This window comes from Avibacterium sp. 20-126 (assembly GCF_044358625.1).
Lineage (GTDB): Bacteria > Pseudomonadota > Gammaproteobacteria > Enterobacterales > Pasteurellaceae > Avibacterium.
Genome location: NZ_CP091457.1, coordinates 1549400 through 1607070 on the forward strand (window position 1 = coordinate 1549400; position 57671 = coordinate 1607070).

Consider the following 57671-nt stretch of genomic DNA (forward strand, 5'->3'; position numbering starts at 1 on the left):
TTTACCTGTAACTTTATCGCCTTTGTTGTGAGTGTCAGCAAATTGTAACCACGGGTTAGGTTTACATTGTTTTAAACCTAAAGAAATACGACGACGTTCTTCGTCAATTTCTAATACCATTACCTCAACAGTATCACCTAAGCTAACCACTTTAGATGGGTGAATGTTTTTGTTTGTCCAATCCATTTCAGAAACGTGAACTAAGCCTTCAACGCCTTCTAAAATTTCAACGAAACAACCATAGTCTGTTAAGTTAGTTACTTTACCAGTTAATTTGCTACCAACTGGGTGATTTTCTGCGATAGCAACCCAAGGATCTTGACCTAATTGTTTTAAGCCTAAAGATACACGAGTACGATCTTTATCGAATTTTAATACTTTAACTGTGATTTCATCACCCACATTCACGATTTCGCTTGGGTGTTTAACGCGTTTCCAAGCCATATCTGTGATGTGTAATAAACCATCAACGCCACCTAAATCAACGAATGCACCGTAGTCAGTTAAGTTTTTAACTGTACCTTTAACTTCTGCGCCTTCAGCAAGGTTAGCTAAGATTTCTTCACGATCTTGACTGTTTTCTGATTCAATAACAGCACGACGAGAAACCACAACGTTGTTACGTTTTTGATCTAATTTGATTACTTTGAATTCTAATTCTTTACCTTCAAGGTGTAAGGTATCACGCACTGGACGAGTATCTACTAATGAACCCGGTAAGAATGCACGAACACCGTTTAACTCAACTGTGAAACCACCTTTCACTTTACCGTTGATTAAACCGATAACTGTTGCTTGTTCTTCATAGGCTTTTTCTAATTCAATCCAAGATTCGTGACGTACTGCTTTTTCACGAGATAATTTAGTTTCACCGAAACCATCTTCCACAGCGTCTAACGCAACGTTTACCACGTCGCCAACTTTAACGTCTAATTCACCTTGTGCATTTTGGAATTCTTCAGCTGGGATACGTGCTTCAGATTTTAAACCTGCATCGACATATACGAAGCCTTTTTCAATAGCAACAACTGTACCGTTAACGATTGAACCTAAACGAGTTTCAAGGTCTTTTAATGATTCTTCAAAGAGTTGAGCAAAAGATTCTGACATAATTAATCTTCTAAATTTAGTTAATAACGTCCACTTTATATCCATAAAAAGTGGGGCTGATAATAAATGTTTATCCATCCTTGAATAAACTGATGAAAATAATTTAAGCCTTAGAGACTAACCTTCTGACGAATATAATCAAGTGCTTGGGCTATTACCGCCTCAATACTTAATTCCGTGCTATCTAATAGCAATGCATCATCCGCAGGTTTAAGTGGCGCAACAGGACGATTTCTATCGCGAAAATCACGCTCTTTTATCTCGGCTAAAATCTGTGCAAAGTTACCACTAATTCCTTTATTTTGCAACTGTTTATAGCGTCTTTTCGCTCTTTCTTCGACACTTGCATCTAAAAATAACTTGACTTGTGCCTGAGGGAAAACCACCGTCCCCATATCTCGCCCGTCTGCGATAAGCCCTTTATCCGTCGCAAAGCTTTGTTGTAACTGCAATAATGCTTGGCGCACTTGTGGAAACACCGCCACTTTTGAAGCTGCCTCAGCGACTTCTTGAGTGCGAATTTGTCCACTCACATTTTCCCCTTCTAAGATAATTTTCACTTCATTATCTTCAGGTAAAAATGCCACATCTAAATGACGCGCTAAATTTGCCAACGCCATTTCATCATCTAATGACACTTGCTTTTTCAACGCAGCCAATGCCGTAACACGATAAATAGCCCCGCTATCTAACAAAGCAAAACCTAATTGCTGTGCCAACGCATAACATAACGTACCTTTACCTGCACCACTTGGGCCATCGACGGTGATGACGAGATTATTCTGCATAGTCATTCATTCTCTATTGTGTTTTATGAAAGTAGCAATCATAGCACAGCTCTGTGCTTTTCGCATTGTGATTTATAAAGTACGGTGATTTTTTATAAAATTTTTTGCTTTATTACAATTCCAAATAAATCTTTTTTCTTTATTGAAAAGAAATAACAGGCTTTGCTTTTTTCTTAGAATTTTGTGCGAAAAATTTACATTCAAATAGAAAATTACGTACCTTATTCGACATAGCCCTTTTTATAATTCATATCAATTCAAGGTGTTGTATCCACTACATAATTTTATGTAGCTCTTTCCTCTCAATCATATAAGGAGAAATATTATGGCTTTTAATCTTAAAAATAGGCATTTACTCAGTCTAGTGAATCACTCTGAACGTGAAATTAATTATTTACTTGAGCTTTCTCGAGATTTAAAACGAGCAAAATATGCTGGCACAGAACAGCAAAAATTAAAAGGTAAAAATATTGCCTTGATTTTTGAGAAAACCTCAACTCGCACTCGCTGTGCATTTGAAGTTGCTGCTTATGATCAAGGTGCAAGCGTAACTTATATTGATCCAACTTCTTCACAAATCGGTCATAAAGAAAGTATGAAAGACACAGCACGTGTACTCGGGCGAATGTATGATGCGATTGAATATCGTGGTTTCAAACAAACAGTAGTTGAGGAACTAGCAGAATATGCGGGAGTACCTGTCTTTAATGGTTTAACCGACGAATTCCACCCAACCCAAATGCTCGCAGATGTGCTGACAATGATCGAAAATTGCGACAAACCACTCACGCAAATTAAATATGTTTATATTGGAGATGGACGTAATAATGTAGGCAACTCTTTATTATTAATCGGGGCCAAATTAGGTATGGATGTGCGTATTTGTAGCCCTAAATCGCTTTTACCAGAACCTGAATTAGTGGCAATGTGCAAAAAATTTGCACAAGAAAGTGGCGCGCGAATTACTGTAACCGAAGATATCGATCTTGCTGTAAAAGATGTGGACTTTGTACATACCGATGTATGGGTTTCTATGGGGGAACCATTAGAAAGCTGGGGAGAACGTATTAAATTGCTTTTACCTTACCAAGTCACCCCTGAATTAATGAAACGTACAGGCAATCCAAGAGCAAAATTTATGCATTGCTTACCTGCTTTCCATAACAGTGAAACTAAAGTGGGGTGCCAAATTGCCGAAACCTATCCTGAATTAGCCAATGGTATTGAAGTAACTGAAGATGTATTTGAATCATCAATGAATATTGCCTTTGAACAAGCCGAAAACCGTATGCACACCATTAAAGCGGTGCTTTATGCAAGCTTAACCTAGGGAATAAAAGGAGAATATTATGCGAATAGTCATTGCATTAGGGGGGAATGCGCTACTCCGCCGAGGAGAACCCTTAACAGCAGAGAATCAACGACAAAATGTCAGAATTGCTTGTGAACAGATTGCCAAGATTTGGCCTAATAATGAATTAGTTATCGCTCACGGTAATGGTCCTCAAGTAGGCTTATTAGCCTTGCAAGGTGCTGCTTATAAAGATGTCCCAACTTACCCGCTTGATGTACTTGGTGCAGAGTCAGTAGGAATGATTGGCTATATGATTCAGCAAGAATTAGGTAATCTTGTACCATTTGAAGTCCCATTTGCCACATTACTTTCTCAGGTTGAAGTGGATAAAAATGATCCCGCATTCCAAAACCCAACAAAACCAATTGGACCAGTTTATACCAAAGAAGAAGCGGATAAATTAGCTAAAGAAAAAGGATGGTCCATTGCACAAGATGGTGATAAATATCGTCGTGTTGTACCAAGCCCATTACCAAAACGGATTTTTGAAACTCGTCCCGTACAGTGGTTGCTTGAAAAAGGCAGTATTGTTATCTGTGCAGGTGGCGGTGGTATTCCAACCTACTATGATGATCAACATAATCTTTGTGGTGTTGAAGCGGTCATTGATAAAGATCTTTGTTCTGCGCTATTAGCAGAAAATTTAGAGGCTGATCTCTTTATTATTGCCACAGATGTTTCCGCAGTGTATCTAAATTGGGGTCAAGAAAATCAACAAGCTATTGCAACGGCCCCTCCTGTTCTGCTAGAAGAAATGCCGTTCCCTTCTGGTTCAATGGGGCCAAAAGTCCAAGCTGCAGTGAATTTTGTTAAACATACGGGTAAAGATGCGGTGATAGGTTCACTTTCTGATATTGTGGATATTATGAAAGGTAAAGCTGGTACGCGTATTACAACAAATGCCAAAGTGATAACCTACTATTGATAGTTAATTAATACGCTTTATAGGTCTATAAAGCGTATTCTTACCATAACTTACTGTATATAAAGGAGTATATTATGGAAAACGCACATAGAAAAACCTTTAACTTTCCATCAGCATTTTCAATTTTATTTGTTATTTTAATTATAGCCGTAGGACTCACTTGGATTATTCCCGCGGGTTCTTATTCCAAACTGACCTATAATTCGGCAAACAATGTCTTTGTGGTAAAAACCTATCAACAAGAAGATACCATTTTACCTGCAACCAAAGAATCCCTTGATAACTTAAATATTAAAATCGAATTATCAAACTTCACCGAAGGGACAATCAAAAAGCCAATTGCCATTCCTGGTACTTATCAACGTGTTCAACAAAATCCTAAAACACTGCAAGATATTGCAATCAGTATGGTACAAGGTACGATTGATGCTGCAGATATTATGGTATTTATCTTCGTTTTAGGAGGAATGATCGGGGTCATTAACCGAACAGGCTCTTTTAATGCGGGTCTGACTGCTTTGGCTAACCGTACTAAAGGCAATGAATTTTTGATTGTTTTCTGCGTATCCGTATTAATGGTAATTGGAGGAACAACCTGTGGCATTGAAGAAGAGGCCGTCGCATTCTATCCCATTCTTGTTCCCGTTTTCCTTGCTTTGGGATACGATGCCATTGTTTGCGTTGGCGCAATTTTTCTAGCTTCATCAATGGGAACTGCATTCTCTACTATCAATCCATTCTCAGTGGTAATTGCCTCTAATGCAGCTGGTATTCCATTCACTGAAGGGATTACTTGGCGATTTGCTGGCCTAATTCTCGGCTCAATTTGTGTCATCGCTTATCTTTACTGGTACTGTAAAAAAATAAAAGCTGATCCGACCGCATCTTATACCTATGAAGATCGCGAAGAATTTGTCCAAAAGTACATGAAAAACATTGATACCAACCAGCTCATTAACTTCACCGTGCGTAGAAAAATCATCTTAATGTTGTTCTGTATCGCATTTCCAATAATGGTTTGGGGTGTAATGTTCGGTGGTTGGTGGTTCCCACAAATGGCGGCTTCCTTCCTTACCCTCACAATTATCATTATGTTTATTTCTAAACTAAAAGAAAAAGAAATCGTTAATGCCTTTACTGAAGGGGCATCAGAATTAGTTGGTGTTTCCCTTATCATTGGTTTAGCTCGAGGAGTAAATCTTGTACTTGATGAAGGAATGATTTCCGATACGATTCTTGCTTATGCATCAGAACTTGTTTCTGGCGTACCGGGAAGCGTATTTATTTTAGCACAACTTGTGATCTTCATCTTCCTTGGTTTAATTGTACCGTCTTCATCAGGTTTGGCCGTGCTTGCAATGCCAATTATGGCGCCACTTGCAGACACCGTAGGCATTCCAAGACATATCATTGTATCCGCCTATAATTGGGGACAATATGCAATGCTATTCCTTGCACCAACAGGGCTTGTTCTCGTTACTTTGCAAATGCTCAATATTCCATTTAACAAATGGGTTCGTTTTGTTATGCCGATGATCGGATGTTTATTGGTAATAGGCTCAATCTTACTTGTTGTGCAAGTTTCACTTTATACTTGATACTCACACTTGCGTGTAACCAAATTGCACGCAAGTGTTTTCTTATAAAGAATAAGCTAAACAACAACATAGATCACAGTTTTACCTCGATTATCTTGTTATAATCAATTCGGCATAAAGCTACACAAGGATAATGTATGGCTAAGAAAGTATTTGATAATATTGATACGCGAATTTTAAGAGCATTACAACGCAATGGACGCTTGCAAAATAACGAGTTAGCCAAAGAAGTGGGATTATCTAATTCCGCTTGTTTACGCCGAGTTAATATTTTAGAACAAAATGGCGTGATTGATAATTATGTTGCCTTGCTTAATCCGCAAAAACTTAACTGTAATCTGGTAATTTATGTGCTAGGTTCATTTTTTGAAGAAGATCCCAAAGTCCGCGAACGCTTTATGTTTGAAATGAAATCCTTGCCACAAATTGCAGAATGCCATTTAATGGCGGGAGATTATGACTTTATCCTTAAATTATTCGTTTCCAATCTTGAAGAGTTTCATTCAATTAAAATACGTTATCTCACTAAAGAAATCGGTATCAAAAATATCAAATCTGAAATAGCCTTAAAAACTGTCAAAAACACCACCGAGCTCCCACTTTGATTTACCAAGAAAACGTACCCAAAAGTGCGGTCACTTTTGGGCCTATTTTTTAGCTAAATATTATACGTAAATCAGTTTCCAATTTATCCAACATTTCATACCGTTTACGATACATTGAACGTTTTTTGCTTTGAATATCTTCTAAAGGTTTACGTTCTATCTCAAGTGGTAATGTCCAGTAGCCATTCTCGGCTATCCCATTGTTTTCTTTCCAAAAATCATCATAATTGAATAATAGACGGTTATAATCATTCCAACGATATTTCGCTTGATTTTTATGTGGGATTGCAACTAATTCACAAGCAAAAAGTTGGCATAGTAGCTTAAATACATTCACAATCATAAACATTGGTCTAATGCCATATAAAGATTTAGTTGCAGATTTCACCAACTGTTGCGAATTAGCTTCATTAGGGCCTTGAATGGATGCAATCAATAATTTATTAGGTGTTAAAAAGCTAAAAGAGGCATCATAGACATTCTCATCATTTTCATTTTTGATATTGATAGAGAGAAATCCCTCAAAAGGATCAATAGCATTAATATTTAAGTATAGCTTTAAGCCATCAGGTAATTCAGCCAACAAAACACGATCTTCTCTGATCAATGTTTCTAGCCTCTCATTTCCTAGAAATTTTTCTGCTAATTGAAAATTAGCTAATATTGATTGAATCCGTACCTTTTTACTAAAGCGATTATCACAATATTTTCTTAACACCGCATTACAACGATAAGGGACTTTCTCAAAGATAGGTATCCACTTCGGATCTTGATTTAAAAATAGCGTGAATTGATGGCATTCTTTATAACATAATACACGATAGAAATAATAGCGGAGACGTGAACGTAGACGCTTTAGGAAGCGTTTATCATAGGGTTGCAAGGTTTTAAAATCAGGAAAAGAAAACGAACTGGACATAAAAATACCGATAAAAAGCCAAAATAAGATGGAAATTTTAATAAAAAATAACCGCACTTTCAATGTAATAAAGTGCGGTTAAAGTTTTACACGATTTTAATTAATCTTTTTTATTATTTAACTGTGGTAAAAAAGAGTCTTTTGAAATGCTTAACAAACCAGTTTGGGTGTAAATACCTAATTTATCACGGGTATCGACAATATCTAAGTTACGCATTGTTAATTGACCGATGCGATCTAATGGATCGAATGGGGCATTTTCAATTTTTTCCATACTTAAACGTTCTGGGTGATAGGTGCTGTTCGCTGATGACGTGTTTAAGATGGAATAATCATTGCCACGGCGTAGTTCAAGAGTAACTTCACCAGTGATCGCACGCGCAACCCAACGCTGCGCAGTTTCACGTAACATTAATGCTTGCGGATCGAACCAGCGACCTTGATACAATAAACGACCTAGACGTAAACCGTTAATGCGATATTGTTCAATGGTATCTTCATTGTGGATTGCACTAAGCAAACGCTCGTAGGCAATATGTAATAATGCCATTCCCGGCGCTTCATAAATACCGCGAGATTTTGCCTCAATAATGCGGTTTTCAATTTGGTCTGACATTCCTAAACCGTGGCGACCACCAATGCGGTTTGCTTCAAGGAAGAGTTCGACTAAATCGCTAAATGATTTACCATTTAATGCCACTGGCACGCCTTCTTCAAAGCGAACCGTAACTTCTTCAGGTTTAATTTCCACCTCTTCGCGCCAGAATGGTACGCCCATAATTGGATTCACAATACGAATGCCGCGGCTTAATAATTCGAGATCTTTCGCCTCGTGTGTCGCCCCCAGCATATTAGAATCTGTTGAGTAGGCTTTTTCGACCGACATTTTATATTCAAAACCATTGGCGATTAAAAATTCTGACATCTCGTGGCGACCGCCGAGTTCCTCAATAAAGCGATCATCTAACCAAGGTTTATAAATTTTTAAATTTGGGTTAGTTAATAAACCGTAACGATAAAAACGCTCAATATCATTCCCTTTGAAGGTACTTCCATCGCCCCAGATATTGACATCATCTTCTTTCATTGCGGAAACCAGCATTGTTCCTGTTACCGCACGACCTAATGGTGTGGTGTTGAAGTAAGTTGCGCCTCCTGTAGAAATATGAAATGCCCCACATTGGATCGCCGCAATCCCTTCGTGCGCAAGCTGGCTGCGACAATCGATTAAACGTGCATTTTCCGCACCATATTCCATCGCTTTGCGTGGAATGGCATTGTAATCTTCTTCATCAGGCTGACCTAAATTTGCCGTATATGCATAAGGAATTGCCCCATTTTGACGCATCCAAAGCAATGCGGCACTGGTATCTAATCCGCCAGAAAAGGCAATCCCAACTTTTTGTCCTACTGGAAGGTTTTGTAAAATCGTGTTTGACATAGTAATACCTTAGTTGTTGCTTTTGTGTGAGTAATGTTAAATCGGTTTATTATCAATGAAATCGCCTTTAAAGTCCATTAGGCATTAAAGCGATTTTGCTTCTGGAAGCATTAAGTCTGGATCAGGATATTGATAAACAAAATCTAATTCTTGGCAAATTTTATTGCCTTCAATAATTCGCCTTGGATCCGTAGATGAACAAATAAAGTGCGGTGCAATTACACCAAGTTTTTCCGCCATTTTCCCATAATATTGCGCTTTGGTCGGATGACAAGGTGCAGAAAGATGATACAAACGCTGCCCACTTGGGGTTTCAAGCAAAAGCTGAATCGCTCTCGCACAATCATCAATATGCACTAAATTGACTGACGTGTTACCTTGTTTCACGTCTTGCTTATTTGCTAACGCATAAACTGGATGACGATCTGCCCCTACAAGCCCTGCAAAGCGGATAATATCGCAATCAACATTAGGCAATGTGGCTAGCCATTTTTCAATTTCAAGCAAGCCCTGCCCAATTTCACTGTCAGGTTGTGGCAACTGCGCTTCATCAAAATGCCCACTTTGCATCGGAAAAACGGAACTGGAACTAATAAAAATAAAATGCTGAACACCGTGATTTAGCGCCTCATTGACCAAATTTTTAATGCCTTGCACATAATCTTTGACATCAAAAAAATATTGGCTTGGCGGAATATTTATCACCAAGCTATCCACGGCCAAAAGCGCAGATAAATCATCAGGATCGGCATTGATTTCAGGCTCAAGCAACAAGTGATAGGTTTCCAATCGCATTAAGCGCATTTGTTCCACCTCATCGTGTGTACGTTTCGTGCCTTTTACTATCCAGCCTAAATGTTTTAAATGGCGAGCAAGGGGCAACCCTAACCAACCTAATCCAACGATTGCAACAGATCGCATATTACCTCGGTAATCCAATTATTGTGTCGTCAATTCTAGCCGAAAAAGCACCGCACTTGAAAATAATTTGCTTCCCGATTGATTATTTCGTCAATAAATCCAATGCTTCTTGGTATTTATCCACCGTTTTTTGGATCACCTCAGCAGGAACTTTTGGGGCGGGAGGTTCTTTATTCCAACCGCTGTTTTCCAGCCAATCACGGATAAATTGTTTATCAAAAGAAGGCGGATTTATGCCTTCTTGGTAGCTGTCCACCGACCAAAAACGGCTAGAATCCGGTGTTAGCACTTCGTCCATTAAGGTAAGCGTGCCGTTTTCATCTAGTCCAAATTCAAATTTGGTATCACAAATGATAATGCCTTTGGTTAAGGCATATTCTGCCGCTGCTTTGTAAAGTGCTAGGGCTTTTTCTTTCACTTGCGCCGCTAATTCCGCCCCAATGAGCGCTTCACATTCGGCATAGCTAATATTGATGTCGTGATTGCCCAGTTCTTCTTTACTTGACGGGGTAAAAATTGGCTCTGGCAATTTGCTCGCTTCTTGCAAACCTTTCGGTAATTCAAGCCCACAGATCGTTCCTGTTTGTAAGTAATCTTTTAAGCCACTTCCCGTGAGATAGCCACGAACAATAGATTCAATTTTAATCGGCGTTAAACGCTGACATACAACAGCACGATCTTTGACTAAATCAGCTTCCGCTTTTGGCAATACATCATAGACACTGTCGCCGGTAAAATGATTTGGCATTATAGGGGCTAATTTATTAAACCAGAAGTTAGAAATTTGGGTAAGAATTTCGCCTTTACGTGGAATGGGATCATCTAAAATCACATCAAATGCCGATAAACGATCGGTTGCCACCATTAACATTCGTTTGTCGTCAATTTCATAGAGATCACGCACTTTGCCTGAATAAATTTTTTTTAGACTTAATTCGCTCATTTTTACCTCGTTTAGCTCATAAAAAAACTGCCGAATATTGTACCGCACTTTTAATTAATTTACGCAAACGTTTGCTTGTTTTTTTAGAATAATTGAATAAATCCTTATTACAAAGAGAAAAGAAAAAGAAAGTATTGAGAATCACACAAAGATCAGAGAAAATAACCCTCATTTTTTTCAGTATAACGAATAATAACCTATGTCTTTAAACGATTATCCACAACAAGTTAATAAACGTAGAACTTTTGCCATTATTTCTCACCCCGATGCCGGTAAAACCACTATCACAGAAAAAGTATTGCTTTATGGAAATGCGATTCAAAAAGCAGGGTCAGTGAAAGGAAAAGGTTCAGCGCAACACGCCAAATCAGACTGGATGGAAATGGAAAAGCAACGTGGAATTTCCATTACCACTTCTGTCATGCAATTTCCTTACAATAATTGCTTAGTCAATTTATTAGATACCCCAGGACACGAAGACTTCTCAGAAGATACTTACCGCACATTAACCGCTGTAGATAGCTGTTTAATGGTGATAGACAGTGCCAAAGGGGTTGAAGAGCGTACCATTAAACTAATGGAAGTCACTCGCTTGCGTGATACGCCGATTCTCACTTTTATGAATAAATTGGACCGCGATATTCGTGATCCGATGGAATTATTAGATGAAGTAGAAAGCGTACTCAATATTCATTGTGCGCCGATTACTTGGCCGATTGGTTGCGGTAAATTATTTAAGGGTGTCTATCATCTTTATAAAGATGAAACCTATCTTTACCAAACAGGGCAAGGGCATACGATTCAACAAGTTCGCGTGGTGAAAGGTCTTGATAATCCTGAATTAGATCAAGCAGTAGGCACAGATTTAGCACAGCAATTGCGAGATGAATTAGAACTGGTACAAGGCGCATCTAATGAATTTGATCTATCACTTTTCCTTTCTGGCGAATTGACCCCCGTATTCTTTGGTACAGCACTAGGTAATTTCGGGGTCGATCATTTCCTTGATGGTCTAACTGAATGGGCACCAATTCCACAAGCTCGTCAAGCAGATACCCGAATCGTAGAAAGCAGTGAAGAAAAGCTTACTGGCTTTGTCTTTAAAATCCAAGCCAATATGGATCCAAAGCACCGCGACCGAGTTGCCTTTATGCGTGTTGTTTCGGGCAAATATGAAAAAGGGATGAAACTGCGCCACGTTCGTATCGGCAAAGATGTCGTGATTTCAGATGCACTTACCTTTATGGCAGGCGATCGTACTCACGCTGAAGAAGCCTATGCGGGGGATATTATCGGTTTACATAACCATGGCACGATTCAAATTGGCGATACTTTCACGCAAGGGGAAGAATTAAAATTCACTGGCATTCCAAACTTTGCCCCAGAATTATTTCGCCGTATTCGCCTTAAAGATCCACTCAAACAAAAACAATTACTCAAAGGTTTAGTACAACTCTCAGAAGAAGGTGCTGTGCAAGTTTTCCGCCCTCTCACCAATAATGATCTTATCGTCGGTGCGGTAGGGGTGTTGCAATTTGATGTGGTTGTTGCTCGCTTAAAATCTGAATATAACGTCGAAGCCATTTACGAAACCGTAAATGTCGCCACCGCACGCTGGGTGGAAGCTGATGATGTGAAAAAATTTGAAGAATTTAAACGCAAAAATGAACAAAATCTTGCTTTAGATGGAGGGGATAATCTCACCTATATCGCCCCAACAATGGTCAATCTGAACCTGACTCAAGAGCGTTATCCTGACATCACTTTCTTTAAAACAAGAGAACATTAACGTCAGAAAGAAAAATCAGCAAAATCACTACCGCTTCTTACATAAAGATCGAACGATGTTTTTAGTTTTAAATCACAGCCATCTGTGAGATGGCTGCCCCTCTTCATAATCGGCACTATTACGATAATGAGTTTCAATTCACAGCCATCTGTGAGATGGCCGAAGCGCACTACTCTATGCAGGGCTTTACACCTGACGTTTCAATTCACAGCCATCTGTGAGATGGCTGAAATTCATTACTTCATCATCAGCAGTATTTATTGTTTCAATTCACAGCCATCTGTGAGATGGCTGTATTTGAGTAATAAACACGTAAAAGATTGTATAGGTTTCAATTCACAGCCATCTGTGAGATGGCTGAGCATAGGGAAAAAATATAACAAAAATAATGAATTAACCTCAGTATTTCGCTAACAAGTCTTTCCTATGGGGATGAGGATTATAGCATAGTTATTGCCAAATAAAATTCAGCGTTAATTATTTAATTTTTAAAGAACAATAGAGAATCGCTAACCTAACAGAGATTTGATGAGAACAAGAAGTTAGCGATTATAAGATTATGGTATCTTGGAAAATATCAATTGATGGTTTTGCACCATGATGCTCTACTTTTCTGCGCCATTTACTTCCTAAATGATAGAAACGTAAACTATCAGTTTCAGCGTTATAGGTATCTAATAATTTAGATTTTAATACAACCCATTGTTCTGGGGTAATATCACATTCAAATACGGAATATTGCACACGAACACCATAATCAAGACAATGTTTTGCTATGCGACGCAAACGTGTTTGACCTTGTGGGTCATCAAGAGAAATATCATAAGTAATCAACATTAGCATATTATCATCCTAGCGCATTAAAAATGGCGGATATTCGGCTAAATCACTACGTAAATGCCGAGCCAGTAACATAGCTTGTATATGAGGCAATAATCCTATTGCAACTTCTTCCTGCAAAAATGGATGAAGAATTTTTTCTTGCTTTTTAGCTTGCCAAGCTTGGAATAAACTTTTTCTTATTTCAGCTTTCAAATTCACGGCACCACTACTTTCTTTCACAAAATCACTTGGTTTAATTTGCCCACGGTTAATTAGGCTTAATACGGTTCTATCCACCCACCAAGCACGAAATTCTTCCAATATATCTTGTGCTAAACTATCTCTGCCTGGACGATCAGCATGTAAAAAGCCAATTTGTGGATCTAGCCCCACACCTTGCAAAGCACCACTAATTTCCTTACCTAAAATGCTATATAAAAATGATAACAGCGCATTCACTTCATCACGCGGTGGACGGCGTGAACGTCCGTGAAAAGTAAAACCGTTCTTATCCCGCAATAAATGATGAAAAACACTAAAGTAACGAGATGCAGCTTCGCCCTCAATGCCACGAATAGTATCCAACTCGTCAGCTTGCTTAAGCTCCCTTAAACGTGCATTTAAACCATAAATAGCCTGTTGAATTTCTTGATTTTCACCATAGTTTCGTAACTGGCGTTGCAACACGCGCTTAGATGATTGAATTTTAGCTGCGATAATATGACGTGCAATGGTGGTAGGTTTTTCCGCGGAATATCGATATTGCGCTCGACGTAATAATACATTTCCACTTTGTCTGCCTTGCAAACGCCCTAAATAGCGTCCATTTTCAGTGAAAAAGGCAAGATTTACATTATTTTCGCCACAAAATCCCATTAAAAATGGAGACACTAGCACATTACCAAAACAGAATATGTGTCCGATAGAATGAATAGGAAGCTGTGCCACTTTTTTACGCTCTTGTTCAATCACAAGGGTTTCTCTTTCTTTATGCAAATAACTGCCTTGTGTCGTAATATAAATGGTATTTTGTAGTTTTTTCATCGTAAAAATTCACCTACTTAAGATTAAAAAACTCATCATTTTTATACCGCACTTTGCTTTTATTCTTTCTCATCAAACAACCTTTTGATATAAGATTGCGATTTATCTTTTTCCAATAATGCAGGCTGGCAAAGCTCAATTAAGGAACAAGCCTTACAGTGTTTCCCATATTGTGGTGCAGGCGTTATGCCGCTTTCTAACAATGCTTGTACATTAGCAATGTTATCTAATGTTCTGTTTCTTAATTCAGCTGAAAACAGAACAGGTAAACGATGTCGCGTTTGTAAATACCATATCGCCCCTTCCGTAATAGACTGCCCAGTCATTTCTTCTAAACATAATGCTTGAGCGCAAAGTTGAATTTCATCAATAGGTTCAAGTTTGGGTTTGCCACATTTGTACTCTACGGGCTTTAATTGACCTGAGCTAAGATCTTGCTCTACGAGATCCAAAATTCCCGTTAATCCAAGCTGTTGCGCACAAACATGGACAGTTCGCTCAAAACGAATTCCCTTACGGCTTTCAGGTTCGCCTGAATCGACACGCTCGTGCAAGGTTCTACCTTGTGCCGTAAGCAAGTTTTCTTCCCACGCCTGCTCGTTATGGATTAACGCACATTGGCGTGGGCAGAAAGCATAATGCTGTAATGCCGAAAGGGAAACGATATACATTGGTTAAATTAATTCTTCAACCGTTACGCCTGTTAACCCATCGGTATTCACTGAGATACGGTAATCATCAAATGACTGTGCAGGCATTGCCATATCACCATTCACACGCTCAACGGTGACTCGCTCAAATAATTTATGCGCTGGCTGATTACCTAAGGCGTCTTGATGTTTAAATACCACCAACTTGCGCGCCACCATTTCACCACGCGCGGCAGAATGATCGTGTTCAAACATTAGCTGTAAAGCCTGCCATAACTTCTGTAAATCGTCATCACTAAAGCCCGTTTTCTCTGCTAATTTTGCTGAAATAAAGCCGTGTACACGATAAAGTCCGTAAGGAACAATGGATTTACGCCCCATAGTACGTTCTTTTTCAAGATCTTTCTCATTGGTTACAGCCATACGCGTAATAGAAAGTTCCACTGGAACAATCGGATCGATTGATTGTGCAAAGGCAAATTGCACAGGACCACGAACTTGACCGCTATTAACTTCTGTCGTCATTACTGCGCCAAAACTACGAACATCAAAGAAATTTTTGCACATCCACGCGGTAATTTCTCGTGCTTTGGCTTCATCTTTCGGCAGTTTTTTCGCTTCAGGCTTGATGGATAAAGCTTCATAGGCACGTTTATTTTGTAAATTCAGTACGCTTTTCTCTTTCACATAAATCTCGTAGCCTGGCTCATTTTCATAGCATAATTCAATAAAATTACGTATCTTACGTTTTAAACAAACATCTGTAACCAAGCCTTTGCTGGTTTCAGGATCCATACGCGGTAAATTTCCTGCATCAGGATCACCATTTGGATTCCCATTAGTAACATCAAAAAAATATACAAATTCATAACGATTCTGGATAGTCATTTTTTACTCCTTGATTGATTCGGTTTCATCAGCATTAACTTTTTTGCTGAAATAACGTTCTTTTTCTTGATAATAGCCTAATGCAAAGCGTCCTTGTTCCTCAATATTCAGATGACGCGGAAAAACAGTTGGTAATTTTGCTAAAATTGCAGCAAGCTCCTTACTTAAATTAATCGCCATCCCCACGTTGTCTTTCTTTAAACGGGAAAAATGATGCTGACTCCCTTTAAGAAGACGCGGGAAAACTGAATAAGGCACAGTAGATGCAGAGGCATAATAACGATCGACAATATTTGCATTGAGATCACCCAACGCTTGGTATTGAACGCGTTCTAACAACGCAAACAATCGTCCAAGAAGATAAGCTGTATGATCACTATTTTCATCTAATTCCATAGGAACTCCTTGTTTTATCAAACCTTTTCTAAATCGCCGCTGAAGTACGGCTTTAACCATTGCAATTCTCAATCCTGTTATTTGTCCATCCGCTCTAAGTCGCATCAGTAATTGAGATAATAAATTCATCGGATAAAGACTATCAGTAAAAATAGCTCGAGCCAACTCTCCTGCGAGCACAGAGGAAATATTCTCAGATTTACCTTTGCCTGTGCGATCTAATGGCGTTGTTTGCAACAATAAACGCCAAATAGAAGGCGGCGTTTTCCAAGGGCGAGGATTAAGTGCGAGCTCCTGCCAATGCATCGCTAAATTATTGGCTAGCTCGCCAAAACTGCTTTCCAACCAAAAACGAATAGAAATTCTTGATGCATTTGGCGCTAAACCTAAAATGAAAAAACGGGTACTCGGCGCTACCCCTAGATTAATCTCTTGTAAGGGTCTGCCTTTACTCATTTTTTCTAGCATATCAAAAATAGGGCTATTCTCTTGCTCATCATCAGGTGGCGTAAAAAAACCAGCAAAAAATTGTTCCGCCATCTCCGCTTGTTCAACATATTCTGCTTCTGCCCAAAAAACGGTGCTTGTATCTCCAATCATTAAATGATGATTTTTATTGCGTAATAAATAATTTAACGCTGTGGTATAAGCAAATGCGGCTTGTTCTGAAACAGGCGCATTACCACCTTGCTCCTTATTAAAAGAAGTAAAGGCATCTTTGTTGAAGGAAATAATTGAACCGCCCGCAGCTTGTCCACCTTGAACGCCTTTAATTGAAGGATGCAAACGTGCAATAGGTGCTTTTTCACCCGTAATTAAGCAAATTCCTTCTGCCTTTTCATTCTGGGATAATAAACCTGTCCATAAATTTTGTGCTTCAACAGTTTGATGAATATATTCATTTTCACCATCTAACTTAAATACAACGTTAGCATCTAGTATTTCAATAGGACAAAGAGAGTCTGCAAATTTTTCAGGATCCCAAGTTGTTAAGAATTTCACCAAGGCTTGCAAGCCTTTATCTTGAGTATCAGCCAATGTCTCTAAATGAAATTGTTTGAACGCATCGAAAGTATGGCGCGAAAGTAACTCAGGCTGCACTTTCGCAGTATCTTTATACTGATTTGCTTCCACCCCAAGCACATAAGCTGTTTTATCCCATAAAAAGTTCGGTTTTATCCCAGAAGTTCGTTTCACTGCTTGGGGAACATTGATTAACTTCACCCTTGGCTTTTTGTCATCAGTAAAATTAGGAATAACATCAACCAGCTCTCCCTTTGAATTTAATACTAAGATATATCCAATTTTTTCTTCACTGAATCCATAAGAAGGGACTTTAGGTTCACCTGTATCACGATCCTTTTGTGAAGATAAACGATGATAATAACGAACAAGCGATAATAACATCACGATACCACCTCCGTTGCGATAAAAGGTGGCACAGTAATAATGCCATCTTGCATTTTGGCTCTAAAAAAGTGCGGTATATTTTCATTCTGAAAATCAATATCGTGCAACATCCAGCCTAAATCACGCTGACGATCGTTTTCATCTAATAAACATTCAGGTAACGATTCACCTTCATCAATAAAGGCAAATTCCGCCGGAAACTCCCTAACCCCCATACAAGGTTGTTGGAAACACTGCCCTTTTATCGCTCTACGTTTAAACATTTCTAAATGCTTGGTTAAATTATCACTTTGTCCTGCTTTATCGGTCATCACAATATGCGCTTCAATCACATAGGCGACATTTTTTAATACTGTAGCGGCGCGTTGTTGGCGATCTTCTTCAATGATGGTATAAAGTCCTTCCACACTTTTACGTTTTATCGCACCACTTACTTTAGTGGCTGACAATTTGCCACCCAATTCATTCCGACGAATAGATTCAAATTGGATAGGTTTCAGCACGTAGATCTTATCTATCACCCAATTTATCGCAGGCTTCCAATGGATCGCTGATAATATCCCCCGTGCTGCTGAAGGGGTTATTACGTCATAGGATACCCGTTCCACTTTCATTTCAGGGCGGGTGAAACAGGCATAGTCGCCCCAAATATGTAATCTCACTTTATTCTTCATTCACTACTCCATTTATTCTATGGTTATGCTATGACAACTTACCAAGCACAATTTTCCGCAGCAATAAATTCTGGTGTATCCCAATTTAATCCAGAATCTTCGCTATATAAATCCTGATTAATCAGATAATAAAACTGTTCACCAAAACGTTCTCTATTGATTAAATCAACCACGCCACGCTGATAAAGTGCGGTCAAAATTTTCTCAGAAATTTGAATCGTATAGGGTTGCAACTTGCGTAAAATCCCCCTAATTTGTTCGGCATTTTGCAGACAATCGATAAGTTTTTCCGCCTCTTCATTAAAAGGGATAATCAAAGGCACAAGATGGCTTTGAATCATTTGAAATTTTTTTCGCCATGGTTTCAAAAGGGAAATTTAGCCTTGCATTGTGGCAATCTGCTAAAATGCCTGCTTTATCAAGTTCACTCCCCTTTGAAGCATAAACCTGTTTGAAATAATTTAAAATAGCATCTGGTGCCAGTAAATCGAACTGATGCGAGCGCACAACTGAGCGCATACAGGCCGAAAGTACGTTTAACTCCGCTGGCGGCTTCCACTGCTCTTCTGGTTTAAAAATAAAGACTAAACTTTCGCTCTGCGCACGTTTCCCTTCACGATTACAACGTCCTGCGGCTTGAGCAACGGAATCTAAGCCTGCTTCCGCACGCATTACCCGCGGGAAATCAACATCAACCCCCGCTTCTATTAAGGATGTGGAAATCACCCGACAAGACTTGCCTTCTTTCAAGCAATGACGAATCTCATCAAGTATTTGCGTACGGTGTTTAGCACACATCAAGGTGGAAAGATGAAAACATCCCGCCAAGGATTTCGCTAAATGATACAAATGCTGAGCGTGCTTACGATTATTGACAATAATCAGAATTTGTGGATTTTCAGTTAAATAATTGAGTAAAGACTCATCTTTTTGTTCACCAATATGCTGTACAGTGGTACGCGCCAATCGTTCAAATAATTGCTCAGGATTTGGTGCAATTTCGCGTAAATTCTCAAATCCTTTATAGAAACCGTGTTGCTGATGAATTGCAGGTTGAGTCGCGGTACACATTACCACTGAACAGCGATAATTACGCGCAAGCTCATCAATTGCCGCCATAATCGGACGTAATAAATTGAGTGGTAACATTTGTGCTTCATCCAAAATAATCACACTTCCTGTAATATTATGTAGCTTACGGCAACGGGATGAACGATTTGCAAATAAAGATTCAAAAAATTGCACCGCAGTTGTTACCACAACAGGCATATCCCAATTTTCAGAAGCCAAGCGCAATTTATCTTTGCTATGCTTATCCGTTAATTTACTGTCATCAAAGGTACTATGATGCTCCAACACCGCTTTCTCACCAAGATCTCCAAACGCCTGACGAAATTGTGCAGCATTTTGCTCAATAATACTCGTGAACGGAATCACATAAATAATACGACGAAGTTGGTGAATTTTAGCATGTTCAAGAGCAAACGCCATTGAGGTAAACGTCTTTCCGCCACCTGTTGGCACTGTTAACGTAAATAGACCTGTCGGCAACGAGGCTTTCTGTACAGAATCATCAAAAATCTGACTGCGCAACTGATTCAGCGAAGAAATATCCTGATTATCTGAGGATTGTCTAAATTTTGATTGAATAAATTGATTGAAATAATTTTGTAATGTAACAAGTTTGGGAGAAGCGCCACGTTCAATAGGTATATTTTTCCCTTTGTTATAAAAGGCTTCAGTCTCTAAAAAATCCGCATCCACCAAACAAGAATAAAGCATTCGAGTAAAAAAAGACAAAGAAAAAAACTGATCAGTTTTTGATGGTATGATTGTAGGAAAAGGAATCTTATCAGATAACGAAACTTCATCTTTCCAAGCCTTATTCAAGGTAGGAATAGTATTTTCTAAACGCTGAGTTAGAGATGTTAAATCCCCTTCTCGCAAACCATTTGCCAACCCAGCGTGATGACCAGCAATACAAAATGCCATCAACCACCCAAGTTGAGGATATTTTTCCACCGCTAATTTTGCCCCAGCGGTTGAATGATCAACCCGGGCTCCACCGCGCAAGCGTGCTTGATATGACTGACTATACTTACCAAAATCGTGCAATAACCCAATGTGATAGGCAATTTTTTGAGCATCAAAATATTGTGCAAAATCAGCTGCCATTTCCGCAACATTGAGCAAATGATCGCGCAACAACTGCCAATTTTGCTCTGTTAAATCCTCTGTTGAATGAGCGAAAAAAACCATAAGCTCTACTGCTGTAAAAGGTTAATCATTAGACAGTAGTATAAAAAAATCCTTATCTTCCAATCAGTAAAACTAAATTATGTGATACATTTCACATTGTTTTAGAAAATACCTAAGTTTAGGATAAAACTAACATAAAATGATGCAATTGAAAGGCAAATAATAGACATAAAAAAAGCCGCCACCGGCGGCTATCTTATTATAGCCAACCAAAGGCTGGCTATAAAAACCATACGCTATGCGTATGGTGTTAAAGAGCTTAAGCGATGAAAAGAAAAATCCTCACTATATAATGAACGAGGCTGACAACCAAAATTCAACATATAGGAGGATATGTCATGACAAATAAAGCGAATGACGATTTAAGTTTATCACATACAAGGTGGAACTGTAAGTATCACCTAGTATTTATACCTAAATACAGACGGAAAGCTATTTTCGGTAAGCTAAGAGCAGATATAGGGAGTATTTTAAGGCGTTTATGTGATTATAAAGGCGTAGAAATTGTAGAAGCTCATGCGATGAAAGATCATATCCATATGCTTGTAAAAATACCACCGAAATTAGCAGTTTCAAGTTTTATGGGATATTTGAAAGGAAAATCATCATTGATGATTTTTGAAAAGCATGCAAAGCTAAAATATAAATATGGCAATAGACACTTTTGGGCAAAAGGCTATTATGTAAGTACGGTGGGTTTAAATGCCAAGGTGGTAGAGGAATACGTAATCAAGAAAAAGAAGATATGGTACAAGATAATTTAAGTACGAAAGAATATGTGGGCCCCTTTAAGGGGTAACCAAAGTAATCTCTAAACACGGTTGTCGGTCTTTCACACATCCCTTGAGGGATGTGTGAAGTAAAGGCCCTTATAGGGTAGCCTCAAAACCGCACGTTTCACGTGCGGATTGTTATTGATTTATCTATAATTTTATGACACCTGAGGGCGAGCTTGCGAGGGGTTTTAAATCCCTTGTATAGCCCATTAACTCTAATAGCTCTTCAAGTGGAAGATCCAGCCAATACTACCACAAGATCTATTGCTAAATAGATAACTTGATCTTACACAAATTCCAAGGCTTGTAAAGGCTGGACATTAACTTTTTATAATAATGCTGAATTTACAGTGTCTCTAATCATTTCCACATCGTCTTCTATGTAAGTTAGTGTTACCTTAATATCCCTGTGCCCCAATAACTGCTTGGCTACGTAAAGATTATTAGGATTCTTCATTAAATTTGTTGCAACTGTGTGCCTAAATCTATGTGGAGATACATTGAACCCAACAGAACGAGATATAACTTTAAATATATGGCTTATTTGATGTTCACTGGTATTTTTAGCTCTATTCCTGGACAAAGGGCAAAAGAGATTAAAGTTAAATAACTGACAATCATTAGTTTGATTTGCTCGCTTTAATTCAAGGATAAGGTTCTGAAGATAAGGAAACAACTTATCTGAAATAGGAATTGTGTGTGAATGATGATTTTTATTTATTTCGGGAGATATATGAATAATTCTACTCACTAAATCTATATCACCAACCTTTAATTTTATTAATTGAGCTCGGCGAATTGCTGTATATCTGAATGTCTTTATTAACGTTTCAACAAACCATACAGGATTCAAGATACCTGGTAAATTATGTGCACCTTGCAGAAAAAAATCTAACTTTGCTAGTTCTGTACTAGACAAAATTTTCCGCTTAGCTTTTCCCTCTCTTAAAAATAATTTATTACAAGGATTATCTTGATAATCTAATAAATTTTGTTCAATTCCAAATTTATAGATCGCTTTGATGTGGCGCAAATAGCTATTCCATGTGATTGGTTTAATATTACTCCCAACCGCGGTTCTTCTCCAATCTAAAAGCAATAAACTAGAGATTTCATTTGGATACATAACATTGCAATTTCTCTGTAAGAGTCTAATAGCTTTCTGATAACTCTTAATTGTATCTCCTCAAAGATACTTATATAAAAAAATTTTGTAATAACTCTTCAAATGTAATATTACCTACTGCCATAATTAAGGTTCCTTTAATATTCTAATTAAAAAATTTCTAATATACTAAATTTCTATCGATTTAAAATAATTTACTCCATGCAGGATAAAATCTCTTATATCCTTTGAGTTTCGTAATAAATCCAGCAAACACTTCTCTTCTTTATTTATTGCTATAACCCCCCTTTCACCAAAAAGTATATAATTAATATCAACACCCTCTAATCCTAGCTTCATTAAATAGTCGACTCTAGGCATAATTCGATTATGCTCATATTTGAACTGAGCTTGTGATCTAACACCTCCTAATTTTGCAAATGCTCTTTGAGTTAACCCCATTCTCTGTCTTTCTTCTTTTAAACGATGACCAATATACATATACATCCCTATTCTAGATAAAACGTTGACTAGCTCGTAATATATCTATCCAAAATATACTAAGCAATCAATTTTTATTTCATTTTTTCAGATAATAAATGCGAGAGCATACTCGATCTTTAAGGGAGTAACTCATTACATGGCTATAGGTAGGATTCCAATTAGTTATAGATAACACCTATATACATTATTTGATATTTCAGGAACCATGTATTATAAAAGACAAAGCAAACAAGAAAAAAATAGTAAATAGATATTCGTAATATTATATAGCATTTGAAAAAGATTTAATCTATTCATCTCTGCTACATTTTCTTATCTTTTACAGCTTAAAAGTAAGAATAATCAATGACAAAGAAAAAATCAATATTGACGCAGGAACTTTAAGATCAAATAGAATTATAAAAGAAAGAGACTTCCCACTCGAATTAAATAATTGAATGAGGCCTTAATAAAAGAAGCTGAACAGAAAACTTTAGATTATCGTGTGGCATAAAATCATGCAAAGGTCGATAAAAGCCATCCTTATACTCAATCCCAAACATTGAGTATTTAAATAAGTTAGGTGATGGACCTTTAATATAGTAGCTATAATAAAGTATGGTGTGCTTGACACACCATACTCGTAGCTAATCTAGTTAATTAAGCTTCAATTGGTGTACGCCAGTCATCTGAACCTGATGTACCTGCTACAGTATGCTCCCAAGTGATTTTTCGGTAAGCTAAAAAGACATCAAGTAATTGAGTAAACTCTTTTTGAGAAGGATCCTGTGCATGTGGCATTAAAAGATCCATATTAACAATAGTTGCATCTTCTAATGTAGTTGTGAAGTAATGCTCTTGTTTACCTTCAACTGATGTGCGATACCATTTTAATTCTACTTTCGGTAGCATTTCTCCTGAAGCTAACGCATTATAAAGCAATGGAACTGCTTTATTTAGGGCTACCGTTAAAATTAATGGTTTATGTGCACGTTGACCTGATGGTTGACCTGATTGTGGATCCGTTGGTACGGTCACTTGGTGTTTAACCTGCTGAACCAACATTTGATCTTCATGACCTTCAACAAAAATATTTCCCACAGAATCAGCCGTAAACGCACCAGCTGTGATATTACCCTGGGTTTTTCCTGTAATTGAAACGTAACATGGAGTTGGCATAGTAGTTATCCTCACTAATGTAATAATGTAATAAATAATTATTGACGTAAGAAATCAAAAAATATGATTTCTTGTATATTAGTATGTCGTTTTTTACCTAAAAAAACAACAAAAAGCTTAAAAAATACTCTATTAAAAACCCAGAATTTTGATATACTAAATTTGTAGATGGTCTATATACCATGTATACCCCTTTTCATTCTATACAATTAAAGAAGGATAATGCTATGAGTAAAAAAGAAGGTTCTGTTGCACCTAAAGAGCGAATCAATATTAAATACGTCCCAGCAACAGGCGGTGAAACTGCCGAAGTTGAATTACCATTAAATCTCTTAGTTGTTGGTGATATGAAGGGAAAAGCAGAAGACTCATCTATAGAAGAGCGATCAATGATTTCTATTGATAAAAACAATTTTTCTTCAGTTATGGAAGAAATGGAAATTGGTTTGAATATTAATGTTGCAAACAAATTATCCGATGACGCATCACCAGATGATGAAATTAATGTGCAATTAGACATCAAATCTCTTAATGACTTCTCTCCAGATAACATTGTTAAATCCGTTCCTGAATTACGTAAATTGCTTGAATTAAGAGAAGCATTAACTGCCGTCAAAGGACCACTTGGGAATGTTCCGGCTTTTCGAGCTAGAATCGCAGAACTACTCGAAGATGAGCAATCCCGAGCTCAATTACTTGCAGAATTAAATTTAGTTGACAAAAAATAGTTGATCATACCAGAGGACTTTAGATATGGCTGATAAAATCCAAACAGAACAAATCGAACAAAATACCACTACCTCGGGCTCATTACTTGATGAAATCATGGCTCAAACAAGGCTTTCTGAAGATAGTGAAGGCTATGATATTGCTAAACAAGGTGTCGCTGCTTTTATTAGTAACATTTTAGAAACAGGCTCAAAAGAAGAGCCAGTAAACAAGTTATTAATAGATAAAATGATCAATGAGATTGATCGAAAATTAAGCGCCCAAGTAGATGAGATTCTACATCACAATGAATTTCGTAATTTAGAATCATCTTGGCGCTCATTAAAATTATTAGTTGATAAAACAGACTTTAGAGAAAATATTAAGATTAACGTTTTTCATGCAACAAAAGAAGAATTACTCGATGACTTCGAATTTGCACCTGAAATTGTTCAATCTGGTTTTTATAAACATGTTTATTCTTCTGGCTATGGTCAATTTGGTGGTGAGCCCATTGGTGCCGTGATTGGGAACTATGAATTTACCCCAAAATCCCCTGATATGAAACTCTTGCAATATGTGAGCGCCGTAGGCTCTATGGCTCACGCCCCATTTATATCTTCCGTATCCCCTGCTTTCTTTGGTATTCAAAGTTATACTGAATTACCTGCAATTAAAGATCTAAAATCAGTGTTTGAAGGACCAATGTATGCTAAGTGGCGTTCATTACGAGAATCTGAAGACTCTCGTAGTTTAGGATTAACTGCCTCTCGTTTCTTAGTTCGTTTACCTTACTCTGTGTCAGACAATCCGGTAAAAACTTTTGGCTATGAAGAGGATGTAAGTAAAGACCACGAACACTATCTATGGGGTAATAGCGCATTTTTACTAGCTTCTTGCTTGACGGATAGTTTTGCTAAATATCGTTGGTGTGCAAATATTATTGGCCCACAAAGTGGCGGTGCGGTCTATGATTTACCAGTTCATATTTATGAAGCGATGGGACAAATTCAGTCAAAGATCCCAACAGAAGTGCTTATTACAGATAGAAGAGAATTTGAATTAGCGGAAGAAGGATTTATCGCATTAACTATGCGTAAAGGTAGTGATAATGCTGCATTCTTTTCTGCTAATTCTGTTCAAAAACCAAAAATTTTCCCAAATACAAAAGAGGGTAAAATAGCAGAAACCAACTACAAATTAGGTACTCAATTACCATATACATTTATGATCACTCGAGTAGCTCATTTCTTAAAAGTGTTACAACGTGAGCAAATTGGTAGCTGGAAAGAAGCAACTGATTTACAAACCGAGTTAAATAAATGGCTCAAGCAATATGTCGCTGATCAAGAAAACCCACCTGCAGATGTTCGTAGTCGTCGTCCATTCAGAGCGGCATCTATTTCTGTATCAGATGTAGAGGGAGATCCAGGTTGGTTCTTGTCTTCCATCAAATTAAGACCACACTTTAAATATATGGGATCTAACTTTGAACTATCGCTTGTTGGTCGTCTAGACAAGGAATAGAAAAATGGCATTATTAAGTTGGCAACGAGATAGTACAGCTAGCTTATTTGAGCGTATACAGGGGAAGGAGGTAAATCCTTCTCCACTCTCCCATTCTGGTCTCAAAACTTTTATCGAATCAATAAAACATAATCTTAACAATATCCTTAATACCCATCCAGGCACATCACAAAGTGCGGTCCAATTAGGAATTATGGACTTAAATGATGCCACGAGTAATACAGGAGATATCTATCAAAAAATATCCCAAATCATTCAAGAATGCATTTTGAATTTTGAGCCTCGAATCATCGCGGTAAATGTGACACCATTTCCTAATGAAGAGCAACCTCTAACCCTATTTTTTTACGTCACGGCAACAGTATCCTTTGAAGACTACACCAAAGACATTGCCTTTAATTTACACCTAGATAACGATCATCGTTATTATCTAGATATGAGCAACATTACTTAAGATGTGATTATGTCTCTTGAAAAATATTTTAGACAAGAATTAGATTATCTGCGTGAATTAGGTAAAGAAATTGCTAATGAAAAGCCTCATTTGGCTAATTTTTTATCTGAAAAAAGTGCCGATCCCGATGTTGAACGATTACTAGAAGGCTTTGCCTTTTTATCTGGTAGTTTAAGAGCTAAAATTGAAGATCAATTTCCAGAGTTCACTCATAGTTTAATTAATATGCTCTGGCCAAATTATCTGCGCCCAACACCAAGTATGACTATCGTTGAATTTTTTCCCAACCCTAAAGTCGCAAAAGGTTTTGATGTCGTAAATAAAGGCACCACGTTATTAAGCCGTCCTATAGTATCTGGTAACTCCGACAAAAAACTACAATGTCAATTTCAGACTTGCCGTGATGTTTGGCTCAATCCCTTCTCTCTTTCGGATGCAAGTGTATTAAATAGTAACGAGCAAGCTATTATTAGCTTAGTATTTTCTAGTGAATCGCCACTAAAGTTCTCTGAACTAGATTTAAATAAGTTGCGTTTTTATCTTGGGGCAGATGATTACACTAATCAGCAACTATATCTATGGTTTAGCTATTACTTGACAGGTGCAGAGATTGTTGTCAACGACCAGAAAATAACATTACCTGAGTTTAATTTTTCACCTGCAGGATTTAATAAAGAAGACGCACTCTTACCTTACCCCAAAAATGCTTACAGTGGTTATCGGATCTTACAAGAATATTTCTGCTTTCCCGAAAGCTTCATGTTCTTTGACGTAAATGGTATCGCTCCACTACCAAATACTCTTGATGAATCAAATCAGTTTATATTAAACCTCTATTTCTCTGAGCCATTGTCTTCAGATGTTCAAATCAGAAAATCAACTTTTAGACTACATTGCACACCTGCAATAAATTTATTTAAGCATAGTTGTGAACCGCTTAGATTCGATGGGGATAAAGATGAATATTTGCTAAAAGGAAGTTATTCTCATCCTGAATGGTATGAAATATTCTCAGTAGATCAAGTATCAAGCCATGTTGAAAATACGAACAATAAAGCTAGAGGGCCTCGTCATTCTTCCACACGTCATTACTTACCTTTTGAAAGCTTTGAGCATCAAATTGAATATGCTAAGGGACGAACCGAGCTTTATTATAAAGTAAGGGCTAAAGATGCCTTATTTGAAAAAGGATTTGATCATTATATTTCTTTTGTAAGAGGCGATGAGGTAATAAGTTTAGGAAAAACTGAATCCATCTCGATCAATGTGACTTGCACTAACCGTGAAATACCCACCAACTTAAAAGTTGGTGATATTTGCATTGGCACAGAAACAAACCCAGCAATTGTTGAATTTAAAAATATCACTCGTCCATCTATGCCACTGCATCCATTACTAGATGGAACACTCGCTTGGAAATTAATTTCCAATTCTTCACTAAACTACTTATCGTTACTCGAAATTGAGGCATTAAAAGAGATTATTAGAACCTACGATCTGCCCAGCTGGCATAGTAGGAGAAATGCCAAAATGTCCCAAAAGAAACTTGATGCGATTAAGTCAATAGACACCAAGCCTATAGATCGATTATTTAAAAGTGTTTCTATTAGAGGACTACAATCTACCTTATATATCAAACAAAGCGAATTTAACTCTGAAGGTGAAATGTTTTTATTTTGCACTGTGCTATCCCAATTCTTCTCTCTCTACGCAAGTGTAAATTCATTTCACAAACTGAAAGTAATAAATTTAGATAATCAAGCGAGCTATGAATGGCCTATTCAAATCGGACAGCATCAATTGATGTAAACACCGCCTCCCAAAAACTAGACATTAGCCGATACAATTTCTATCGGCTAATGGAGCTATTATGTAAAATCAAAGGGGTTGATCCAAGTGAAAGCTTAAGTTTATTACCTAAAGATGAAATTATTCGCCTAACATCACTAGCCGGATTAGGCTTCCCAATTAGAGATATCGCTAACTTAAAAGAATTACCGGAAGGAACATTTGAACTTCAAGTTTCTTTTTTAGGTTTGCATGGTAGCCAATCGCCCCTACCTGGCTATTACCTAGATAGTCTAGCCACTGAATATCTTCATAAAGAGACAAAATTAGTTGATTTTATGGACTTATTCAACCATAGACTATCGTTATTACTACATCAAATTTGGCGAAAATATCGCTACTACATAAATTACCAAACAAATGGAACTGACGAATATTCTAACAGAATGTTTGCCTTAGCTGGACTTGGCTATAAAAGTATCAGAAACAAACTCTCTGTCAATCATTCCAAAATGTTAGCTTATGCTGGTATTTTATCTAGTCCTGCTCGCTCCCCTGAAATCATTTGTAACTTAGTTTCCCATTGTTTTGATTTAGAGTTCGTCTCACTAGAAAGTTGGTGTTTTCGTTATGTTGAAATCATCGAAGATGAACAAAACCGATTAGGATTAATGAAAAAAGAAGCGGGGAAACCACCAAAAGGCCGTTCTTGTTTAGGTGAAAATTTCACCTTAGGTAGCAGAAAGCCAAACAGAGGAAGCAAATTTGAATTACAGCTCAACAACCTTTCTCGGCAAGAATTTTTGTCATTTTTACCAAATGGAGAAAATTATCTCCCCCTCGTTACCTTTGTCTCTTTTATATTAAAAGATCAATTTGCCTGGGATTTGAGATTAGGATTAGCAAAAGAGCAAGTATCAGGTATGGTTTTAGGAACCGAACAAGATAGTTTACTTGGCTGGACAAGTTTTATAGGTCATCCAGTACAAGAACCCGATGTGTTATTGACAATTAGAGAGTAAAAATCAATACGAATTTAACAAGGAGAAATTATGTTCGACTTATTCACCTCCAAAGGCCTCCACTTCACCCTCGAAGTGGCACAACTGCCGCCTGACACCTTCCGTGTTGTCAAATTCGATTTCGAAGAAGGCTATAATTCCCTCTTTAAACTCTCCATTATCGCAGCAACACAACATAACCAGCTTCCATTTGGTTCACTACTCGACTGCGCAGCAACCCTTTCCATCTGGCAAGATGGTGAGCGACAACGGAATATCTCCGGTATCGTCACACAAATCAAACTCGGTAAAACCGGTGAACGTTATACCTTTTATCACTTTACCCTCTCCCCTCATCTCTGGCGATTAACCCAAAAAAGACGCTCTCGCATTTTCCAACATACCAGTATTGAAGATATCTTAAAAACCCTGCTAAGCGATTCCAATGTGCTTTTTCACACCATTGATATCGCCTACCGCACAAGACGGGAATATTGTGTGCAATACCGCGAAACCGATTATGAATTTTTCCAACGGATTATCGGTGAAGAAGGCTTGTTTTTCTTTTGTACGGAAGATGAACATAATCAAATTGACCGGCTCTTTATTTACGATGATGCCCATCGTTTATCCAAGGAAGATACCCTCTCCCTTGACTATAATGCCAATCCTACCGTATTACGCCAAGCCCCTCATCTCCGTACCTTCCAATGGACCGAACAAATTCGTCCTTCTGAAGTATTGTTAAAAGATTACACCTTCAAAAAACCAAACTGGAATGCGGAATATGGCTTACAAGGCACACAAGAAGAGATTCAATTTCAAGGAGACTATCCTTACTACGACTACCCTGGTCGCTATAAAAATGACAGTGGCGAACGCTTTGCCCAATATCGTCTCGACAGTTTACGCCGTGATGCACATACGGGCGAGGGAGAAAGCAATCACCCAGCTTTAAGAATAGGTCAGCTCTTACACATTCATCTCCATCCTCGTGCTGACTTCAATCAGCCTTGGCAATTAACTTACATTCAACATCATGGAGAACAACCGCAAGCCTTGGAAGAGGAAAGCCATTTTAGTCAACGTGAAAATACCACCTTTATCACTAATCGCTTTGAATGTCTTTCTCCGGAGAAAACTTTCCGTAGTAATTTCCCTCAAAAACCACAAATCTGTGGCACACAAACTGCGGTAGTCACAGGCCCCAAAGGGGAAGAAATTTTCACGGATTACCAAGGCCGGGTTAAAGTGAAATTTCATTGGGATAAAGGGGAATTCAACGATTCCAGAAGTTCTTGCTGGGTGCGTGTTGCTCAACCTTGGGCGGGGCAAAACTGGGGGATGCTCGCTATTCCACGTGTTGGGCAAGAAGTGGTGGTGAGCTTTTTAGAAGGCGACCCAGACCAACCGCTGATTATTGGACGCGTGTATAATGAGCTACAAATCCCACCGGGTAATCTGCCTGCTACCTATACCCAAATGCACATTAAATCGAAAACCTACAAAGGGGAAGGTTACAACAGCATTCTCTTTGAGGATGCCGCGAACCGAGAATTATTTGAAATGCATGCCCAGCGGGATATGACCACCCTGGTTGAGCATGACCAAAAAAATCACATCAAAAACCACCGCACTTTAACGGTTAACGGTAGCCAACGTACTCAAATTGACCAAGGCAGAACCACCCAAATCACCACCGGTAATGACATCAAAACCGTCTTAGCGGGAAACAATCTTGAAACCATCAGCTTACTTAAAGCTATCCAAGCGAAAGAGATTTTCAACTATGCTCACGACCGTATTGAGCTTGAAGTGGGCAAACAAACCAGCCTGACGATGGACAATGAAAAGATTCTCCTTCGCTTTGGTAAAAACACGATTTTGATGAATGAAGAAGGGATTTGGTTGGATGGTGTGCATATCGGGATGCAGGAGAAGGAAATTGAAAAAGAGAATTTTTTAACAGAAGGCATTCAACCCTATAGCCATAGCTTTATACTTCAAGATAAATCGGGTAATCCATACAAAAATATGCCTTATATCATACGTTATGATGGTAAAACCTTAACAGGTATCAGTGATAATGAAGGAAAAACGCGTCCGATTTACACTCAAGACGAAACAAAAGTAGATGTACAAATTGATTGGGAAAAACTATAAGGAACAATAAATGATTACTCCTATTATTACAAAAAGCAAGACACAGCCCATTGAAAATAACAGCTATACGATACACGCTGAAGATGCTTATTTTCTTGTACTTGGCTTTGAGGTCAATAAATCACCTTTAACTAACCCTAATTTTGAAGAGGAAATGAAACAAAATCAAGAGGAAGATAATAAGCCTCAACGATCCGCTTATAAAAAAAGCTCTATAGAGGATGATGTTGTGGGAGATATCGGGTCAGAAATTTCTTTTCATAATGCATTAATTGACCCAGGACATGCATTTATGTATTTAGTTAAAAACCTAAATGCTACGATTTTCTTAAGTGTTGGGCCTTTAGTTAATGATGCTGAACGATTAGATGAATATAGAAAAGCCCATCAACTCCCTGACGAAGAACAGATTAATCAAATATTAGCCAAGCAGCCTGTCGCCCAATCAGGCTATAAAATAGGACATAACATTAGTCGTGCTTATGGAAGAGGAACCTCTGACTATCGGATACCAGAGAAAACATTCTTATTTAAATTAAAAATCACTGAAAAACAGTATGAAGCGATTTATAAAAATGTGGAGAGAATAAAAAAAGAAATAGAACAAGGAGAACGTTTTTATAATATTTTTGATAATCATACTTGCGCAAAAGTGGTAAGGGATGATGCGATTGCAAATATTTTACCTGACTTACCTTGGGGAAGAAGTGCTGTGATGACAGGGCATATTCAGGCAATTAATCCTTATGCTTTTTATGAACAAATGCAGGAGTATAAGAAGAAAGTAAGGTTTGTCAGAGAATTTGTTATTGACATGGCAGATAAAACAGAGGATGAATGGAGTAATTTCATTGAGGAAATTAGAAATGGAAATCACAAGAAACTGATATCATCCAAGATGCCAAAGGACATTATTTTAGAAAAGGGAGTAAGAAAATGAAAAAAATATTATTTGGACTCCTTCTATTATTTATATCATGGCATAGTGTCCCCATCGAGAAAAAATTAAAAAATGAAAAAGAGGATTTATATGAAAAATATATCAACGCAGAACAAATAAGAAAAATCAAAACTTATAAGTTTACACGAAAAAATGTAGAAGATTTTATATTTTTCCTTCAATGCTCTATTAATGTTTTAGAAGATGGAAATATCTATTCTGTTTTAAATAAGCTAAATTATTCGTTTAAAGGAGGAGAAGATAGCCCCAAGAAACTCTTTGCTCCTATAAAAAATGGAAAAATCTATTACTACTACATTTTTCAAGATCCAATTAAAGAGCATAAAGGAGTTTCCGGACGTTACAGTGTATACTTTAAGAAAAAAGATAAAAAATACTGGAAAACCGCGACTATATTCCCTGTTGCAGAAAAAATGGCAATGAACTCAGAGTTTACTCAAAAAGATTTTAATGACTTTCATCTTGTGTTTAAGCATAAATATTTTTTAAAAGAATTACTTACTAATGATACTAATAAATATCTAGCAGGATATTCTGCCTATAGCCTCAGAGAGCCTGCACGTTTTGAGGAAGAGGAAAACAATTGCTATGCAATTTATCGATTTGAACGCAAAGATGAAAAAGCCCATCTCCAATTTGATTTTTGTGTGAGCCGCAATAATTACCAAGAAACGGATAAATACCCTTATCGATTTGGAAAAATTGTGATTGAACGGTTAGATGAGCCAAAATCACCTAATTATAAAATTGTGCCATACAAAGCAAAAACTTTACCAAATTGGGGGCAATAAGAATTATCAATTTCAATATGATTTGTTGAGTATTAAGCAATAGGCGAAAAACTACTGCGCTTTTGTCAGCATACCAAGAAAATCTCCTTTTCATTAATTGTGAATTCACCTAAGTTCATTTATATTATCAAGATAAATGAACCATTGCATATCGATGAAAAGGGTATCCTATGTACCGAAATGAGACTAAAATACCAACCTTCTCCGTTGCTAACGATCTCCACTTCACTCTCGAAGTAGCACAACTGCCGCCTGACACCTTCCGTGTTGTCAAATTCGATTTCGAAGAAGGCTATAATTCCCTCTTTAAACTCTCCATTATCGCAGCAACACAGCATAACCAGCTTCCATTTGGTTCACTACTCGACTGCGCCGCAACCCTTTCCATCTGGCAAGATGGTGAGCGACAACGTAATATCTCCGGTATCGTCACACAAATCAAACTCGGTAAAACCGGTGAACGCTATACCTTTTATCACTTTACCCTCTCCCCGCATCTCTGGCGATTAACCCAAAAAAGACGCTCTCGCATTTTCCAGCATACCAGTATTGAAGCTATCTTAAAAACCCTGCTGAGCGATTCCAATGTGCTTTTTCACACCATTGATATCGCCTACCGCACAAGACGGGAATATTGTGTGCAATACCGTGAAACCGATTATGAATTTTTCCAACGGATTATCGGTGAAGAAGGCTTGTTTTTCTTTTGTACGGAAGATGAACATAATCGAATTGACCGGCTCTTTATTTACGATGATGCCCATCGTTTATCTAAAGAAGATACCCTCTCCCTTGACTATAATGCCAATCCTACCGTATTACGCCAAGCCCCTCATCTCCGTACCTTTCAATGGACCGAACAAATTCGTCCTTCTGAAGTGTTGTTAAAAGATTACACCTTCAAAAAACCAAACTGGAATGCGGAATATGGCTTACAAGGCACACAAGAAGAGATTCAATTCCAAGGGGACTACCCTTACTACGACTACCCTGGCCGCTATAAAAATGACAGTGGCGAACGCTTTGCCCAATATCGTCTCGACAGTTTACGCCGTGATGCCCATACGGGCGAGGGAGAAAGTAATCACCCAGCTTTAAGAATAGGCCAACTCTTACACATTCATCGCCACCCTCGCGCTGACTTCAATCAGCCTTGGCAATTAACTTACATTCAACATCATGGAGAACAACCGCAAGCTTTGGAAGAGGAAAGCCATTTTAGTCAACGTGAAAATACCACCTTTATCACTAATCGTTTTGAATGTCTTTCTCCGGAGAAAACTTTCCGTAGTAATTTCCCTCAAAAACCACAAATCTGTGGCACACAAACTGCGGTAGTCACAGGCCCCAAAGGGGAAGAAATCTTCACAGATTACCAAGGTCGAGTTAAAGTGAAATTTCATTGGGATAAAGGGGAATTCAACGATTCCAGAAGTTCTTGCTGGGTGCGTGTTGCTCAACCTTGGGCGGGGCAAAACTGGGGGATGCTCGCCATTCCGCGTGTTGGGCAAGAAGTGGTGGTGAGTTTTTTAGAAGGCGACCCTGACCAACCGCTGATTATTGGACGCGTGTATAATGAGCTACAAATCCCACCGGGTAATCTGCCTGCCACCTATACCCAAATGCACATTAAATCGAAAACCTACAAAGGTGCAGGTTACAACAGCATTCTCTTTGAGGATGCCGCAAACCGAGAATTATTTGAAATGCACGCCCAGCGGGATATGACCACCCTGGTTGAGCATGACCAAAAAAATCACATCAAAAACCACCGCACTTTAACAGTTAACGGTAGCCAACGTACTCAAATTGACCAAGGCAGAACCACCCAAATCACCACCGGTAATGACATCAAAACTGTCTTAGCGGGAAACAATCTTGAAACCATCAGCTTACTTAAAGCCATTCAAGCTAAAGAGATTTTCAACGCGGCACACGACCGCATTGAGCTTGAAGTGGGTAAACAAACCAGCCTGACGATGGACAATGAAAAGATTCTCCTTCGCTTTGGTAAAAACACGATTTTGATGAATGAAGAAGGCATTTGGTTGGATGGCGTGCATATTGGAATGCAGGAGAAGGAGTTGCAAGTGCCGGATAATACCGGGGAATTAAAACCACTCTATCGGCTTCAGTTCCATCTATTAGATGATGAAGGAAGACCTTACCAAAATACGCCATTTACAATCAAATTGCCAGAAAGCGAACAGAAAGGTATAACGGATGAAAATGGGTTGACACCTGTCTATTTTAGTGAACAATCTGCTGAAGCTGAAATTCGGTTACATATTAATAAATTAGATGAGAGAAGCTGGACATGGTAAATAACAAAACATCAAAAGCAAATTTTAAAATAAATGACTATGTGGAAACCATTAAAATATCAAGACCAAAATATATTCTCTATGTAATAACGAATGAGAATACATGGGAAGATTCATTTCATCTCTATAATGTTTGGGGTATTGGTACACATACAGGAATGATTCTTGAAAACACTCAAAATAAGAGCGAATCTTTATTATATGACCCAAGTGGAAGTTATTTTTTCAAAAGAGAAAGTGGCGAAATTATCTACCCAGGCAGTGGCTATACATTATCAGGAAATGATTTTTCATTTGAAGATTATATTAATTATCAAAAAGAGGATGGTGAAGATGTTTATGCACATATATTTTATCTTTCTGACGAAGAAGGAGAAAGAATCAAAAGTAATATAGAGGCAGATAGAAGTTGTGGTCCTATGGGGTGCACTGAATGCTCAAGTGAAGTACTTAAAGGTGGAATTGGTAAATTTAAGGACCTAGAAATAACTAGCCGTCCCAATCAACTAGGAGACCAATTAAGAAAATTATCAGATATAACTATAAAACTATAGTGGAGAGACATAAATGAAAAATATTTTTATTAAACGAAATGCTGAATGGTTTGCTATAATTACTTTCTTTTTGTTATATGTATGCACAGGAAGATTTAGATATTCTAAGGTTGTAGACTATCAAGGAATATATTTATATTACATTCTTTCTTTTACCTTATGGTTTTGGATAAGAACATTTTTCCACACTAAGAAATATTTATTTTTCATAGTTTGCCCAATGATTTGTCTATTCCTATCCTGTTTTATTATGTCTTTTTATTATTTTAATTCTGGTTTTATATTTTTTTTAATACATTTCATCCTATGCTATATAGTTATGGGGTATATTTATCTGAGCTTGCTAATGTTCTTATTTTACAAGCTTTTAAAATAATAAATTTTTATTAGATTCTTTGAATATTATTAAATTAATCAAATGTTAGCCCCTTATCCTGCCGCTCAGGTCGGCTATGGACTCGGACAGGACTTCAATCGTGCTTATGGAATAGCGACCGCCGACTACCGAATATCCGAAAAAGTCACCTTGTTTCAATTAAAAATTACCGAAGCGCAGTATGAAGCCATTTATAAAAATGTGGTGCGAATCAGAAACGTAATAGAACAACGAGAGCAATATTATAATATTGCAAACAATTATACCTGTGCAAAAGTGGTAAGGGATGATGCCATTGGAAATATTTTACCTGATTTACCTTGGGGAAGAAGTGCTGTGATGACAGGGCATATCCACGCGATTAATCCTTATGCGTTTTATGACCAAATGCAGGAATATAAGAAAAAATCAAAATTTATACAAGAGTTTATCATCGACTTAGATGATCAACAGACGCAATGGAATAAGTTTATTCATGCAATTAAAGATGGCAATAAGAAAAATCTCCTTTTTCAAAATATGCCGAAAGATATTATTTTAGAAAAAGGAGCAAAAAAATGAAAAGCGTATTATTAGCAATATTTCTATTACTTACATCATCATATGGAAGTAGTGCTTCTTCTATAGAAAAACAAGAAAGTTCCGGGAGGGGCAATATTTCAATAATATACATTAATGAAATTAAAAAATATCAATTTACCAAAAGAAACATAGCCGACTTTAAGTTCTTTCTTCAAAAAAACATAGAAATAATAGAAAAAAATAGTATTTATTCAGTATTAAGAGAGTTAAATTCAAATTTCGAAGGGGGAGAAATTGTCCCTAAAAAACTGTTTACTCCAATAACCAAGGGATACTTTACTTACTCTTATCTATTTGGTAAGTCAATAAAAGAAAATTTCGAAATTCATGGATATTATGACAGTAGTTTTGATAAAAAAACTAAAAACTTCTGGAAAACAGCAACAATATTTCCCGTTGCGGAAAGAATAGCAATGAACTCAGAGTTTACTCAAAAAGATTTCGATGACTTAAATCTAGTTTTTAAACAAAAATACTTTTTAAAAGATCTTCTCTTAAAAAACACATTATCCTCCCTAGCCGGGTATTCAGATTCTTACTTTAAAGCAACAGGGCGATTCGAAGCGATAGAAAAAAATTGCTATGCAATTTATCGATTTGAACGTAAAGATGAAAAAGCCCATCTCCAATTTGATTTTTGTGTGAGTCGCAATAATTACCAAGAAACGGATAAATACCCTTATCGATTTGGAAAAATTGTGATTGAACGGTTAGATGAGCCAAAATTGGATAAATCACGTTACAAAGTTGTACCATATAAAGCAACAACGCTGCCTAATTGGGGGAAATAAGTAATAAAGATAAGGAGCAATAAATGCCAACTCCCATCATAACCAAAACCAAGACGCAACCCATTGAAAATAACAGCTATACGATACACGCTGAAGACGCTTATTTTCTTGTACTTGGCTTTGAGGTCAATAAATCACCTTTAACTAACCTTAATTTTGAAGAGGAAATGAACAAAAATGAAGGGGACGATAATCAGCCTCAACAATCCGCTTATCAACGAATTCCCCTAGAGGATGATTGGGGAGATATCGAAATAGACATGCCTGTTCATCAGGTACTCACTGACCCCGGGCATGCATTTATGTATTTGACTAAAAACCTAAATGCCACCATTTTCTTAAGTGTTGGCCCTTTAGCTAATGATGCTGAACGATTAGCTGAATATAGAAAAAAACACCAACTCCCTAACCAAGAACAAATTAATCAAATGTTAGACCCATATCCTGCCGCTCAGGTCGGCTATGAGCTCGGAAAGGACTTCAATCGTGCTTATGGCATAGCAACCGCTGACTACCGAATATCCGAAAAAGTCACCTTGTTTCAATTAAAAATTACCGAAGCGCAGTATGAAGCCATTTATAAAAATGTGGTGCGAATCAGAAACGTAATAGAACAACGAGAGCAATATTATAATATTGCAAACAATTATACCTGTGCAAAAGTGGTAAGGGATGATGCCATTGGAAATATTTTACCTGATTTACCTTGGGGAAGAAGTGCTGTGATGACAGGGCATATCCAAGCAATTAATCCTTATGCGTTTTATGACCAAATGCAGGATTATGAAGCCAAGAATGAACTTATTGGACGAAAAGTAATCGATAAAGGAAGCAAAGATGATACAGAACTTTTCTGGAATAAGTTTATTAAGGCAATTCGAGATAAAAAACAACCACGCGATGTTTTTTTATAACCGGAGACAACCCAATGACAACGAAGAACCGATTATACAAGATACTAACCAGTCTATGCTTCTGTTTTGCTTATATTACCTGTTTTGCAGAAACAACTAATCAGGAGACTATCGAAAAACAATATATTGATATCAATGAGCTTACCGCCAAACATGCCTACCAATTTACACCACAAGATATTGCTATTGTTAAAAAATTAATTTGGAGTAGCTTAAATGTTCTCAGTCAAAAATCTAGCATAGCAGAAGAGATTTCTAAGCTAGGTAAACCTTTTGAAGGTGGGGAAATTCTGCCTAAAAAATTCTTTTCACCCATTCGAGATGGAGGAATCTTTAACTATCATACTTTTGAAAAAAGACGTGAAGGTAATAAAGAAATTTTTGTTGAAGGCATATACAGTAGTCAAATTAGAAAACGCTTCAATGAAAAATATTGGGATTTTGCTCTAATACGTCTTGGCGTAGATGACTATGGACAAGCAACCCAATTTTTAGACCGTGATTTTAAAGAATTTAATTTAACGTTTAAAGAAAAATTCTTCTTTCTCGATTTATCGTCAAGAGATCAAGTTAAATATGCAGGAAATACTGAAGAATATATTGGTAAAGATAAATGCTACGCGATTTATCGTTTTGAACGTGTTATTGGAAAGGAGGAATACCACTTTTATTTTTGTGTAAATCGTGAGAATTACGATGAACACGCACCTTATCCCAATAAGTGGGGAAATCTAGCCATAATACGGGTAGATGATCCAGCCCCAGATAAATCACGTTACAAAGTTGTACCATATAAACCGACAACACTGCCGAATTGGGGGAAATAAGAATTGTCAATTTCAATATGATTTGTCGAGTATTAAGAAATAGGCGAAAAACCACCGCACTTTTATCAGCATACCAAGAACATCTCCTTTTCATTGATTGTGAATTCACCTAAGTTCATTTATATTATGAAGATAAATGAACCATTGCATATCAATGAAAAGGGTATCCTATGTACCGAAATGAGACTAAAATACCAACCTTCTCCGTTGCTAACGATCTCCACTTCACCCTTGAAGTGGCACAACTGCTGCCTGACACCTTCCGTGTTGTCAAATTCGATTTCGAAGAAGGCTATAATTCCCTCTTTAAACTCTCCATTGTCGCGGCAACACAACATAATCAGCTTCCATTTGGTTCACTACTCGACTGCGCGGCAACCCTTTCCATCTGGCAAGATGGTGAGCGACAACGGAATATCTCCGGTATCGTAACACAAATCAAACTCGGTAAAACCGGTGAACGCTATACCTTTTATCACTTTACCCTCTCCCCTCATCTCTGGCGATTAACCCAAAAAAGACGCTCGCGTATTTTCCAACATACCAGCATTGAAGATATCTTAAAAACCCTGCTGAGCGATTCCGATGTGCTTTTTCACACCATTGATATCGCCTACCGCACAAGACGGGAATATTGTGTGCAATACCGCGAAACCGATTATGAATTTTTCCAACGGATTATCGGTGAAGAAGGCTTGTTTTTCTTTTGTACGGAAGATGAACATAATCAAATTGACCGGCTCTTTATTTACGATGATGCCCATCGTTTATCCAAGGAAGATACCCTCTCCCTTGACTATAATGGCAATCCTACCGTATTACGCCAAGCCCCTCATCTCCGTGCCTTTCAATGGACCGAACAAATTCGTCCTTCTGAAGTGTTGTTAAAAGATTACACCTTCAAAAAACCAAACTGGAATGCGGAATATGGCTTACAAGGCACACAAGAAGAGATTCAATTCCAAGGAGACTACCCTTACTACGACTACCCTGGCCGCTATAAAAATGACAGTGGCGAACGCTTTGCCCAATATCGTCTCGACAGTTTACGCCGTGATGCCCATACGGGCGAGGGAGAAAGTAATCACCCTGCTTTAAGGATAGGTCAGCTCTTACACATTCATCGCCACCCTCGTGCTGACTTCAATCAGCCTTGGCAATTAACTTACATTCAACATCATGGCGAACAACCGCAAGCCTTAGAAGAGGAAAGCCATTTTAGCCAACGTGAAAACACCACCTTTATCACTAATCGTTTTGAATGTCTTTCTCCGGAAAAAACTTTCCGTAGTAATTTCCCTCAAAAACCACAAATCTGTGGCACACAAACTGCGGTAGTCACTGGCCCCAAAGGGGAAGAAATTTTCACGGATTACCAAGGCCGGGTTAAAGTGAAATTTCATTGGGATAAAGGGGAATTCAACGATTCCAGAAGTTCTTGCTGGGTGCGTGTTGCTCAACCTTGGGCGGGGCAAAACTGGGGGATGCTCGCTATTCCACGTGTTGGGCAAGAAGTGGTGGTGAGCTTTTTAGAAGGCGACCCAGACCAACCGCTGATTATTGGACGCGTGTATAATGAGCTGCAAATTCCTCCGGGTAATCTGCCTGCCACCTATACCCAAATGCACATTAAATCAAAAACCTACAAAGGGGAAGGTTACAACAGCATTCTCTTTGAGGATGCCTCGAACCGAGAATTATTTGAAATGCATGCCCAGCGGGATATGACCACACTGGTTGAACATGACCAAAAAAATCACATCAAAAACCACCGAACTTTAACGGTTAACGGTAGCCAACGTACTCAAATTGACCAAGGCAGAACCACCCAAATCACCACTGGTAATGACATCAAAACCGTCTTAGCGGGAAACAATCTTGAAACCATCAGCTTACTTAAAGCTATCCAAGCGAAAGAGATTTTCAACGCGGCACACGACCGTATTGAGCTTGAAGTGGGTAAACAAACCAGCCTGACGATGGATAATGAAAAGATTCTCCTTCGCTTTGGTAAAAACACGATTTTGATGAATGAAGAAGGGATTTGGTTGGATGGCGTGCATATTGGAATGCAGGAGAAGGAGTTGCAAGTGCCGGATAATACAGGGGAATTGCAAGAGCAGTATGATGAAACATTCTTCTTATCAGATATAGATACAGGAGAAAAAATTGTTGGTTACCCATTTCTCATTATAACTGATAGCGGTAAACATATTTTTGGTTATACAAATGACAATGGGGAGATCCCCAAGATTATAACAGGCAATAGATCCGAAGTTATAAAAATATACTTCGGAGATGAGGCTTTATATTTTTACGATGAAGAATAAGGAGAAAATAGATATGGGATGGCTATGGTATAGTGAAGAAAAAACTAATAACAAACACAACTCTATAAAAGAATTAAAATTAAGAACTATTAAATTTAAAGAACTATGGAATAATTATCCAGATACCAATCCGAAACATATAAGCAATGAAAGTAATGGACAAGATATTTTTAATGATCATTGTGCAATAAATATAAGTGAAACACTATTAAAAATAGGATTACAAATGCGTTCTTTCAAAGGGGCAAAATGCTATGGTAAATGTAATTATCCTAAAATGCATGTATTACGCGCTCAAGAGTTAGCTAACTGGTTAACTAAAAAACCTTTCCCTGGAATCCTTGAGCCTGAAATATATACCGGAAAAAATTTTGAAGAACATATTGGAAATAAAACAGGAATTATTTTTTTTCAAGATTATTGGGTTAGACCTGGAGAAAAAAATGGAATCAGAACAGGAGATCATATTGACTTATGGAATAAAGGTGAATTAGCCAGCATGAATCCTATTTCCAGTTGGGCAAGATTAAATTTTCCTAGTATAGGAGAATTATTTGGTTTATCTGATCTCAGACATGCAAAGAAAGTATTATTTTGGAGAATAGAATGATTAGACTACTATCTTACATTGTAATATACATATTAATTCTTATAGCTTTTTGGTTTGGTGGATTTAGATTTTTTATTCTTTTTATATTTCCAGACTTTAGCTATTATTGGGGAAGCGGAATGGAAAGGGCACTTTGGGACAGTATATTTGCTTCATTAATTCTATCTATTATATTTTCTGCACCAACAACTTATATGATTTTAAAAAATAAAAAAGTAGCAATAGTGTTATTTCTAACTTCATTTACAATAATAGAATTAGTCTTATCTCATTTCCTATTAAGGTAGTGTTTACATCCCAAACACTTAAAATGGGAGATTAGAAATGAGAATTTATTAATATACAGGATTAGGTTAATAACATCAATCAATTATGAAAAATCTAAAAATAGAAGTTGATTTATATATCACTAAGGAGAAGGAAGTGAAAAGATTAATTTTATTATTTCTAGCCAATAGTGCTATAGGAGAAACAAATAACATAATTACTAAAGAAGAGTATATACAGGATGCGGAACTGTATCATCAATTTCTTGATTTAGGAGAGAGTCTTTGCATTGATAAAATCTATCATTTGCAAACTGAAGATAAAACCAATAAATATTCTTTCTTTAAAAAACATTCTCAAACATTAAATGGTTTAAACTCTAAATTTGACTATTACTATAAGTGGAGTGACATAAAAATAATTTTAAATAAATACTACAATGAAAACATTAACAACACTATTAAAAAATATAAATTAAAGGATGAATATTTTAAGTTGGAATATAGCTCTCCAACATTTATCTGTAAGGATCTATTTACTGACAATAAAAAACTAAAGAAGTTGTATAAGGATTTTATATATAAATATAATTTATCTGACTTAAAATAATTTTAAGTTTTAAAAGCGCAACTATAATAATTGAAATAGGAAATTACATATTGAAATTGACCAAGACAGAACCACCCAAATCACCACCGGTAATGACATCAAAACCGTCTTAGCGGGAAACAATCTTGAAACCATCAGCTTACTTAAAGCTATCCAAGCGAAAGAGATTTTCAACTATGCTCACGACCGCATTGAGCTTGAAGTGGGCAAACAAACCAGCCTGACGATGGACAATGAAAAGATTCTCCTTCGCTTTGGTAAAAACACGATTTTGATGAATGAAGAAGGCATTTGGTTGGATGGCGTGCATATTGGAATGCAGGAGAAGGAGTTGCAAGTGCCAGATAATACCGGGGAATTAAAACCACTCTATCGGCTTCAGTTCCATCTATTAGATGATGAAGGAAGACCTTACCAAAATACGCCATTTACAATCAAATTGCCAGAAAGCGAACAGAAAGGTATAACGGATGAAAATGGGTTGACACCTGTCTATTTTAGTGAACAATCTGCTGAAGCTGAAATTCGGTTACATATTGATGAAGCAGAAAATCATCATTGGAGTTGGAAATAATGGAAAAAGAGAAAAAGACAACCGTCGGAACATTTACACAAGACCCGACTAAGAGTATTGTTAAAGTTCAAATCACGAGAAGAATTCCTGATGGAGTGTATGTGTGGGTTGAAACGGAAGGATGGGGACATGCTTACATTATGACTAGTATTGATAATCATATAACTGTTTATACATATGGAAGATACGATGATGTTGATTTCTGGAAAATTACAGGAGAGGGAGTTTTAGGAAAATTCGAGGATTGTGAAGCTATACTATATATGAAAAGTAGTAAACATGATAGTCTTTGTTCTGTCTATAAAATATTGGACATTACCCCTTGTAAAGTGCTTAGTATCTTAAATTTTGAATGGAGTAGAAGTAATGAAAAACCGAATAACCCCGAAAAATTTAAAGATAATCCTAAGATTAAAAATTTATGGATAACAAAAGGGCATGTCATTGATACTTATGCTGTATACAATAGGAATTGTACAACTATTACAATTGATACTATTGAAAAAGCGGGTAGCAACTTATTCTCTAACTTAAATAAAACAGAAGAGCCACTTTGGAGTATACTTCTTACACCTGCTGGATTACAAAATTATTTGGAGAACAGCAATAATTCTGCAATAGTAAAAAACATAACGCAATATATGAAGCTAACTCTATTTCCAGGGTGAAAACCATGAAAAAAATAATAACTGCGATGCTTGTTTTTTTATACTTATATAACATACTCACCTATGTAGATATTAATATAAGAATAGGGGATGACTTTCTTTACATTAGTAATCTTTCATTTGAAAATCTATCAAAACTAAGAGGTATAGTTTCTCAAATCTCAAAGCTATTCGTGTTATACTCAATAATGGGATTTATTTGCTTAGTAAATAGAAAATTAATACTTTTTATTTTATCTATTGAGGTGCTTATTTTTATTTACTATACTATTTTAATGGCATTATTTTTATTAAGCATAAAAAGCAATCAATCCATACCCACAATAAAATATATCATTGATAACTTATATGTCGAGGCATTGATACTTATACTTAATCCATTATTACTCTTTATGAAAAATCATTACAACCCAAAGAAAAAATAAAGGGGGCTGTAGTAGATTAGCAACAATGCTATACTACAAAAATGAAGATAACATATTGTAAATTAAAGAAATCTATACAGAAAAAACTGCTTGAGTTTTTTGTTGCAGAAGTTACTGCAAGAACAGCAGCAAATTTGCTAGATATTCAACCGAATACAGCCGCTTTGTTCTACCATAAAATCAGGCTTGTGATTGGCTATCATTTATCCCTTGAAGTTAACGAGATTTTTGAGGGGGAAATTGAACTAGACGAAAGCTATTTTGGTGGTCATCGAAAGGGAAAACGAGGACGAGGAGCGGCTGGAAAAGTTGCTGTTTTTGGGTTACTAAAACGACAAGGAAAGGTATTTACTGTTGTGGTTGAAAACACCAAGAGTGAAACATTACTCCCTGTTATTAAAAGAAAAATCAAGCCTGATAGCTGGGTTTATACGGACACTTATCGCAGTTATGATGCGCTTGATGTGAGTGAATTTCACCACGAACGAATCAATCATTCCGAGCTATTTGCGGTGAAACAAAATCATATTAATGGCATTGAAAGTTTTTGGAATCAGGCGAAGCGGATACTGCGAAAATATAATGGAATTAACCGAAAAAACTTTCCTTTATTCTTGAAGGAATGTGAATTTCGGTTTAACTTTGGGACACCAAAAGAGCAGTTAAAAATATTGCGAAAATAGTGTGAAATTTAGGGCTAATCTACTACAGCCCCAAAATTATAAAATATATAAAATCAATGATGTCTCATTAGATAAAAACATAACTTTCTTTGAGGACTTGTGGAATAATAGTAATGAAACACCTAATAACTCTAACAAAAAAGAGATATGGAAAAAATATGGAAAGGTTATTAGTAAATATAATTTATTTTATAGAAACTGCACAACAGTTACTATTGACTCATTAAAGTATGCTGGCACAAACATATTTAACATTGAATTAAAAGACTCTTCCGATAATATAGAATATAGATACAAAATAGAAGGAATCATTGCACCATTAGAATTAGGAAACTTTATGGAGACTAGAAAAATATCCTCAACTAACATTAGTGACTTCACATCACAAATAAAGTCCTACTTCAACTAAAAAGAGATGAAATATGAAATACATACTATTTACAATCCTTGCCATTTTTTTTGCATTAATAATAATCGATATCAACCTAAATATAAAATATAGTATATTCGTTGATGAAACTATGGATCACACCCTTTACAAGAGGATATTTTCTTTTTTTTATTCTTGCAATCATATTCTGTCAATTCACTTTCTTTTTAGTTTTTTTTCAAAAAGAAGAAAATATTTTATTTTCTTATCTTTAATCACGCTCTCTATATTAATTGGCGGATGGGCTTTCATAAATGCCACTAACTCATTTAAATCGAACATAGAAAGAGAGGTTATTTCGATATATCTTGAATATTTTTTATTATTTTTTATCTCTGTTTTGTTATTTATATCGAAGACTTATATTAAAATAAAAAATTGAAACTATATAAACAACATATATACATAAAGTCTATTCTTAGATTCCTAAAGGAGTAATATTATAGAAAGGAGTTAAAATGAGACTTATTTTATTATTTTTGTTTTTAAGCGTACCCTGCTTTGCTAAAGAAAAAGAGGTATTTTTAGACTTTAGAGATTATGCTTTAAAACTATGTTTAACTATAAACTACAAAGAGCTTGGCATTGAATTAAATGATGCTTCTAAGTTATCCGAAAATCATTCGGTACAGGAAATATATGATTTAATGAATTTTGTAACTCAAAAAACGAATGAATTTCATAAACAAAAATATATAATTCACATGGAGGAAAGAAAAGATATTATAGCTAATGATATATTCTTACAATGCATTAGTTTTTATAAATCAAAAGAGCTGTCTGATTTTGTTGAAAGTTTAGAAAAATAATAATTTATGCCGTATGCTCATTAGTAAAAATACTAAAGAACAAATTTTATTTTTAGAGTTAAGATGATATGCCAAACAAAAAGCTTTTATTAACACTTTTATTTTTTATTATAAATAATAGCAATGCATCCAACTTGCTTACACAAGTAAAAGAGAAACTTTCTAATGACGAGTTAGCTTTGGAGCAATTCCAATATTTAGGGACATTACATTGTCTTGATGTAAGAATAGGAATGGAAAAGAACTCATTATTCACTAATAAATATATACATCTTTATAATAACCTTTATCCCCTCCCTAGATTATTTAAAAGTAATAAATTACTGGAAAAATATATTATTATTGAAAAAGATGTTATCTTTCCAAAAAAAGGAGTTATGCTGGATAAATATTTCCACAACGACCTTAATTCCTGTTTAAAATTATATTCATCATCTAACATAAAAAAACAATACTTAGACTTTATCTCTAAAAAGATTAACTATATAGATGAAGATCCTGATTCTTCTGAATATGAGGATGAAAAAACTATAAGAGAAAATATGCTAGACTATATCAATAGAGGAAAATTAGACGTACATAGGTTTTTAGATGGGCTTCCAAAAGAATAAAAGAAAAATGAACAATATCTTTCTTAAACAAAATGCTGAATGGTTCGCTATAATTACTTTCTTTCTGTTATATGTCTGTACAGGAGGTTTTAGATATTCTAGAGTTGTAGACTATCAAGGAATATATTTATATTACATTCTTTCTTTTACCTTATGGTTTTTGATAAGAACATTTTTCCACACTAAGAAATATTTATTTTTCATAGTTTGCCCAATTATTTGTCTATTTCTATCCTGTTTTATTATGTCTTTTTATTATTTTAATTCTGGTTTTATATTTTTTTAATACATTTCATCCTATGCTATATAGTTATGGGATATATTTATCTGAGCTTGCTAATGATCTTATTTTACAAGATTTTAAAATGATAAATTTCTTATTAGAACCTTTGAATATTATCAAATTAATCAAATGTTAGCCCCTTATCCTGCCGCTCAGGTCGGCTATGAGCTCGGAAAGGACTTCAATCGTGCTTATGGAATAGCGACCGCCGACTACCGAATATCCGAAAAAGTCACCTTGTTTCAATTAAAAATTACCGAAGCACAGTATGAAGCCATTTATAAAAATGTAGTACGAATCAGAAACGGAATAAAACAACGAGAGCAATATTATAATATTGCAAACAATTATACCTGTGCAAAAGTGGTAAGGTATGATGCCATTGCAAATATTTTGCCTGATTTACCTTGGGGAAGAAGTGCTGTGATGACAGGGCATATCCACGCGATTAATCCTTATGCGTTTTATGACCAAATGCAAGAATATGAAGCCAAGAATGAACTTATTGGACGAAAAGTAATAGATAAAGGGGATGAATATATAACAAAAAAGTTTTGGGATGAATTTATTACCGCCATTCGAGATAACGAACAACCGTATGATGTCTTCTGGGAACTGGAGAAAACACGATGAATCTACTTAGAAAAACTTTAGTAAGCTTCTGTTGCTGCCTTATTTATATTACCTGTTCTGCCGAATCTTCTTCTAATGAGGATATAAATAAGGAATATATTCGTATCTATCATATAACCCCTAAACACGCCTACCAATTTACACCACAGGATATTGCTATTGTTAAAAAATTAATTTGGAGTAGCTTAAATGTTCTTGGTCAAAAATCTAGCATAGCAGGCGAGATCGCTAAATTAGGCAAGCCTTTTGAAGGCGGGGAAGTTCTGCCTAAAAAATTCTTTTCGCCCATTCGATATGGAGAGATTTTTAACTATCACACCTTCGAAAAAAAGCGTGAAGGCAATAAAGAAATTTTTATTAAGGGCATATATGGTAGCCAAATTAGCAAACGCTTCAATAAAAAATATTGGGACTTTGCCGGAATAAGCCTCTGGAATGATGATTATGGGGAGACAATCCACTTTTTAGACAGTGATTTTGAAGAATTTAATTTAACGTTTAAAGAAAAATTCTTCTTTCTCGATTTATCACCCAAAGATCAAAGAATATACGGTGGCGGTGAAGAAAAATATATTGGTAGAGAGATATGTTACGCGATTTATCGTTTTGAACGTGTTATTGGAAAGGAGGAATACCACTTTTATTTTTGTGTAAATCGTGAGAATTACGATGAACACGCACCTTATCCCAATAAGTGGGGAAATCTAGCCATAATACGGGTAGATGATCCAGCCCCAGATAAATCACGTTACAAAGTTGTACCATATAAACCGACAACACTGCCGAATTGGGGGAAATAAGAATTGTCAATTTCAATATGATTTGTCGAGTATTAAGAAATAGGCGAAAAACCACCGCACTTTTATCAGCATACCAAGAACATCTCCTTTTCATTGATTGTGAATTCACCTAAGTTCATTTATATTATGAAGATAAATGAACCATTGCATATCAATGAAAAGGGTATCCTATGTACCGAAATGAGACTAAAATACCAACCTTCTCCGTTGCTAACGATCTCCACTTCACCCTTGAAGTGGCACAACTGCTGCCTGACACCTTCCGTGTTGTCAAATTCGATTTCGAAGAAGGCTATAATTCCCTCTTTAAACTCTCCATTGTCGCGGCAACACAACATAATCAGCTTCCATTTGGTTCACTACTCGACTGCGCGGCAACCCTTTCCATCTGGCAAGATGGTGAGCGACAACGGAATATCTCCGGTATCGTAACACAAATCAAACTCGGTAAAACCGGTGAACGCTATACCTTTTATCACTTTACCCTCTCCCCTCATCTCTGGCGATTAACCCAAAAAAGACGCTCGCGTATTTTCCAACATACCAGCATTGAAGATATCTTAAAAACCCTGCTGAGCGATTCCAATGTGCTTTTTCACACCATTGATATCGCCTACCGCACAAGACGGGAATATTGTGTGCAATACCGCGAAACCGATTATGAATTTTTCCAACGGATTATCGGTGAAGAAGGCTTGTTTTTCTTTTGTACGGAAGATGAACATAATCAAATTGACCGGCTCTTTATTTACGATGATGCCCATCGTTTATCCAAGGAAGATACCCTCTCCCTTGACTATAATGCCAATCCTACCGTATTACGCCAAGCCCCTCATCTCCGTACCTTCCAATGGACCGAACAAATTCGTCCTTCTGAAGTATTGTTAAAAGATTACACCTTCAAAAAACCAAACTGGAATGCGGAATATGGCTTACAAGGCACACAAGAAGAGATTCAATTTCAAGGAGACTATCCTTACTACGACTACCCTGGTCGCTATAAAAATGACAGTGGCGAACGCTTTGCCCAATATCGTCTCGACAGTTTACGCCGTGATGCACATACGGGCGAGGGAGAAAGCAATCACCCAGCTTTAAGAATAGGTCAGCTCTTACACATTCATCTCCATCCTCGTGCTGACTTCAATCAGCCTTGGCAATTAACTTACATTCAACATCATGGAGAACAACCGCAAGCCTTGGAAGAGGAAAGCCATTTTAGTCAACGTGAAAATACCACCTTTATCACTAATCGCTTTGAATGTCTTTCTCCGGAGAAAACTTTCCGTAGTAATTTCCCTCAAAAACCACAAATCTGTGGCACACAAACTGCGGTAGTCACAGGCCCCAAAGGGGAAGAAATTTTCACGGATTACCAAGGCCGGGTTAAAGTGAAATTTCATTGGGATAAAGGGGAATTCAACGATTCCAGAAGTTCTTGCTGGGTGCGTGTTGCTCAACCTTGGGCGGGGCAAAACTGGGGGATGCTCGCTATTCCACGTGTTGGGCAAGAAGTGGTGGTGAGCTTTTTAGAAGGCGACCCAGACCAACCGCTGATTATTGGACGCGTGTATAATGAGCTACAAATCCCACCGGGTAATCTGCCTGCTACCTATACCCAAATGCACATTAAATCGAAAACCTACAAAGGGGAAGGTTACAACAGCATTCTCTTTGAGGATGCCGCGAACCGAGAATTATTTGAAATGCATGCCCAGCGGGATATGACCACACGGGTTGAACATGACCAAAAAAATCACATTAAAAACCACCGCACTTTAACGGTTAACGGTAGCCAACGTACTCAAATTGACCAAGGCAGAACCACCCAAATCACCACCGGTAATGACATCAAAACCGTCTTAGCGGGAAACAATCTTGAAACCATCAGCTTACTTAAAGCTATCCAAGCGAAAGAGATTTTCAACGCGGCACACGACCGTATTGAGCTTGAAGTGGGCAAACAAACCAGCCTGACGATGGACAATGAAAAGATTCTCCTTCGCTTTGGTAAAAACACGATTTTGATGAATGAAGAAGGCATTTGGTTGGATGGCGTGCATATTGGGATGCAGGAGACAGAAGTCGAATTAGCTTCAAACCAATCACAATATGAAGATAAAAAAATGACTTTACAATATGCAGATATCTATGGAAAATCCCCACAAGGAGAAGAAATCACTCTCACACCCTCTAAATCGGGTCAGTCGCTTCAACTTACTGCAGATAGCCAAGGGAAAATAGAGATAGAAGACACGAGTCTCAACTTTTTTACTGCAACTCAGTCAACAAGGGAGAAAAAGTAGATGTCATCAGCAGCGCATCACAATGAAACTTCAACAAGAAGAAAAGAAGTTCGCTATATTTTCTTACCTGGAGAACCTGTTGAAAAACTCGCTCGTTCTTGTGATTACACTATTTTATTAGGCTCTGTACAAGAAGTTGTGTTCAACTTCCAAACGAAACTATTTACGGATTTAACCGTTGAAATTCTCCCAAGCGAAAAAGATAGCAACAATTTTAGACTCAATGCCGTTTATGATAAACAAACCAAAAAATTAATACAGGGTAACTTCTCTATTTCAAATCAAGGCATTCCCTACCGTGTCCAAGTGAGCCGATTTTTTGATGGCACATTTATTGTTCGCTCAAAAGATAAAGAACTGGGACGATACAAAACCACAAGAATAGGCATTCAGACCGAAGAAATAGAAAAACCAGATTTATGGCTAGAGCCTATGTATATTGGATTTTCAGATGTGCCAGACATCAATCAACTACATAGCATTCATAAGGCTCATCAACAAAGTGCTTATAAATGGGTAAAAACGCTTGATCAATTTAATCATCAGGAAGTATTTAAACCCCTCTATCAACCTGAACGCGTTCTTCAGGCTTTTGATGAATTATGGAAAGATAATGGTTATGCTTGCATCAAAAATGAGCCTGAGGAAGTTGGTGTATTCATTTTTTTAGAACCTAAGAAAATATTCAAAAATAAAATCAATGTCCCTCTATCAATTGATCCTTATGGAAGTATTGCCCATAAATATAAAATCGCTCAAGAGATTTCATTAAATGAATTAGATGAATTGAAACTAATTTTAAAACAAGGAGAATATGATGAATTAGAAAATATTTTGCAATACTATGGATTAATCTATCCGACTATTGATTATCTTTCATCTAATAAAAAGTTACTTTCTCTATCTAATAGAAAAATTCAGATAAAATGGGTTAAAGGATACGTTTGTATTGCATTTAAAGGAAGTATCCCAGCCCCTTTGCCTAGTGGAGGACTATCTAGTAAGAGCTATTCCAGTTTAGGAGGTTTTCATATCAGTAAAAATATGACAAGAACAAAATTCGCATTCCAAGAAGTAACAAATTTATCTAACACATTAAAAGGGACTTTTAGCAAATTGTCGACTCTTGCATTTTTCTTAGATGTATGGGGAGATTATGAAGATATTATGAATTCTCAAGAAGGGTCAAAAAGTATTGTTGAATTGCTTGGAAGGGTTGGCATTAATTTAATATCTGCTATTTTAGGATATTATTCATCTTCCTTTATAATATCAACCATCATGGCTGGATTAGCTACTGTAACTACGACAATACCAATATTCTTTGTTATTATGGGCGGCGCACTAATTATAACAGCCATATCTATAATATACTCCAAAGTTTCTAACCAAGGAAAAATTATTCTACACAAAGCATTTGAGTAACATAGCATGAGCAAATCAAAAATAATATTATTACCCCATAATAGAATATCTAAATACTCTTTAATTGCATTTTTTATGATGTTTATATTTGTATTTTCACATCAATTAATTATATATAATAGCTTTGAACATGGCCGATTAAAGCACATACTTTATACATATGTAACATTTGAGGCGATATACCTTTTATGTTTTTATCTACTACTTAATTTCCTGAATAAAAATGGCAAGGTAATACCGTCCATGATTATAAGAAGTGCATTTTTCAACATGCCAACCACAACTTTCATCTTGTTTTTTCCAACTGTTTTAATTCAGATTATCAATAACAAATATTTTTTAATATTCTTTTTCCTATACTTATTACTCACTCTCTTTATATCTTTTCTCTATACATATGAATATAATGATAACAATCTCATAGAAAGAAGTAAAAAACATTGGTTAAAAAAAGAAGAGAAGAATAACGAGACGCTATTTATAAATGATTACTCATTACCAAAACTACTACAGTGGAATAACATGTTTTTCTTAATTGGGTTTCTTCCAGCAACAGCATTAATCCTTTTTTATTTCATAGTAAGATTTAATCAAAAATATGACATCTATTATTCTACTGGCATAATGTTATTCACCACCACCTTTATATATCCAACATTTTGTTACTGGGGGATAATAATAAAAACCTACTTAAATAAAAAGAAAAAACACAAATAAAAATAATAGATTGAGTTATTTAAAGTCAAAAAAGAAGCTAATCTCTCAAAAATCCCCTTACAATACTACCCTTTTGGAACACCAGTCGAACGCTATAAAACAGCACAAACAGTTGAAGTAAGGGAATTAGAACATATCCTTGAAGATAAAGAATATAAGGAGCTTATAGAGATTCTCCAATATTACTCTAACGATGACATGGCTTTAGTTAAAGATACAATTGATTACACATTAGAAAATAAACATTGGATAAAAGCAATGAGTCATAAAGTCGAAGTAAAATGGATAAACGGATATTTAGCCATTGTATTTAAAGGAAAAACTCCTGCTTTTGGATTTAGATATGCTGGATTAGCGCATGAAAAATTAAAAGGTGTAACCGGAGGAATTCATATTAGTAAAAATATTAAACGAATTTGGCTATCCGCAAAAGAAGTACTATCCATCAAATCATTAGCTAAAGCAAATTTCTCCGGCCCATTAGCCGCAACAGGATTCGTGATTGATGTCATTTTGGATTATGATACAGTGATGTTGGATGAATCAGGGAGTCGAGATATTGTAGAGTTATTAGGAAGAATTGGATTATCTTTCTTGGGCGGAATAGCTACTGTGGCGATAAGTTCTATATTGACTTCTTTAATATTATCTATTTCCGGATTTATGCCCGCTTTCCCTGTAATATTAATCTTCTTACTTAGTGGCGTTGTTATTGTCAGTATAGGTTATGCTATTAACCAAGCCATTGATTACATAAAGGATGAAACATGGAACTAAAATATTTAAACAAAAATAGTAGGTTTATTTTTAATAAATATAAAACAGGTGTAGGATCTTATAAATTTATATTAACAGTCTTTTTTATTTTTTTAATCATACAATATGCAATCCTCTTCTTTACAGACCTTAATATCCCAATAGAAAAGAAAAATAAGTTAATAGTGTTGTTTTTGATAGGAGAGCTTACCTATCTATTTTTATTCTATCTCATAACACAATTCCTTTCAAAAAAGAATAATATTATTGCATTAATGTATCTTCATTCTACCATCTTTGGTATGGGATGCATGAGTATTGTATTGCTCTTTTTTCCAGCTTATGTTTTAAGTTATTTTCTATACCCTGAATTATACTTAAATCTTATTCTTATACTCTCTTTCCTTCTGTTTGTAGCAATAATTCACGTCATTAGAATCAATGAAGAAAAGTTAATTATAGATAGCCTTTCTATTTTTTCTGGTAAAAAATCTTCTAAAGAGATCGTAAGTTTAGATAACTTGGCAAAGAGTAAAATTTTAAAGTATGCCCTTTATATTATCTTAACCATTTTTATAATCAGTATGTTTCAATCTACTCGGAGTCGGCATGCAGAAAATGGACTTTACTATGTTCTCCAAACTGCAATTATAGGAAATTGTGCAATATTGTATTCAGATATGTGTTACGTATTACTCATAATCAAAATAGAGACAAAAAAATTAATAAAAATATGTAAGAGAGATAATAAAAATCCAAAGATTAAATAAATATTGCAGAAGTTAAAACTTCTATATAAGCCACCTTTTAACCAAGGTAAAAAAACAAACTAACTAAATTAGGATCTAAAGTATATCTATGAAAAAAATTTATATAATTATTCCAATGTTACTTATTTCTTCCTGTACAACAACGCCCACGGAAACACCGCAGAATACACAGCATTGGGCCGTATTGCAGAACCAAGAAACAAACCTTTATAACATAGATAATAAATTATTTCGTAGTGAGCAACTCACCTCAGAAAACTATGATTTAATTCAAAAATACAATATAAAAACCATTGTCAATTTACGTTTCTTTTATCGTAATGGAGACAGGAACGCTTTTCAGCATACCAATTTAAAACTTATCAATACACCATTACTATCTTGGGCAATAACGCCTAAAGAAGTCGCCAATGTACTATGGGAAATTGAACAAGCACAAAATCAAGGCGCGGTATTAGTGCATTGTTATCATGGCGCAGATCGTACAGGTCTAATTTCTGCTATGTATCGAATCATATATCAAAATTGGGAGCCTAACGAAGCAAAACGAGAAATGATCGAAGGGCCGTATGGCTTCCACTCAATTTGGAAAAACATCGAAGGATTTTTTACCCCAGATAATATTAATCAAGTTAGAGAAAATCTAATTCAATTAAGAATGAATAAAAACTAGCACAATCTTTTAACAAAAATCTGCACCTTAATAAGTTGCCTCTTAGTTCAACTTTTGGGGTGCAGATAAAATAATGGTTTCCTTATTTTTTCAACGGCAATCCAGTTTGCCAATCTAGCCCTGCTTTTTCAGCGAGTTTTTGCATTAACTCATCACTTGGTTTTTGCGGTGAAGGGCCTTCAAACCAACGCTGAAACGCAATTTTTCCGTCCCAAGATGGAAGTTTGGCTGGGGGTAAGGGAACGATCTCATCAAGATCGGGGACGGTGGGTTTTAAAAAGTAGTATTTAAATAAATAATCATCGATCATCTTATAGCGTGTGGCGCGTTCTAGATCTTGATCAATACCTTTATTTAAAGGGTGTTTTTGTCTTTTATCAAAAGCTCTATATAACTTAAATGCTGATGGCTGATCTCCCGCTATTACCCCCTGATGGTAAATATAAATTGCTTCACTATATTGTTCGCTCAGTTCCAATATTGTACCTAAACTTATTGCCGCCTTTCCCATTCCTTGTTGTGAAGCACAATTTAATAATTGCTTAACTAGATTAATTCTGAAATCCAATGTATTCCTATCATTTATCCACTTTAAAATATCAGCCATTGCAAACTGAGCCTCTCGACTCCCCATATCCGCTGCTTTTCGTAAATACGCAAACTTTCCTCCTGGGGTAGTTTTTACCCCATAGTTGCTATCAAGATGATAGTAAAGTTTATACATCGCCGTGGCAGGTAAAGTTTTTTCCAGTTCTTTATTTAAGTGATACACTTCTGTTTGTGGTTTTTTCACCACCACACGTTTGGTTTCCAATAACCATTGCAAGCGTAAATTCGCTTGGTAATCACCATTGTAAGCAGCAATACGGTAATACACGGCCATATTTTGCCAGACCTCATCACCTTTCTTGCCCCGCCACATATTGTGTAAATCATGATACAGTGCGTAGTCATAGAGGCTATGTACTTCTTTATCAATAGGTGGACGCACTTCGTGTTTACACTCAAAGGTGAGATTATCTAAAATACTGTTGGTTTTTTGCATTGGCTTATCCTTACTGGTTGAGGCCACTGTGTGGCACGCACACAAGCTGGCAATAAGACTGAGTAATACAAGTTTTTTGATTGGTTTCATTAGTCTGACCTCGCTACATTAGGATAAAAATAGAACAGTGATGCTTAAACAAAAACCATAAATCCACCTTAATTTTTCACCGCACTTTTGTTTCTGCCCTAAGTTAAAAGTGTGGTGGTTTTTCCCTTATTTTTTCATCGGCAATCCAGTTTGCCAATCTAACCCTGCTTTTTCAGCCAGTTTCTGCATTAACTCATCACTTGGTTTTTGCGGTGAAGGGCCTTCAAACCAACGTTGAAAAGCGATTTTACCGTCCCAAGGTGGGAGTTTGGCTGGGGGTAAGGGAACGATTTCATCAAGGTCGGGGACGGTGATTT

At 36.6% G+C, this 57671-nt stretch carries 52 protein-coding genes, 2 pseudogenes and 1 CRISPR repeat array (2 of these 55 running past the window's edge); of the genes and pseudogenes, 36 read left to right on the forward strand and 18 right to left on the reverse strand.

Going from position 1 to position 57671, the window contains the following annotated elements; genetic code table 11:
- A protein-coding gene (rpsA, locus tag L4F91_RS07215; RefSeq protein WP_250349748.1) for a 30S ribosomal protein S1 crosses the window boundary here: on the reverse strand, positions 1 to 1110 show its 5' portion. The gene continues 534 nt to the left of window position 1, outside the view; only the first 1110 of its 1644 coding nucleotides appear in the window; the start codon lies at positions 1108 to 1110; its stop codon lies off the left edge, out of view.
- 110 nt (positions 1111 to 1220) lie between these two features.
- A complete protein-coding gene (gene cmk / locus L4F91_RS07220; RefSeq protein WP_395895691.1) occupies positions 1221 to 1898 on the reverse strand; it encodes a (d)CMP kinase in 678 nt (225 codons plus the stop codon).
- 325 nt (positions 1899 to 2223) lie between these two features.
- Between cmk and L4F91_RS07225 the strand changes: the two genes are divergently transcribed.
- The 4 genes from L4F91_RS07225 (at position 2224) to L4F91_RS07240 (ending at position 6380) form a co-directional block, all read left to right on the forward strand.
- On the forward strand, positions 2224 to 3228 hold the full coding sequence (locus tag L4F91_RS07225) for an ornithine carbamoyltransferase (protein WP_250349746.1): 1005 nt from the start codon (positions 2224 to 2226) through the stop codon (positions 3226 to 3228).
- A 19-nt stretch (positions 3229 to 3247) separates the two neighbouring features.
- The gene (gene arcC / locus L4F91_RS07230; RefSeq protein WP_250349745.1) at positions 3248 to 4177 is read left to right on the forward strand and encodes a carbamate kinase; all 930 of its coding nucleotides are present in this window, start codon (positions 3248 to 3250) and stop codon (positions 4175 to 4177) included.
- Between the two features lie 74 nt (positions 4178 to 4251).
- Entirely contained in the window at positions 4252 to 5775 is a 1524-nt protein-coding gene (locus L4F91_RS07235; protein WP_250349744.1) for a YfcC family protein, read from the forward strand.
- A gap of 137 nt (positions 5776 to 5912) precedes the next feature.
- Positions 5913 to 6380 carry an Lrp/AsnC family transcriptional regulator gene (locus tag L4F91_RS07240; protein WP_250349743.1) on the forward strand — a complete coding sequence of 156 codons (468 nt, stop codon included), beginning with the start codon at positions 5913 to 5915 and terminating at the stop codon, positions 6378 to 6380.
- A gap of 49 nt (positions 6381 to 6429) precedes the next feature.
- On the opposite strand, the gene L4F91_RS07245 is transcribed toward L4F91_RS07240, so the two are convergent.
- From L4F91_RS07245 to L4F91_RS07260, 4 genes are all read right to left on the reverse strand, one after another.
- A complete protein-coding gene (locus tag L4F91_RS07245) occupies positions 6430 to 7299 on the reverse strand; it encodes a DUF535 family protein (RefSeq protein ID WP_250349742.1) in 870 nt (289 codons plus the stop codon).
- Between the two features lie 100 nt (positions 7300 to 7399).
- Positions 7400 to 8740 carry an argininosuccinate synthase gene (gene argG, locus L4F91_RS07250; protein ID WP_395895694.1) on the reverse strand — a complete coding sequence of 447 codons (1341 nt, stop codon included), beginning with the start codon at positions 8738 to 8740 and terminating at the stop codon, positions 7400 to 7402.
- A gap of 84 nt (positions 8741 to 8824) precedes the next feature.
- A complete protein-coding gene (locus tag L4F91_RS07255) occupies positions 8825 to 9661 on the reverse strand; it encodes an SDR family oxidoreductase (RefSeq protein WP_395895696.1) in 837 nt (278 codons plus the stop codon).
- An 82-nt stretch (positions 9662 to 9743) separates the two neighbouring features.
- On the reverse strand, positions 9744 to 10604 hold the full coding sequence (locus L4F91_RS07260; RefSeq protein ID WP_250349739.1) for a phosphoribosylaminoimidazolesuccinocarboxamide synthase: 861 nt from the start codon (positions 10602 to 10604) through the stop codon (positions 9744 to 9746).
- A 199-nt stretch (positions 10605 to 10803) separates the two neighbouring features.
- On the opposite strand from L4F91_RS07260, the gene prfC reads away from it, so the two are divergent.
- Positions 10804 to 12393, forward strand: coding sequence for a peptide chain release factor 3 (gene prfC / locus L4F91_RS07265; RefSeq protein ID WP_395895698.1), 1590 nt, complete (start codon positions 10804 to 10806; stop codon positions 12391 to 12393).
- A 64-nt stretch (positions 12394 to 12457) separates the two neighbouring features.
- Positions 12458 to 12754: a CRISPR direct-repeat array (repeat unit 32 nt; unit sequence GTTTCAATTCACAGCCATCTGTGAGATGGCTG).
- A 188-nt stretch (positions 12755 to 12942) separates the two neighbouring features.
- Here the strand turns inward: prfC and cas2 are convergent.
- The 7 genes and pseudogenes from cas2 to cas3 all read right to left on the reverse strand — a co-directional run bounded on the left by cas2 (position 12943) and on the right by cas3 (position 20536).
- Complete coding sequence (cas2, locus tag L4F91_RS07270; RefSeq protein WP_395895700.1) at positions 12943 to 13236, reverse strand: CRISPR-associated endonuclease Cas2; 294 nt, start codon at positions 13234 to 13236, stop codon at positions 12943 to 12945.
- 9 nt (positions 13237 to 13245) lie between these two features.
- A complete protein-coding gene (gene cas1c / locus L4F91_RS07275; protein WP_395895702.1) occupies positions 13246 to 14259 on the reverse strand; it encodes a type I-C CRISPR-associated endonuclease Cas1c in 1014 nt (337 codons plus the stop codon).
- 59 nt (positions 14260 to 14318) lie between these two features.
- Positions 14319 to 14930, reverse strand: coding sequence for a CRISPR-associated protein Cas4 (cas4, locus tag L4F91_RS07280; protein WP_395895704.1), 612 nt, complete (start codon positions 14928 to 14930; stop codon positions 14319 to 14321).
- Positions 14931 to 14933: 3 nt separating this feature from the next.
- Positions 14934 to 15797 (reverse strand): type I-C CRISPR-associated protein Cas7/Csd2, encoded by an 864-nt coding sequence (gene cas7c / locus L4F91_RS07285; protein WP_395895706.1) that lies wholly within the window; start codon positions 15795 to 15797, stop codon positions 14934 to 14936.
- Between the two features lie 3 nt (positions 15798 to 15800).
- Positions 15801 to 17603: a type I-C CRISPR-associated protein Cas8c/Csd1 gene (cas8c, locus tag L4F91_RS07290; RefSeq protein WP_395895708.1), complete on the reverse strand. Its 1803-nt coding sequence runs from the start codon at positions 17601 to 17603 to the stop codon at positions 15801 to 15803.
- Entirely contained in the window at positions 17600 to 18277 is a 678-nt protein-coding gene (gene cas5c / locus L4F91_RS07295; RefSeq protein WP_395895709.1) for a type I-C CRISPR-associated protein Cas5c, read from the reverse strand. The genes cas8c and cas5c overlap by 4 nt, the downstream gene beginning before the upstream one ends.
- A gap of 38 nt (positions 18278 to 18315) precedes the next feature.
- A pseudogene (gene cas3, locus L4F91_RS07300) lies at positions 18316 to 20536 on the reverse strand (CRISPR-associated helicase Cas3').
- Positions 20537 to 20874: 338 nt separating this feature from the next.
- Here cas3 and tnpA point away from each other — a divergent pair.
- Positions 20875 to 21335: pseudogene (gene tnpA / locus L4F91_RS07305) on the forward strand (IS200/IS605 family transposase).
- Between the two features lie 305 nt (positions 21336 to 21640).
- Here tnpA and L4F91_RS07310 read toward each other — a convergent pair.
- From L4F91_RS07310 to L4F91_RS07320, 3 genes are all read right to left on the reverse strand, one after another.
- Positions 21641 to 22438 carry a tyrosine-type recombinase/integrase gene (locus tag L4F91_RS07310; RefSeq protein WP_395895711.1) on the reverse strand — a complete coding sequence of 266 codons (798 nt, stop codon included), beginning with the start codon at positions 22436 to 22438 and terminating at the stop codon, positions 21641 to 21643.
- Between the two features lie 168 nt (positions 22439 to 22606).
- Positions 22607 to 22918 (reverse strand): helix-turn-helix domain-containing protein, encoded by a 312-nt coding sequence (locus tag L4F91_RS07315; RefSeq protein WP_250350011.1) that lies wholly within the window; start codon positions 22916 to 22918, stop codon positions 22607 to 22609.
- A 642-nt stretch (positions 22919 to 23560) separates the two neighbouring features.
- Positions 23561 to 24079 carry an Hcp family type VI secretion system effector gene (locus tag L4F91_RS07320; RefSeq protein ID WP_250350010.1) on the reverse strand — a complete coding sequence of 173 codons (519 nt, stop codon included), beginning with the start codon at positions 24077 to 24079 and terminating at the stop codon, positions 23561 to 23563.
- A gap of 227 nt (positions 24080 to 24306) precedes the next feature.
- Here L4F91_RS07320 and tssB point away from each other — a divergent pair, with 227 nt between their 5' ends.
- The 30 genes from tssB to L4F91_RS07470 all read left to right on the forward strand — a co-directional run bounded on the left by tssB (position 24307) and on the right by L4F91_RS07470 (position 56219).
- Positions 24307 to 24807, forward strand: a complete 501-nt coding sequence (tssB, locus tag L4F91_RS07325; protein ID WP_103852645.1) for a type VI secretion system contractile sheath small subunit — start codon at positions 24307 to 24309, stop codon at positions 24805 to 24807.
- A gap of 25 nt (positions 24808 to 24832) precedes the next feature.
- On the forward strand, positions 24833 to 26314 hold the full coding sequence (gene tssC / locus L4F91_RS07330) for a type VI secretion system contractile sheath large subunit (protein WP_250350008.1): 1482 nt from the start codon (positions 24833 to 24835) through the stop codon (positions 26312 to 26314).
- Between the two features lie 4 nt (positions 26315 to 26318).
- Entirely contained in the window at positions 26319 to 26768 is a 450-nt protein-coding gene (gene tssE / locus L4F91_RS07335; protein WP_250350007.1) for a type VI secretion system baseplate subunit TssE, read from the forward strand.
- 9 nt (positions 26769 to 26777) lie between these two features.
- Complete coding sequence (gene tssF / locus L4F91_RS07340; protein ID WP_265778329.1) at positions 26778 to 28577, forward strand: type VI secretion system baseplate subunit TssF; 1800 nt, start codon at positions 26778 to 26780, stop codon at positions 28575 to 28577.
- On the forward strand, positions 28541 to 29578 hold the full coding sequence (tssG, locus tag L4F91_RS07345; RefSeq protein ID WP_250350005.1) for a type VI secretion system baseplate subunit TssG: 1038 nt from the start codon (positions 28541 to 28543) through the stop codon (positions 29576 to 29578). The genes tssF and tssG overlap by 37 nt, the downstream gene beginning before the upstream one ends.
- 30 nt (positions 29579 to 29608) lie before the next feature.
- Positions 29609 to 31720, forward strand: coding sequence for a type VI secretion system Vgr family protein (locus L4F91_RS07350; RefSeq protein ID WP_395895716.1), 2112 nt, complete (start codon positions 29609 to 29611; stop codon positions 31718 to 31720).
- Between the two features lie 10 nt (positions 31721 to 31730).
- Positions 31731 to 32660, forward strand: a complete 930-nt coding sequence (locus tag L4F91_RS07355) for a hypothetical protein (protein ID WP_250349982.1) — start codon at positions 31731 to 31733, stop codon at positions 32658 to 32660.
- Positions 32657 to 33472, forward strand: a complete 816-nt coding sequence (locus L4F91_RS07360; protein ID WP_265754888.1) for a hypothetical protein — start codon at positions 32657 to 32659, stop codon at positions 33470 to 33472. Before L4F91_RS07355 ends, L4F91_RS07360 begins: the two co-directional genes overlap by 4 nt.
- A 170-nt stretch (positions 33473 to 33642) precedes the next feature.
- Positions 33643 to 35796, forward strand: coding sequence for a type VI secretion system Vgr family protein (locus L4F91_RS07365; protein WP_395895718.1), 2154 nt, complete (start codon positions 33643 to 33645; stop codon positions 35794 to 35796).
- Positions 35790 to 36350, forward strand: coding sequence for a hypothetical protein (locus L4F91_RS07370; RefSeq protein ID WP_250349999.1), 561 nt, complete (start codon positions 35790 to 35792; stop codon positions 36348 to 36350). Before L4F91_RS07365 ends, L4F91_RS07370 begins: the two co-directional genes overlap by 7 nt.
- Positions 36351 to 36768: 418 nt before the next feature.
- Positions 36769 to 37287, forward strand: coding sequence for a hypothetical protein (locus tag L4F91_RS07375; RefSeq protein WP_395895720.1), 519 nt, complete (start codon positions 36769 to 36771; stop codon positions 37285 to 37287).
- A complete protein-coding gene (locus L4F91_RS07380; protein WP_250349997.1) occupies positions 37284 to 38099 on the forward strand; it encodes a hypothetical protein in 816 nt (271 codons plus the stop codon). Before L4F91_RS07375 ends, L4F91_RS07380 begins: the two co-directional genes overlap by 4 nt.
- 23 nt (positions 38100 to 38122) lie before the next feature.
- Positions 38123 to 39013 (forward strand): hypothetical protein, encoded by an 891-nt coding sequence (locus L4F91_RS07385; RefSeq protein WP_250349996.1) that lies wholly within the window; start codon positions 38123 to 38125, stop codon positions 39011 to 39013.
- A 14-nt stretch (positions 39014 to 39027) separates the two neighbouring features.
- Positions 39028 to 39840 carry a hypothetical protein gene (locus L4F91_RS07390; RefSeq protein WP_395895723.1) on the forward strand — a complete coding sequence of 271 codons (813 nt, stop codon included), beginning with the start codon at positions 39028 to 39030 and terminating at the stop codon, positions 39838 to 39840.
- Positions 39841 to 40010: 170 nt separating this feature from the next.
- Complete coding sequence (locus L4F91_RS07395) at positions 40011 to 42170, forward strand: type VI secretion system Vgr family protein (protein WP_395895725.1); 2160 nt, start codon at positions 40011 to 40013, stop codon at positions 42168 to 42170.
- A 13-nt stretch (positions 42171 to 42183) separates the two neighbouring features.
- A complete protein-coding gene (locus tag L4F91_RS07400; RefSeq protein WP_250349993.1) occupies positions 42184 to 42780 on the forward strand; it encodes a type VI secretion system amidase effector protein Tae4 in 597 nt (198 codons plus the stop codon).
- 423 nt (positions 42781 to 43203) lie between these two features.
- Positions 43204 to 43656: a hypothetical protein gene (locus L4F91_RS07405; RefSeq protein ID WP_250349992.1), complete on the forward strand. Its 453-nt coding sequence runs from the start codon at positions 43204 to 43206 to the stop codon at positions 43654 to 43656.
- A 202-nt stretch (positions 43657 to 43858) separates the two neighbouring features.
- The gene (locus tag L4F91_RS07410; RefSeq protein WP_395895727.1) at positions 43859 to 44230 is read left to right on the forward strand and encodes a hypothetical protein; all 372 of its coding nucleotides are present in this window, start codon (positions 43859 to 43861) and stop codon (positions 44228 to 44230) included.
- Complete coding sequence (locus L4F91_RS07415) at positions 44230 to 44898, forward strand: hypothetical protein (RefSeq protein ID WP_250349990.1); 669 nt, start codon at positions 44230 to 44232, stop codon at positions 44896 to 44898. The genes L4F91_RS07410 and L4F91_RS07415 overlap by 1 nt, the downstream gene beginning before the upstream one ends.
- A gap of 466 nt (positions 44899 to 45364) precedes the next feature.
- Entirely contained in the window at positions 45365 to 46006 is a 642-nt protein-coding gene (locus L4F91_RS07420; RefSeq protein WP_250349989.1) for an IS1595 family transposase, read from the forward strand.
- A 1-nt stretch (position 46007) separates the two neighbouring features.
- A complete protein-coding gene (locus tag L4F91_RS07425) occupies positions 46008 to 46415 on the forward strand; it encodes a hypothetical protein (RefSeq protein ID WP_250349988.1) in 408 nt (135 codons plus the stop codon).
- 479 nt (positions 46416 to 46894) lie between these two features.
- On the forward strand, positions 46895 to 47245 hold the full coding sequence (locus L4F91_RS07430) for a hypothetical protein (RefSeq protein ID WP_250349975.1): 351 nt from the start codon (positions 46895 to 46897) through the stop codon (positions 47243 to 47245).
- A gap of 68 nt (positions 47246 to 47313) precedes the next feature.
- A complete protein-coding gene (locus L4F91_RS07435; RefSeq protein WP_395895730.1) occupies positions 47314 to 47856 on the forward strand; it encodes a hypothetical protein in 543 nt (180 codons plus the stop codon).
- Between the two features lie 412 nt (positions 47857 to 48268).
- A complete protein-coding gene (locus L4F91_RS07440) occupies positions 48269 to 48772 on the forward strand; it encodes a hypothetical protein (protein ID WP_395895732.1) in 504 nt (167 codons plus the stop codon).
- Positions 48769 to 49572, forward strand: a complete 804-nt coding sequence (locus L4F91_RS07445; RefSeq protein WP_395895734.1) for a hypothetical protein — start codon at positions 48769 to 48771, stop codon at positions 49570 to 49572. The genes L4F91_RS07440 and L4F91_RS07445 overlap by 4 nt, the downstream gene beginning before the upstream one ends.
- Positions 49573 to 49742: 170 nt before the next feature.
- Complete coding sequence (locus L4F91_RS07450) at positions 49743 to 51878, forward strand: type VI secretion system Vgr family protein (protein ID WP_395895736.1); 2136 nt, start codon at positions 49743 to 49745, stop codon at positions 51876 to 51878.
- A complete protein-coding gene (locus tag L4F91_RS07455; protein ID WP_395895738.1) occupies positions 51879 to 53303 on the forward strand; it encodes a hypothetical protein in 1425 nt (474 codons plus the stop codon).
- A 915-nt stretch (positions 53304 to 54218) separates the two neighbouring features.
- Positions 54219 to 54797 carry a hypothetical protein gene (locus L4F91_RS07460; protein ID WP_395895740.1) on the forward strand — a complete coding sequence of 193 codons (579 nt, stop codon included), beginning with the start codon at positions 54219 to 54221 and terminating at the stop codon, positions 54795 to 54797.
- Positions 54788 to 55546: a hypothetical protein gene (locus L4F91_RS07465; protein WP_395895743.1), complete on the forward strand. Its 759-nt coding sequence runs from the start codon at positions 54788 to 54790 to the stop codon at positions 55544 to 55546. Before L4F91_RS07460 ends, L4F91_RS07465 begins: the two co-directional genes overlap by 10 nt.
- An 88-nt stretch (positions 55547 to 55634) precedes the next feature.
- A complete protein-coding gene (locus L4F91_RS07470) occupies positions 55635 to 56219 on the forward strand; it encodes a tyrosine-protein phosphatase (RefSeq protein ID WP_265778725.1) in 585 nt (194 codons plus the stop codon).
- A gap of 82 nt (positions 56220 to 56301) precedes the next feature.
- On the opposite strand, the gene L4F91_RS07475 is transcribed toward L4F91_RS07470, so the two are convergent.
- Both L4F91_RS07475 and L4F91_RS07480 read right to left on the reverse strand, forming a co-directional pair.
- Positions 56302 to 57354 (reverse strand): DUF6396 domain-containing protein, encoded by a 1053-nt coding sequence (locus tag L4F91_RS07475; protein WP_395895745.1) that lies wholly within the window; start codon positions 57352 to 57354, stop codon positions 56302 to 56304.
- Between the two features lie 126 nt (positions 57355 to 57480).
- On the reverse strand, positions 57481 to 57671 hold the 3' portion of the coding sequence (locus L4F91_RS07480; RefSeq protein ID WP_395895747.1) for a DUF6396 domain-containing protein. Its footprint extends 775 nt past the window's final position; 191 of the gene's 966 nt are visible here — the last part of the coding sequence; its start codon lies beyond the right edge, outside the window — the gene reads right to left on this strand; it ends in the stop codon at positions 57481 to 57483.

Bases quoted from the DNA above. Each gene is read 5' to 3' on its own strand.
- tssB (WP_103852645.1), top strand. From the start codon at position 24,307: ATGAGTAAAAAAGAAGGTTCTGTTGCACCTAAAGAGCGAATCAATATT.
- L4F91_RS07240 (WP_250349743.1), top strand. From the start codon at position 5,913: ATGGCTAAGAAAGTATTTGATAATATTGATACGCGAATTTTAAGAGCA.
- cas4 (WP_395895704.1), bottom strand. From the start codon at position 14,930: ATGTATATCGTTTCCCTTTCGGCATTACAGCATTATGCTTTCTGCCCA.
- cmk (WP_395895691.1), bottom strand. From the start codon at position 1,898: ATGCAGAATAATCTCGTCATCACCGTCGATGGCCCAAGTGGTGCAGGT.
- tssE (WP_250350007.1), top strand. From the start codon at position 26,319: ATGGCATTATTAAGTTGGCAACGAGATAGTACAGCTAGCTTATTTGAG.
- L4F91_RS07395 (WP_395895725.1), top strand. From the start codon at position 40,011: ATGTACCGAAATGAGACTAAAATACCAACCTTCTCCGTTGCTAACGAT.
- tssC (WP_250350008.1), top strand. From the start codon at position 24,833: ATGGCTGATAAAATCCAAACAGAACAAATCGAACAAAATACCACTACC.
- argG (WP_395895694.1), bottom strand. From the start codon at position 8,740: ATGTCAAACACGATTTTACAAAACCTTCCAGTAGGACAAAAAGTTGGG.
- cas5c (WP_395895709.1), bottom strand. From the start codon at position 18,277: ATGAAGAATAAAGTGAGATTACATATTTGGGGCGACTATGCCTGTTTC.
- L4F91_RS07350 (WP_395895716.1), top strand. From the start codon at position 29,609: ATGTTCGACTTATTCACCTCCAAAGGCCTCCACTTCACCCTCGAAGTG.
- L4F91_RS07245 (WP_250349742.1), bottom strand. From the start codon at position 7,299: ATGTCCAGTTCGTTTTCTTTTCCTGATTTTAAAACCTTGCAACCCTAT.
- L4F91_RS07430 (WP_250349975.1), top strand. From the start codon at position 46,895: ATGAGACTTATTTTATTATTTTTGTTTTTAAGCGTACCCTGCTTTGCT.
- tssF (WP_265778329.1), top strand. From the start codon at position 26,778: ATGTCTCTTGAAAAATATTTTAGACAAGAATTAGATTATCTGCGTGAA.
- L4F91_RS07260 (WP_250349739.1), bottom strand. From the start codon at position 10,604: ATGAGCGAATTAAGTCTAAAAAAAATTTATTCAGGCAAAGTGCGTGAT.
- L4F91_RS07375 (WP_395895720.1), top strand. From the start codon at position 36,769: ATGTTAGCCCCTTATCCTGCCGCTCAGGTCGGCTATGGACTCGGACAG.
- L4F91_RS07365 (WP_395895718.1), top strand. From the start codon at position 33,643: ATGTACCGAAATGAGACTAAAATACCAACCTTCTCCGTTGCTAACGAT.
- L4F91_RS07475 (WP_395895745.1), bottom strand. From the start codon at position 57,354: ATGAAACCAATCAAAAAACTTGTATTACTCAGTCTTATTGCCAGCTTG.
- L4F91_RS07415 (WP_250349990.1), top strand. From the start codon at position 44,230: ATGGAAAAAGAGAAAAAGACAACCGTCGGAACATTTACACAAGACCCG.
- L4F91_RS07470 (WP_265778725.1), top strand. From the start codon at position 55,635: ATGAAAAAAATTTATATAATTATTCCAATGTTACTTATTTCTTCCTGT.
- L4F91_RS07310 (WP_395895711.1), bottom strand. From the start codon at position 22,438: ATGTATCCAAATGAAATCTCTAGTTTATTGCTTTTAGATTGGAGAAGA.
- L4F91_RS07390 (WP_395895723.1), top strand. From the start codon at position 39,028: ATGACAACGAAGAACCGATTATACAAGATACTAACCAGTCTATGCTTC.
- L4F91_RS07450 (WP_395895736.1), top strand. From the start codon at position 49,743: ATGTACCGAAATGAGACTAAAATACCAACCTTCTCCGTTGCTAACGAT.
- L4F91_RS07315 (WP_250350011.1), bottom strand. From the start codon at position 22,918: ATGTATATTGGTCATCGTTTAAAAGAAGAAAGACAGAGAATGGGGTTA.
- L4F91_RS07235 (WP_250349744.1), top strand. From the start codon at position 4,252: ATGGAAAACGCACATAGAAAAACCTTTAACTTTCCATCAGCATTTTCA.
- L4F91_RS07400 (WP_250349993.1), top strand. From the start codon at position 42,184: ATGGGATGGCTATGGTATAGTGAAGAAAAAACTAATAACAAACACAAC.
- L4F91_RS07380 (WP_250349997.1), top strand. From the start codon at position 37,284: ATGAAAAGCGTATTATTAGCAATATTTCTATTACTTACATCATCATAT.
- L4F91_RS07385 (WP_250349996.1), top strand. From the start codon at position 38,123: ATGCCAACTCCCATCATAACCAAAACCAAGACGCAACCCATTGAAAAT.
- L4F91_RS07320 (WP_250350010.1), bottom strand. From the start codon at position 24,079: ATGCCAACTCCATGTTACGTTTCAATTACAGGAAAAACCCAGGGTAAT.
- L4F91_RS07455 (WP_395895738.1), top strand. From the start codon at position 51,879: ATGTCATCAGCAGCGCATCACAATGAAACTTCAACAAGAAGAAAAGAA.
- cas1c (WP_395895702.1), bottom strand. From the start codon at position 14,259: ATGAAAAAACTACAAAATACCATTTATATTACGACACAAGGCAGTTAT.
- L4F91_RS07465 (WP_395895743.1), top strand. From the start codon at position 54,788: ATGGAACTAAAATATTTAAACAAAAATAGTAGGTTTATTTTTAATAAA.
- L4F91_RS07225 (WP_250349746.1), top strand. From the start codon at position 2,224: ATGGCTTTTAATCTTAAAAATAGGCATTTACTCAGTCTAGTGAATCAC.
- tssG (WP_250350005.1), top strand. From the start codon at position 28,541: ATGGCCTATTCAAATCGGACAGCATCAATTGATGTAAACACCGCCTCC.
- arcC (WP_250349745.1), top strand. From the start codon at position 3,248: ATGCGAATAGTCATTGCATTAGGGGGGAATGCGCTACTCCGCCGAGGA.
- L4F91_RS07355 (WP_250349982.1), top strand. From the start codon at position 31,731: ATGATTACTCCTATTATTACAAAAAGCAAGACACAGCCCATTGAAAAT.
- L4F91_RS07360 (WP_265754888.1), top strand. From the start codon at position 32,657: ATGAAAAAAATATTATTTGGACTCCTTCTATTATTTATATCATGGCAT.
- L4F91_RS07420 (WP_250349989.1), top strand. From the start codon at position 45,365: ATGAAGATAACATATTGTAAATTAAAGAAATCTATACAGAAAAAACTG.
- L4F91_RS07370 (WP_250349999.1), top strand. From the start codon at position 35,790: ATGGTAAATAACAAAACATCAAAAGCAAATTTTAAAATAAATGACTAT.
- L4F91_RS07460 (WP_395895740.1), top strand. From the start codon at position 54,219: ATGGCTTTAGTTAAAGATACAATTGATTACACATTAGAAAATAAACAT.
- L4F91_RS07445 (WP_395895734.1), top strand. From the start codon at position 48,769: ATGAATCTACTTAGAAAAACTTTAGTAAGCTTCTGTTGCTGCCTTATT.
- cas7c (WP_395895706.1), bottom strand. From the start codon at position 15,797: ATGACTATCCAGAATCGTTATGAATTTGTATATTTTTTTGATGTTACT.
- cas2 (WP_395895700.1), bottom strand. From the start codon at position 13,236: ATGCTAATGTTGATTACTTATGATATTTCTCTTGATGACCCACAAGGT.
- prfC (WP_395895698.1), top strand. From the start codon at position 10,804: ATGTCTTTAAACGATTATCCACAACAAGTTAATAAACGTAGAACTTTT.
- L4F91_RS07255 (WP_395895696.1), bottom strand. From the start codon at position 9,661: ATGCGATCTGTTGCAATCGTTGGATTAGGTTGGTTAGGGTTGCCCCTT.
- L4F91_RS07435 (WP_395895730.1), top strand. From the start codon at position 47,314: ATGCCAAACAAAAAGCTTTTATTAACACTTTTATTTTTTATTATAAAT.
- L4F91_RS07440 (WP_395895732.1), top strand. From the start codon at position 48,269: ATGTTAGCCCCTTATCCTGCCGCTCAGGTCGGCTATGAGCTCGGAAAG.